Below are 57671 nucleotides of genomic sequence, written 5' to 3'. Positions count from 1 at the left end.
CATGACTTTCATCAGGAAGCAGAATGCTTCCCGATAAAAGTACTAACAAAAACAATTGATGAAAGATCTTCATTTATTTCAAAGTATAACGCAATCCAAAAAATGCTCTAATCCCTTGATTGGCTCCGTAAACATAAGTGGTATCAAAAGTCAAACCATACGGATTATCGGGTGTTACGAGCACTTTTCCATTGGTGCCATATTGTACATTTTTATCAAATGGATCTTCGGTTCTCGAAATCAAGAACGGATTATTTTGTTTGGGAGTAAATTTAATAGGTTCTTAATTCCACCATAAACTTCAAAATGCTTCCATCCTAAAAAAGTAAACTGAATATTTTGAATGCTGTACCAAGGCGAATTTGGATTTCTTGGATCGGTATCGCTTAACAAAGATAATTTCATTGGGCTGTAAAGATTTCCAGTATAATCAATGGAAAGATTTATTGGGTTCATTTTATACGATATGCTCCAAGTTGTAGTAAAATTTTGGGTCAAAAAAGGTCTCGTTTTGATTCCGTTTTCTACATTGGAAACATCCATATAGGTAGCACCGAGGATGAATTTTAATCCATTAGTAAAATTGATGTCGGTATTACAGCTAATTCCTTGGCTCAAAGCATAACCATCAATATTGTCGTAAATGATTTTGTTGGGATCGGTTTCATAATCGGATACAATTTTGTTACTGAATCGGGTGTAAAAAGCGGATGTTTCAATACCTATGAATGCGCCATTTTCAAAATGGATTTTCATGATGTAATTCAAATTGGCATTAATGGATTTTTCTGGGTTTAGATTATTGGCAATAACTACTTCGCGAGAGCCTGTTAGTGCGGCGTGGTCTTCGGTAAATAGATTGACAACTCTAAATCCAGTTCCAGCATTTAGACGAAGAATATTATTATCATTGAATTTTACTTTATAAGCAAATCTTGGTGTAAAAATGTTTCCGTGAATGGAATTGTAATCATATCGCATTCCTAAAAGTATTTTATGTTTATCGCTAAAAGTGATTTCATCTTGAAGAAAAATCCCAGGGAGCCATGTTTTTTCGGGATTGTTTTCGGTTGCAATGGCAGTACTTGGTGTGTTATCATCATAATAGGTATAACGAGAAGCGATTCCAGCTAATAGATCATTATTGTGGATTTTCTTGTCCCAAGTCAGTTGAACAAAAGCAATTTTCTGATTCGCAATATAAGAAGTTGTTCCGTAACGACTGTCTTGAAAATGCATCGTTCCTGAGAAGGAAAGCATCAGTTTTTCAGTATTTGGCAATTGATAACTTCCTATAAGTTCGCCTCGTTTGGTATAAATACTTTCTCCATAAATTTTATCGCCTCCACGGTATTTCTTTTCCCAACGCACATCATCTCCCCAACGATCTTCGTACAGTCCGCGAACAGCAATGGTAAACAATCGGTTTTGTGGTCGAGTGAAATTCCATTTATTGAATAATGAAATCCTGTTTTGAGCGGTTACATCGGTAAAACCATCCTTGTCATTGTCAATGGTCTGTCCGTAATTGTAATAATTTAAGCCTAATAAGGAAGTTGCTCTTTTAGCAATATTAAATTTTGCACCAACATCTACATTGGTCTCTAAATAAGAAGTCGTGAAAACATCTACAGAAAACAAAGGCGCATTTATTGGGCTTTTAGTGATAATGTTGATTAACCCCCCCACGGCTTCACTTCCGTATAAAGAAGAAGCGGGCCCTTTTACGATTTCGATTCGTTCTACTAATGAATTTGGAATTCCAGACAATCCATAAACGGTCGATAAACTACTCACAATGAGCATTCCGTCAATCATTACAGAAGTATAAGGGCTTTCTAAACCGTTAATGTGAATATCACCAGTGTTACAAACTCCACAATTAAGTTGTGGTCGTACACCATTAACATTCTGCAAGGCTTCATAAATAGTAGCTGTCGGATTTTTTTTAAAGAAAACAGTGGAGTACACTTCAACAGGAACAGCGCTTTCCAGTCGTCTTACTGCTTTTAATGTTCCTGAAACAACAACTTCATTTAATTCATTCTCGTTTTCTTTTAATTCAAAATCAAGAGCTAATTGCTCATTTTGTTTTAAAGGTACGTTTTTAGTAACTGTTTTTAATCCAAGGGAAACCACTCTAATTTGATAATCCCCAGAAGGTATATTTGCGAAGTGGTAATTTCCTAAGCTATCCAATTGAGTTTGAAATTTAGTTTTTAATAATGTGACTGTTCCTATGGATATTTCTCTATTTGCTAATGTGATCTTGCCCGAAATTGAGGATTCATTTTGGGAAAAGCAAACACAAGTTATCGTTAATAAGAACAGAGTAATTGTTTTTTTTATTTTATTAAAATTATTTTTTAGGCAAATCGAAAAATTATATTTGATTAATAAAATAAAATCTGTAATGATTTGTGAAATGATGTCATTTCAGTTGTTATTAGAGGGAAAACAGAAGGCAAATTATCTAAAAAAAGGCATACAAAACTGTATGCCTTTATCCAAAATAAATTATAATTTTTTATAAACTTGAAACTGAAATCGGAAAAGTAACTTCAAAATCAGTTGCCCCACTCGCATTAGTAATATCACCATTACTTACGTTAGCACCACTTTTATTTGGTTCATGTCTTAAAGTGATAATTAAATTTCCAGTAGCTGCTTCGGTAGTTGTAAATACAGATTGCAATCCAACTGGTTTACCATTCTTATCAAAGTTACTAGGTGCTGTTGCATAAGAAAAAGCATTTAGTGTCCCTGTTTTTTGGTAGAAAAGTTGGTGGTCTACTCCTTCTTCAATAATTTCTAGTGTAATATCATCCACTGGATTAGATGATTCATTCAAAACAGTTACAAGACCATTATACGTTTTGTTCTTTTCAAAAGTACCAGAAACAGTAATTACAGGAGGATTTGCGCCTTCTGCATCTAGATCTTTATATTTCAAAGTAATAGCAGTTCCTCCGCCAACAGGAGTGTAAGTGGCAGTAACAGTCGTGATTAATTCCTCCTCATTTACTGGTGCCGGGACTGTCTCGTCATCTTTACTACAGGAGGAAAACGCAAGTGTTGCCACTAGAGCGATTGCAGCCATTTTTAGTTGTTTGCTTGCAGAATTGTTGAATTTTTTAATTGTTGTTTTCATTTTGTTTGTGTTTAAATTAAATTGATAAATGTTAAAATTGGTTTGCATTATATAAAGTTTTTAATAATTGAATTTGAGTTGAATCTGAAAGCTTCTACCGATTTCGTCCGCAAAAAAGCGTTGGCGGTTTAAATAATCTCTATATGAAACATTTAAAATGTTTTGAACCGAAAATGCCACTGTTGTGATCGCCTTTGTGAAAGTTTGAAATTTCATTTCCGAATAAAAATGCATTAAATGATAGGCTGGCGGTGGCGTACTTACATCTACTAAAACAGGTACAAAAGCTCCGTCTTGGATAATATTGGTGTAAAAGTTATTATCTGGATACCTATTTTGCTTGAATACTATTTCACTTTTTAGTTCCAGAATGAGATCTTTCCATTCTTTTTTAGAAAAGCGTATTTTATTATTGATGTTTAGCGGTGGCATATCAATTAATGGTTCATCAGTGCTAATGTCTTTCCCGTTTACATATCCTAATGAAAAAAGATGTTGCCATTGCTTTGAGATGTCCCAATGTGTCTGAACGTCTATCCCTATTAATCGAGCATTGGTTTGGTGGTATTCCCAAACGGGGAAAGCCCCTCTTATTGTAGTTTCAAAACCGACAGGTTTCAAAAAGATATAATCCTGAATACGATTAATGTAAGGATTTATTTCAAAAGAAAAGCGATCGTATTTTTTTTGAAGAGTTACAGACAATTTAGTTGATTGCTCTTTGTTTAGATTTAAATCACCCAACTCTATTACGCCAGTAGAATGGTGAAGACCGTCGCTAAAAAGTTCCGAAGGATTTGGATTTCTAGAGGCAAAACTGATATTAGTGTATAAATGTAAATTGTTTTCTAATTCTTTATGAAAACCTACACTTGCCGAAAGGTTATGATAAATAAAACTAGGTTCTGTAAGCCATTGTGAAGCAAAATCTCCAACAATAAACCCTGAAAATTCTGGATCATACCCTCTTTCATCCCACCTTGACTTTTGGTAAAATTTAGTTGCATCGATTTTAGCAAAATCATAACGTAATCCGCCATCCATCAAAAAAGTATCCGAAAAATGATGACTTATAATTCCGTAAACCCCTAAATCAATTTTATCATAATTAGGAATTAAAGGACGAATTCCTGTTGCGGGATTGGCATAGTTATTTTGTGCCGAGGCTCGAATACCTGATTTAAAATTCCAATCGTGATCGTTTTTGATGTAATCTATGCTTAGAGAATTGGTTTTTAAATCCAAGTCTAAAGCGGCCGTATTATTGTAATTACCACGACGAATATCATACTCTAATCTTTTATTTTGTTGAAAATCATACTGAAATGACATAGACTCCAGTTCATTGAAATAATAATTGAAGTTAAATTTAGCAATCTGATGTTCGACATCTTGCTTCGGGTTTTTAATCGTATAAGTAAATTCATTAACTACTGAAGGTTGATTGTCAGTTATAGAATGGTACAAATCATTTACACTTCCTATATGTGAAGCACTCAATATTCCGATTAAAGTTTTGTAATAACTGTAAAAAACAGAGGTATTGTATTTTTTTGCAGCGTATTTAATATCTCCAGTAAAATTGGCGTTGCGGTTTCCGGTATTTGATAACACATAATCAGGAGCTTCTTTATCACCCATATATTTGAAAGTGCCCAATGCATTCCAACTAAATCCGACATTATTACCTTTGTGAATGCTTGAAGTTACAGAACCACCTTTGCCATTGGTGTCGTAGTTGAGGATTGTTTTGCCAAATAAAGTATCCTTTTTTACACTTAAAAGCTCTAAAATAACCAAACCGCCAATAGCATCGCCACTGTATTGTAAGCCCGAAGATCCTTTGATCACTATGATTTTGTCAGAAGCATTTACATCAATATTAGGTGCGTGTTCGGATCCCCACTCTTGATCTTCCAGTTTCACATTGTTATTTATTACAGGAACTCTACTTCCATACAAGCCATTTATAATAGGTTTTACAACTGAGTTTCCTGTCTTTAGAGTTGAAACTCCTGCGATTTCTTTTAAAGCATCGCCTAAAGATTGATTACTGTATTTTTCAATTGTTGCTGTTTTTAATTGTTGTTGCTGAACCGATTTAATATTGCTATTTGTTTTTTGAAGAATTAGGACTTCATGAAGTTGCGTCGTATATCTTTTTAATTTAAAATCAAGTTCTAAATTGCTTTTTAACTCTAAAATGGTATCTATAGATTGATATCCAATATAGGAAATATTAATTTTTATATTCCCATTCGGTAAATTTTTAGCACCGTAATTGCCAAATGCATCACTGATAATGATTTTTTTATCAATATGAATATGGACATCCGAGAAGCTAATTTTTTCTTGGCATATTATTTTTCCACTTATTGAATTTTGCGCATAATTGCTATTGCAAAAAAGAAAAAGACAGAAAAACACGAAATTTTTCTTCAACATTAGTATAATTTAAAATATTTAAAAGCGGATAATTCTATGGTTAGAATGATTTTTTTTTATATTTTAAAATAATGGAGGTGCGCGAAGTGAAAAAAGACACCCTTTAAAGAAAGAAGAATGTTTTTGAAAGTAAAATAAGGGAGTATTTAAAATTAGACTGTTTTTGTGAAATGAAATCACATAAAAATTAGCCGTAGTAAAAGAGCTAAAATTAAAATCGCACACCATACATTTTTCAGAAATGCTATGGCTGTGGCTCACTTCCGTTTTATCTTTGGAATAATGATGATTACAATGTCTCTCTACTAATTCAGAATGATGTTCATAAGAATGTAGCGCCTGAAACAATATTGAAAACAATATTGTTAGTGACAGAAGAACATTGATTATGATATATTTTTTTTTCATTCTTGAATAATGCAATACAATATTGGATTGACTTTGGGTAACTGATTAGTTGTTGTCCTTCTTATATCATTTTTAAATGCAATTATGTTGCAAATATACAGATCTTATCTTTAAATACAAAGTAATAATTTTAATTAAAAAAAAGTAACCCGTCAAAAGACGAGTTACTTCACCTGATATTAACCAAACAACAGGATTTACAAAAAAACACCTAAAATTTTAAACACAACATTCATTTATAACTCTTAAAAAAAAGCAACGCTATTTTGATTTTCTGCAAACTGTTTAGGAATTGGAAACAAATCATTCGACGGGAAAAATCCACCTTGTAAATCCATAATGTCATCCGCGGTACAAAGGCAAAATTCAAGTTGTTCCCGAATTTCGGCTTCGTTCATTTTGATGCCAATAAGTACCAATTCGTTCAGTCTGTCTCCAAAATTAATATCCCAACGTTCCTCTATCACTTTTTGAAAATCAACAAAATTTTGAAATTTAATGCGTTCTCCAAAAGGCATACTTGCCCACCAAGCGCCAGCTCCTTCGGCTTTTGTAGAACCGCCTGCCTGACTCCAATTAATGGCTTCGGCTGGGCGTGAGGCAATCCAAAACAGTCCCTTGCTTCTAATAACTGTTTGGGGGAAAGCATCCGTAATAAATTGATAAAATCGCTTGGGATGAAACGGGCGATGGTCTCTAAATACAAAACTAGTTATACCGTATTCTTCGGTTTCAGGTGTGTGTTCGCCCTCTAACTCTCTCATCCATCCTGCAGAGGCTTCGGCCTCTTCAAAATTAAAAAGTCCGGTGTTGATTATGGCTCTCAAATCTACTTTTCCATATTCGGAAGTTATAATATTGGCAAGTGGATTCAATTTTTTAATCGAAGCTTTTAAAATGTCGAGTTCTGATGTTGTGATTAAATCGGTTTTATTCAAAATTATTACATTGGCAAATTCTACTTGATCAACCAAAAGATTAACAATGGTTCGATTGTCATTTTCAATGTTTGTTGCTTTTATATCTTCTAGCGTTTGTGCCGATCCAAAATCTTTAAAAAAGTTGAATCCATCAACCACTGTAACCATTGTATCGACATAGCTAAAACGAGATAAATCGATATTTTCATCTTCATTTACGAACGAAAAAGTTTGTGCCACGGGAATGGGTTCGCTAATTCCTGTACTTTCGATTAGCAAATAATCAAAACGGTTTTCCTTGGCGAGTTTTTCTACTTCAATCATCAAATCTTCACGCAACGTGCAACAAATGCAGCCGTTGCTCATCTCGACTAATTTTTCTTCAGTGCGAGAGAGCGTCATTTCGTTTTTTACTAATTGCGCGTCAATGTTTACTTCGCTCATATCATTTACGATCACGGCAACTTTTAATCCTTCTTTATTGTGAAGAATATGGTTGAGCAAAGTGGTTTTTCCTGCGCCAAGAAAACCTGATAATACGGTAACGGGGAGTTTTTTCAATTTTTTTAGGTGTTTAAATGATTAAGAATATTAAACTTTACACTGTTTATGGAGTCTTTTTTAGCTTGCGCCAAATGGAGTGAGGACAAAATACTCTAAATTCAAAACTATCGGTATTTTCCAACTTTTCAAAGTTCACTACTTTCGACCTTGGACTTATCTAATCAATACCCTTTCAACAATTCTCTGCGTATTTTTTCTTTTTCCTCATCACTTTTATGCTCATGATTGTAAAGTGTACTAACCCATTCTCCATATGTAGCATTTGGTAACACAATAAATTTTTTGCCCCACAATTCTTGCTCTGCATCGGTGGCTATAAAACGATCGGCAATAGATTTTTTCTCGAAAGTATTTTTAAAGTCATTTAGATTGTCGCCTAAGAGCATTACAATTTTATACTCTTTTTCGATTGCCATTCTACGAACTTCTTTAGATGAAGTATTGCTTTTAAAAAGACAATGTTCCGCATCGGCATTAGGTAATTGAAGGTTTTTTAAATCGATTAGCGTAGTTTTTACGGAAGCCGTATCTCTATTGGAAATATAAAAAATAGTGATTCCTTTTTTACTGGCTTCTTGCAAAAAAGCAACTGCTCCAGGTACTTCCGTGGTTTTTGAAGCATTTGTCCATCGGTTCCATTCGGCATCCGACATTTGTTTGTTTTCTTTAATGAGTTGAGCACCCACATAACTATTGTCTAGTATCGTTTCGTCTAAATCGGTGATAATAGCGAGATTTCCTTTTTTGATTTCCTTTTTCGGAATTTCATTCAATCGCAAAGTCGCGAAATTAAAAGCTTGATAACACAAGGCTCTATATTCTGCAGAAGTTTGTTGCCACAAAACTGGAAATACTGTAACTTGACTTTCACTCTTGTAAACTACTGAATCTTGAGCAATTATTTCTTTGGAGCTAAACAAAAGCAGTATTACAAGAACTGCTGTGGCATAAGTTTTAAATTTTGTTTTCATTTGTTAATTTTAGAATAAATTAATTTTATTTAAGAATGTTTATGCGATTTAAAATTTATAATATGACCAATAATCATCCCAATTCCACCAAATAAAATTAATCCGAAATCAATATCAAATGCAATTTCTAATAATATGCTTACAAAAATTATAAATATAGATATGGTTAGAATAATTTTGACTGTATTAGTCGCTTCACTCATTAAAATTTTTGAAACTACTATTAATCCAATGCAAGCAAAAAAAAGATCGACAATATAATTATCTGTTAACCCAAACGGAATTATAGTAAGTAATGGGATTACGATACAATGAATTAAACATAATGTGGCACTCGAAATGCCTAGAATATCGTACGGAGTTGTTTTTTTGTTTATTTCTGGATTTTTCATTTAATGGATTTTTGTTGCAAATATAGGATTATTTTAATTAACGCAACTATGTTGCATTAAAATTATTCTCTAATTTCTACATAATTTTTATTGGTCTCAAAAAGCGTTATTGCCATTTGATGTTCTTTTGGAATTAATGGTTGTAAAATCGAAAAAATAACCAAAGCAAAATTTTCAGTAGAGGCTATTTTATGTGCAAATTCGGGACAATCAAGATTGAGGTTTTTATGGTCAAAACGATCTTCAATTTCTACTTTTATTAAATCAGCCAAGATTTTCATATCCATAATGTAACCAGTTTCAGGGTTTATTTGTCCTGTTAATTTTACGATAAGTTCATAATTATGCCCGTGGTAATTAGCATTGTTACAAACTCCAAACACGGATTTGTTTTTAGCATCACTCCAATTTGGGTTGTGCATTCTATGACAAGCATTAAAGTAGGCTTTTCTACAAACAGTGATATTCATTTTTTATAGGTTTTTATTCAAAAATCTCCTCGTATTCGGTTATGACTAATCCCTCAATAGGATGAAAGTTGAGTTCTAATTTTTGGTTTTTGAAATCAATCCAAAATGTAGTACTCAAAAATTGACCTTTCTCACGTCTGACTGCTCTATTCGGGCAATTCAGGGCTGTTGGGGTAAATTACAATCAAATAGTAAAGCTATTGTACCATAATTTTTCAGAAAAGAAAGCGGCTGCTTACCTATTCAAGCTCGAAAGGCAAACTATTGAATTGGTTCAATTATCTCAAAAAATAATCCAACTTACAGCGGAATTTGAAACAAACTATCTGAAAAAAGAATAAAAAAATGATAGCTATAATTGATAGGGGTAAGAATTTAATGGGTGCGCTTTATTATAATTATCATAAGGTTGAAAAAGAGAAAGCACAGGTTTTGTTTACCCAAAAAATGATTGAAGCGCCCGATGGTAGTTATTCAGTATCTCAGTTGGCTAATTCTTTCGAATTGTATCTATTAGCCAATCGCAAGACAGAAAAACCAGTACTCCATATATCAATTAATCCTGATCCAAAAGATAGCGTAAGCGATGCTGATTTTAGCAGTATAGCACAGGATTATATGAAACAAATGGGTTACGAACAGCAACCTTTTGTGGTTTTTAAACACACCGATATTAACCGCACTCATATCCATATTGTTTCAATTTGTGTGGATGAAGAGGGAAGAAAAATATCTGATCAATTTGAAAAAAGACGTTCGATGGTCATCTGCAGATCATTGGAAAAAGAGTATAATCTGATATCAGCGATTGATAAAAAAGAAAATTCGCAGCATTTTACATTCACCCCCGTTGATTATAAGTCTGGAGATATCAAAAGCCAAATGGCATCTGTACTGCGTTATTTACCCAAGTATTATAAATTTCAAAGTTTTGGAGCGTACAATGCTTTGCTTTCTCGATTGAATATTACTGTTGAAGAAGTCAAGGGGGAATATAACGGTATCACAAAGCAAGGATTGGTCTATTTTGCCTTAAATGACAAGGGAAAAAAAGTCAGTAGTCCATTTAAAGCTTCTCTATTTGGAAAAAGTGCAGGTTATACGCACCTGCAATCCTACTATGAAAAATCCAAAATCGTCCTAAAGGATCATCCCGACAAAGCTTCTTTAAAAACAACCATAGAAAAAAACATGCAGGCAACAACAAATGAAATTACTTTCATAAACCGATTGCAACAGCAAGGAATTGATACAGTCATTAGGCGTAGTAAAGAGGGAAGAATTTACGGCATTACTTTTATTGACCATTCCTCTAAAACCATTTGGAACGGTTCACAATTTGGAAAAAATCTTTCCGCCAATGTTTTTGAAGAATATTGGAATAAGGATGATAAACTGCAATGCTCATCTCATGAAAATATGTCTAATTCAAAAAGGGATCAATCAGAGAAAATTGATATAGGGCAAGCCCACGAGTTATTTAATTTTTTAGATAAAGAAAACATTCAAAATGTTACACTTGAAAACGGACTTATAAATGCCCTGGGTGGATTGTTTTCCAGCCACCAAGGACAAGACTATGATGAAGAAGCATTTGCTAAAATGATTAAGAAAAAAACAAAACAAAGAAAACGGTAATAATGCTAATTGATTTAGACAAAAAGAAGATTCTAAGAAGAGGGTACTAATACCCTCCTGTTAATGACTTGCGTTTTGGTAGATATATGGATTGAAAAGGAGTTTATCTGCCAAATTGCAACTACCGCTTTGGTTAAATAAAGACTTTCTCGACCAAAGGAAGGGAGTGTCTTTATTTAATAAAAAAACGGTTTTAAAAATTGGCTTTAATAAGCCATGTGATGACAAACACTTCCTTTGAATACTATCAGAGGGAAAACACTAAATCTATTTTATAAATTCAAGGGTACTATTACAAGTATTTGAAAATTTATATTAAAGTAAGGAGGTAAAAAATGGATAATTTAGAAAAGCAAACAGCTGAAAAAGAAGAAATTATCTCAAAAATTTATGATGAGATAGAAAGAGAAAAAGAAGAAAAATTTGTAAATTTATTGGTTGAGATTATTGTGTCAATTACATTAAAACAAGTTTATGAAGAGAGCGATTAGATATTTGAGATTTAGTCAATTGGGACAAAGTAATGGTTCAATTGAAAGGCAGGAACTGTATACCGATCAATATATACAACATCACAATATACAATTGGTCGATACCTTTATAGACAGGGGGAAAAGTGCCAAAACTTTTGATCGTCCTGATTTTATAAAATTACAAATTTTTATCGCCAAGCATTATAAATCCGTAGATTATTTACTTGTGGATCAGCTCGACCGTTTTAGTAGAGATGCAGGTGAAGCCATGAATATGGTCAAACAATTTCAAAAGAAATATAGTATTCAAATTGTTAGTGTAACAGAAGGAATCACTTTCGACTATGATACACCAGGAAGTTTTTTCAGAGCAGGTTTACAACTACTACTTGCTGAGGAAGATAATATCAACAGAAGTATAAAAGTTCGAGGTGGACTATATACCGCCCGAGCAAAAGAAGGACGATTTTTGACAAGAGAAAAACCTTTTGGTTATAGGAAAGTAGGAGAAGGAAAAGAACGTCATCTTGAAATTAACGAAGAAGAAGCAAAAGTGGTACGCATTCTATATGATATGTTTCTTCGGGATGTGCCTTTGTATAAAATCAAGGAGAAAGCTTATGAATTGGGCTTTGATAGAAAAGGCAATATGGCTGTTGATCGCGTACTTGCAAATCCTGTTTATGCAGGACTTGTCAGAGTTGAACCTTTTAAAGATTTGCCTGGAGGACTTTTTCCTGCAATACATGAAGCCATTATAGATAAAACATCTTGGCAGATGGTACAAGGCAAAATGAAGAAAGAAGATAAAGTAAAAGTTGTCGTTGATGATGATATTCCACTTAGAGGCGTTTTGAAATGTCACTGTGGAGTTCCACTGACTGGTGCTCCATCACGTAGTAAATCAGGTAAGTACTTTTACTACTACAAATGCAAGCATTCCAAACACAATAATATAAGTGCAATTAAGGCACATGAACAGTTTTTAAACGCTTGTGATCTTATGAGTATTTCTGAAATGAATATCAAAGGAATCAGAAATAATTGTTATTCTACGATTGAACTTGAACTGAAAGTTAATAAGAAAAAAGCAGTCGAGAAAAAGCACGAACTAGATGAAGTACAACAAAAACTGAATACAGTTGAAGAAAAGTGGTTCAAAGACGAAATCAACAAAGACACTTATGATAGATGGTATCCAGTTTACAGTGGTCAAATTTTAAACCTAGAAGCAGCAATTGAAAGACTTAGTGCTAATCAGGGGAAAGTTTTCGAAGTTTTAGATACTAATCTTGATATGTTATCCGATATGCGATACGTTTATACAAAATCTGATACTTTGCAGAAAAGAGAATTTGTAAACATGGTGTTCAACAATAACTTGTACTATGAAAATGGTATCTATCGAACACCTACAATGATGGATATGTTATCGCATAATGCCAGTAAAATGGAGGAAAAGGGATACCTTATATACCAAAAAAAGAGGGATACTTTTTCAAGTATCCCTCAAAGTGGGCGATGAGGGGTTCGAACCCCCGACCCCCTCGGTGTAAACGAGGTGCTCTGAACCAGCTGAGCTAATCGCCCTATTTTATTAGGCTGCTATCATTTTGTGATTGCGAGTGCAAATATACAGCTAGAATTTGTATTTGCAAGCATATTTAGAAAAAAAATGAAATATTTTTTACAGTTTCTTTTTATTACTCTCTTTTAGAGGTTTTTAATTCAGAAATAAAAAATACATTTTACCCCGATTTAGTTAAAATATTAAATCACGAAAGCTAATTTAGAATTATCTTTTGTATTGAGGGGCTATAATCATACATTTGCATACCTTAATACTATATTCAGATGCCAAGATATCAGGAAAACGATTTACCAAAATCAAAAATTACCGCTACTTCTCTTAACAAAGCAAAAATAATATTCAAATATGCAGGAAATCACCAATGGAAATTTTATGTTGGTCTGGTTTTCCTTTTACTTACCGGAGCCACTGCCCTCGCCTTTCCTAAATTAATGGGAATGCTGATTGACTGCGTAAAAAACAAAGACAATGATCAGGCAAACAGAATTGCTTTAGGATTAATTGTAATTTTGTTTTTACAATCTTTCTGTTCTTTTTTCAGACTGTCTTTGTTTGTCAATTTTACAGAAAACACTTTAGCCAACTTACGCTTGTCTCTCTACACTAATTTGGTAAAACTGCCCATGACTTTCTTTTCCCAGAAAAGAGTTGGTGAACTAAACAGTCGTATTAGTGCTGATATTACTCAAATTCAGGATACTTTAACGTCTACCATTGCTGAATTTTTACGTCAATTCATATTAATTATTGGCGGCGTTATTTTACTGGCTACTGAAAGTTTAAAATTAACGCTGTTAATGCTGGCTGTTGTACCGTTAGTTGCGATTGCCGCTGTAATTTTTGGGCGTTTTATCAGAAAATATTCCAAACAGGTACAGGATCAGGTGGCCGAAAGTCAGGTAATTGTAGAAGAAACCATGCAGGGCATCAGTATTGTAAAAGCGTTTGCCAACGAATGGTACGAAGTGGCCCGTTATAAAGGTAAAATCAATGAGGTGGTAAAACTGGCCATCAAAGGCGGAAAATACCGTGGTTATTTTGCCTCATTTATTATTTTCTGCTTATTCGGAGCTATCGTTGCCGTGGTTTGGTACGGGGTTCGTTTGAGTATTGCCGGAGAAATGAGTGTTGGACAATTGATTTCATTTGTCTTGTATTCTACGTTTGTAGGAGCTTCTTTTGGAGGAATTGCCGAGTTATATGCGCAGATTCAAAAAGCAATCGGAGCAACAGAAAGAGTATTTGAATTGCTGGATGAAACTCCGGAGAAAATCAATTCAGATAAAAATGCGATTTCAGAGAAAATTAAAGGAAATGTTTCCTTCAAAAATGTCGCTTTTACCTATCCTTCCAGAAAAGAAATCCAGGTATTGAAAAATGTAAATTTCACCGCAGAATTTGGTCAGAAAATTGCGATTGTTGGTCCGAGTGGTGCCGGTAAATCTACTATTTCATCCTTACTACTGCGTTTCTACGATATTACATCAGGGGAAATTACCATTGATGGAAAAGATATCTACGATTATGATTTAGAAAATCTTCGTGGCAATATGAGTATCGTTCCGCAGGATGTGATTTTATTCGGAGGAACGATCAAAGAAAACATCGCTTACGGAAAACCGGATGCAACAGATGAAGAAATCATCAAGGCTGCCAAACAAGCCAATGCCTTTAACTTTGTAGACGGTTTCCCGGAGAAATTCGAAACTGTAGTCGGAGAACGCGGCGTAAAATTATCCGGCGGTCAGCGTCAGCGTATTGCTATTGCAAGAGCCTTGCTTAAAAACCCAAGTATTTTGATTTTAGATGAAGCGACTTCATCCTTAGACAGTGAAAGCGAAAAATTAGTTCAGGAAGCGTTAGAAGTTTTAATGGAAGGAAGAACAAGCATTATTATTGCGCACCGCCTTTCGACTATTAGAAATGCAGATAAAATTTTAGTTTTAGACAACGGAAAAATAACGGAAGAAGGTACACATCAGGAATTAATAAATCTTGAAAACGGAATTTACAAAAACCTTAGCAATCTTCAGTTTAGCAACTCTTAATCAAAACGAAAATTCAAATAACTTAAACGCCTTTTTAATGATAAAATCTAAGCAGAAAAGCATTTTAGTGGCTGCACTACTAATGCTGAACATTTTTTGTGCCATCGGACAGGAGAAACCTTTTAACGTCATCAATCTAAAACCGGACGGTTCGCAATACATCAAATTTGGAATGAACCTTCAGGTTTGGGGAAGATATTCTGAACTCAATCCGGGAAGTAAAGTCGGAACAAACGAAGTTGATGAAACCTACGACATTGTCATCAGACGTTTGCGTTTACAAGCAATGGGTATGCTGACAGAGAATATTTTCTTTCACCTTCAGTTAGGTCAGAATAATATCAATTTTCAGCAAAATTCGGGTCCTTCCAATGCACCGCTTTCTATTATGGATGCAATTGGAGAATATCATTTTAGTGATAAACTTCATATTGGCGGAGGCTTAACAGCCTGGGGAGCAGGAACAACGAGATACTCTGCCAACAGCTCTGCGACACAACTTACATTAGATACCCCAATGTATCAGCAGTTTATCAATACCTCCTCTACTTTTGGAAATAGAAATTTAAGTATTTATGCCAAAGGATATTTAGGGAAATTTAATTACAGGGCAGCCATAACAAATCCGTATAGAAATAACGTAAACAACCTGGGTGTTAATTCCACTTTGAGTACAGAAACCCCACGTGCCCAATATTCAGGGATTCTTACCTATTCTTTTTTAGACAAAGAAGCTATCGAAGATCCGTATCACAGAGGAACTTACCTGGGAACCAAAAAGGTTTTCAACCTGGCACTGGGTTATATGACGCAGGCAAAAGCGATGTGGCATTTAAAACCGGATGCTACAGTAGCTTATAACGATATGAAAGTTTTAGGATTTGATGTGTTCTACGATAGTCCGATTAGCGATAAAGGAGATGCAATCACGGCCTATGCTTCTTACAACAACAATGATTACGGTAAAAACTACATTCAGTCTGTTTCTACGCCAAATCCTGCTGTTGGCGATAATACGCTTATAAACGGTTCAGGCGCTGGTTTTATTGGTGTGGGAACCGGAAATATCTATTACGCCCAATTGGGGTATTTATTTGCTAAATCTTCCAGTGAAACAAAAAAAGGACGCTTTCAGCCTTATGTAGCAACCCAAATTGCAGCTTTGGATGCTTTAGAAACTCCAATGACGATGTATGAAATTGGAGCAAACTATTACACCACCGGAACTTTTGGACCAAAATTTAGTTTGAATTACCAAAACAGAGCTATCTACGACAAATCATTAGTTGGGAAATATACCCAAAGTGACCGTCTGGGAACAGTAGTTTTGCAATGTCAGGTTTCGTTCTAAAATTCCAATAAACGGAATTATAAATTCCAATAAAAAAAATCCAAATTCCAATTGTTATGATTGGAATTTGGATTTTTTTTTATTTTTTGGAATTTTAAACCCGACAGGTTTCAAAAACCTGTCGGGTCTGGTAAATGTATTTTATTTTCCTTTTCTTCTTTTGCGTTCTGCTTTAATCATCGATAATTCACGACTGGTCTGACCTGCCACAGATGTATTTTCCTCGGCACGACGGATCAGGTACGGCATAACATCTTTTACAGGGCCGAAAGGTAAATATTTAGCGTCGTTATAACCGTTTTCGGCTAAGTTGTAGCTGATATTATCGCTCATTCCGTATAATTGACCGAACCAGATTCTGTTATCGTTTTTGGCAATTCCTTTTTCCTGCATCATTTCCATCAATTTATAAGAACTCAATTCGTTATGAGTTCCGGCAAAAATTGACATGGTATCTAAATGATCCAGCATATAACGTACCGCATGATCATAGTTTTCATCTGTTGCTTCTTTAGAAACACAAATTGGAGAAACATAGTTCTTTTCTTCGGCTCTTTTGTTTTCTTTTTCCATGTAAGCGCCACGAACCAGTTTCATTCCAATAAAGAAACCTTCTTTTTTGGCAACGTCATGCAGTTTTTTCAAATAATCCAAACGATCCCAACGGTACATTTGTAACGTATTAAAAACAATCGCTTTCTCTTTATTGTATTTGCGCATCATATCGGTAACCAAATCGTCAGCAGCATCCTGCATCCAGCTTTCTTCACCATCAATCAATAAAGAAACATCTTTGCTGTGCGCTTCACTGCAAACCTTGTCAAAACGGGCTACTACTCTATCCCATTCTGCCTGTTCTGCCGGAGATAATGTTTGTTTTTCGCCTAACTTTTCATACAGCTCAAAACGACCTAAACCTGTTGGTTTAAAAACTGCAAACGGAATCGCTAAACGTTCTTTAGCAAATTCTATCGTTTTTAATGTCATTTCCAAAGCAGCATCAAACTGCTCTTCTTCTTCTTTTCCTTCAACTGAATAATCTAAAACAGATGAAACGCCTTTGGTAAACATTTTGTCTACTACGGTAATACAATCGTCTTCGTTTATACCACCGCAAAAGTGGTCAAAAACAGTTGCACGGATTAATCCTTCTACTGGTAAGTGTGCTTTAATAGCAAAATTAGTAACAGCAGTTCCTATCCTCACTAAGGGTTCGCTGTCGATCATTTTAAAAAGAAAATAAGCTCTGTCAAGTTCCGTATCGCTTTTTAACGAAAATGCAACCTGAGTATTGTCGAATATTTTTTCCATTTAGGTTATTTTTTTGTGCAAATATAGACAGAGTTTCAATATTATCTAGTTAAAAAAGCCTTATTTTGCGGTTTCAATTAACCAAAAAAATATGCAATCTATTCAGGCCAATAATTATCTGGTGCATTTTAACCAAAATGCATACGAAGCTTTAAATACACATTTAAAAGAAAATAAATACTCTAATTTGTTTATTATAGTTGATAATGAAACAAATGAGCATTGCTTACCTAAATTTTTGCCCTTACTTGAAACTGATTTAACGATAGAAATAATCGAATTTGAATCGGGCGAAATCAATAAAAATATCGAAACCTGTATCGAAATCTGGAATGTCCTGACAGAACTGGGTGCCGACAGAAAATCGCTTGTAATTAACCTGGGCGGCGGTGTTGTGACCGATCTAGGCGGATTTGTGGCTTCTACTTTCAAACGCGGCGTTGACTTTATCAATATTCCGACTACCTTATTATCTATGGTTGATGCTTCCGTTGGAGGAAAAACCGGAGTAGATTTGGGAAATCTGAAAAACCAGATTGGCGTTATTAATGTACCGCAAATGGTATTGATTGATACGGATTATCTGGAGACTTTATCGCAAAGCGAAATGCGTTCAGGACTGGCAGAAATGCTAAAACACGGCCTTATTTATGATGCCGCATACTGGAGACAGTTTTTAGACCTAAAATCAATTGATTATGCCGATTTTGATGAATTGATTTATCGCTCTGTTGAAATTAAAAATGAAATTGTTATTCAGGATCCAACCGAAAAAAATATCCGTAAAGCGCTGAATTTCGGTCATACCTTAGGGCATGCGATCGAAAGTTACTTTTTAGAAAGCGAAACCAAAAAGACTTTACTGCACGGCGAGGCAATTGCCATCGGAATGATTCTGGAAAGTTATATTTCATTGCATAAAAACTTAATTACTGCAGCCGAATATGCTGAAATAAAAGCAGCAATCAAAAACATATATGATGATGTTCAGGTCGAAGAAAATGATATTGAACCGATCCTGGAATTGCTTATTCACGACAAAAAAAACGAGTACGGTTTAATTCAATTTGCCCTGATTGAAGGAATCGGTAAAATCAAAATTAATCAATCCGTTGAAAATAAATTGATTCTGGATGCGTTTGAGGATTATAAATCTTAAACTTTTTTTAATCAAAAGCATTGCTTTAGGTGTATTTTATTTTTTACATTTGCCACGATGAAAACAAACAACAAACAAAGACATTTCAGTTCTTACAGAAACAGGCTCAATAGTTCCTTGCTAAGGATGCTGAACCGTTTTTATAATAGCAAAAGTCCGTTTTATTGTGATGTTTTTTTATATTCTAAAGCAGAACACGAAAAACTGCAAATTGTATTTGCCAATATCAGAGTTTGAATTTAAGATTTAGCACCGTTTTCTAAATAAATACTACAATCTTAAATATTCAAAAATAAATGAATACAAAATATTCTGATCTAATTAATCAAACGTACTACTTCCCACAAGAGGAATTTAAATTAAATAAAGACAACTTACAATTTCACAATATCGATTTGATGAAATTAGTGGAACAATACGGTACACCATTAAAATTCACATACTTACCTCAAATTTCTGAAAATATCAATAAGGCAAAAGCCTGGTTCAGAAAATCGATGGAAAAAAACAAGTACGAAGGAAAGTATTACTATTGCTATTGTACAAAAAGTTCTCATTTTGAATATATAATGAATGAAGCATTCAAGAACAACATTCATGTTGAAACTTCATCTGCATTTGACATTAATATCGTAGAGAACTTATTGGAAAACGGTAAAATCAACAAAAGCACTTATGTGATTTGCAACGGTTTTAAAAGAGACGAATACATTAGTAACATTGCGAGATTAATCAATAACGGACATAAAAATACAATTCCGATTATTGATAATTATGAAGAACTTGATTTGCTACAGGCAGAAATTAAAGGAAAATTCAAAATAGGAATCCGTATTGCCGCTGAAGAAGAACCTAAATTTGAGTTTTATACGTCAAGATTAGGTATTGGATACAAAAATATAGTTGCCTTTTATAAAAAACAAATTCAGGAAAATGATAAGCTGGAGCTGAAAATGCTTCACTTTTTCATCAATACCGGAATAAACGATACGGCCTATTACTGGAATGAATTGGTAAAATGTATCAAAGTGTATATTGCGCTTAAAAAGGAATGCCCTACCCTTGATGGTTTGAACATTGGAGGTGGTTTCCCGATTAAAAACTCACTGGCTTTCGAATATGACTACCAATACATGATTGATGAAATTATCAATCAGATTAAAATTGCCTGTGATGAAGCCGAAGTTGATGTTCCAAATATCTTTACGGAATTTGGATCTTTTACAGTAGGTGAAAGCGGCGGTGCTATCTATCAGATTTTGTATCAGAAACAACAAAATGACAGAGAGAAATGGAACATGATTGATTCTTCTTTCATTACTACTTTGCCGGATACATGGGCGATAAACAAACGTTTTATTATGCTGGCGGTAAACCGTTGGAATGATACCTATGAGCGGGTTTTATTGGGTGGATTGACTTGTGATAGTGATGATTACTACAATTCAGAACAAAATATGAACGCGATTTATTTGCCTAAATATAACAAAGAGAAACCGTTGTATATTGGTTTCTTCAATACTGGTGCATATCAGGAAACTATTGGAGGATACGGAGGCTTACACCACTGTCTGATTCCACAGCCTAAACATATTTTAATAGATCGTGACGAAAACGGAATTTTAGCTACTGAAGTTTTCTCAGAACAGCAAACTTCTGATGATGTATTAAAGATTTTAGGCTATACTAAAAAAGTATAAAAATAAACCTGCTAAATAAAAGTTAATATCGGGAAAATTATTAATTTGCAGTGTCATCCAAAAGGTTAAACTTTTAATTCAAAAAAAACAAAAAAACAAAAAAAAATGAAAGGACCAATCAGTCAGTTTATTGAAAAACATTATTTACACTTTAATTCTGCTTCTTTGGTTGATGCGGCAAAAGCATACGAACAACAATTGGCAAATGGAGCTAAAATGATGGTAAGTATGGCTGGCGCTATGAGTACAGCAGAAATTGGTAAAATTTTTGCCGAAATAATCAGACAGGATAAAGTTCAGATTATTTCCTGTACAGGAGCCAATCTGGAAGAAGACATTATGAACTTAGTAGCACACTCTCACTACGAAAGAGTGCCAAACTATCGTGATTTAACTCCTGAAGATGAATGGGCTTTGCTTGAAAGAGGATTAAATCGTGTTACTGACACTTGTATTCCTGAGCATGAAGCATTTCGTCGTTTACAAAAACACATTTATAAAATCTGGAAAGATGCTGATGACAAAGGAGAACGTTATTTCCCGCATGAATTCATGTATAAAATGTTGTTATCAGGCGTTTTAGAAGAATATTATGAAATAGATTTAAAAGATAGCTGGATGTATGCGGCAGCTGAGAAAAATTTACCTATTATTGTTCCGGGTTGGGAAGATAGTACTATGGGTAATATTTTTGCTTCATACGTAATTAAAGGCGAACTGAAAGCATCTACCATGAAATCTGGAATTGAATATATGACATTCCTAGCTGATTGGTATCCTAAAAACAGCAGCAAAGGAATTGGATTTTTCCAAATTGGTGGTGGTATTGCAGGAGACTTCCCTATTTGCGTAGTACCAATGTTATATCAGGATATGGAAATGCATGATATTCCGTTTTGGAGTTATTTCTGCCAGATTTCAGATTCAACAACTAGCTACGGATCCTATTCCGGAGCAGTTCCGAACGAGAAAATCACCTGGGGTAAATTAGACATCAAAACCCCTAAATTTATTATTGAGTCGGATGCTACAATTGTTGCTCCGTTAATTTTTGCATATTTATTAGATTTATAGGATAATTTTATGAAAAGAGTTATAGTAGACTACGCTAAACTTACCAACGAAATTCTAAACCTTTTGGTGGAAAAATTTCCTGATGGTTATGATGATTCGGATGTTATCCGTTTTAGAAATGCTAAAAACGAATTGATCGAAGCTGTTGAAGTTCGTACTGAAGACACTATTTATTTAGTAAAAATTAGTACTAAACTTGCTGATAGAATTGAAAATTACGATGAAGATGATGATATTGACGTAGATGTTGATGTAATCGAGCCGGTAAAAGGTCTTGATCTTGATGATGATATTGATGACGATGATGATGACGATACTCTGGACAAACCGGATGTTGATGGCGATGACGATGATGACGACGATAAAGACAAAGATGATATTGCTGACGATGATGACGAAGACGATGATGAAGATTAATTTATCACTTTCTAAATAAACTAAAGGAACTCTTAATCGGGTTCCTTTTTTTATGAGTCGAAATAAATCAATTAAATTATAAGAAAAATACTATATTTGCATCTTACTTAAAGTAATATCAGCCCAATGAATTCAGAAATACTACATGCCAAACTAAAGGAAAACTTTGGATTTGAAAAATTCAGACCCAATCAGGAAACCATTATAAATACTATCCTCTCAGGTCAGGATGCCCTGGCTATTATGCCAACCGGAGGCGGGAAATCAATCTGTTTTCAGTTACCGGCATTAGTTTTGCCCGGAATTACAATTGTAATTTCACCGCTGATTGCTTTGATGAAAGATCAGGTTGACAGCTTAAAGACGAACGGAATTCAGGCTTGTTATATCAATAGCAGCCAATCCGCTGAAGAGCAGCAGTATTTTATAGACAATTTAAAACCCAATACCTTTAAACTGGTTTACATTGCACCCGAAAGTTTATCGTATCTGGATGTCGTGTTTAGCGAATTGACCATTAGCCTGATCGCTATAGATGAAGCGCATTGCATTTCCTCCTGGGGACATGACTTCCGCCCTGCTTATACCAATCTGGGATATTTAAAAAGCCGCTTCCCTTCTACTCCGGTTCTGGCGCTTACCGCCACAGCCGATAAAGCCACCCGTACCGATATTACCAAACAGTTAAACTTAAAAAACCCGAAAACCTTTGTAGCTTCTTTCGACAGGAAAAATCTAAGTCTGGAAGTTCGTCCGGCTTTAGATCGTGTCAAACAAATCATTGATTTTGTAGAGAGCAAACCAAATGAATGCGGAATTATCTATTGCCTGAGCAGGAAAACAACTGAAGAACTGGCTGATAAACTGAAAAAGAACGGAATTGCAGCAAAAGCCTATCACGCCGGATTGGATAATAAAGTACGTGCCAAAACACAGGACGAATTCATCAATGACGATTGTCAGGTAGTTTGCGCCACAATTGCTTTCGGAATGGGAATTGACAAATCGAATGTTCGCTGGGTCATTCATTATAATTTACCCAAAAATATAGAAGGATACTATCAGGAAATTGGCCGCGCAGGCCGCGATGGATTACCTGCGGAAACGATTTTATTTGAAAGTTATGCCGATGTTATTCAGCTGCAGAAATTTGCTTCCGAAGGATTGAACGCTGATGTGCAACTGGCGAAACTGGAAAGAATGAAGCAATATGCTGATGCTTTAAGCTGCAGGCGAAAAATTCTGCTCTCCTACTTTGGTGAATTGGTGAAAGAAAACTGCGGTAATTGCGATATTTGCAAAAATCCTCCAACATTTTTTGATGGTACGATTCTCGCGCAAAAAGCATTGTCTGCTATTAGCCGTTTACAGGAATCTGAACCTTTGGCTGTAATTGTAGATTTTTTAAGAGGCTCAAAAAACGCATATATCTACGAAAAAAATTATCAAACGCTAAAAACGTACGGAATTGGCGCTGATATTTCTTGGTACGACTGGAATCAATACTTAATTCAATTAATCAATCTTGGATATTGTGAAATTGCTTTTCACCAGCATAATAAAATCCTGCTTACTCCCTTTGCTAAAAAAGTCTTGTTTGAAGGTGAAAAAGTAAAATTAAATACCCTTGTTAAAAAAGTAATTGATAAAAATGAAATTAAAGAAACAAAAGCTAAAACCGTTAAAAATTCGCTTTTTGAAATACTGCGAAAATTACGCTATGAAATTGCCAAAGATGAAGAAGTTCCTGCTTATGTCATTTTTAGTGATGCGGCTTTAAGACAAATGGAAATCTTAAAACCAATGACCGACGAGGAATTCCTTGCGATCGATGGTGTCGGAAAAGCAAAACTTGAAAAATACGGGTCAGAATTTATAGATGCCATTATTTATTACGAAAAGGTAAAAAAAGCGAATGCCAAGCCTAAAAAAGAGAGCAACACCTATAAAACAACTTTGGAATTGTTTCAAAATGGCGCTTCGGTAGAAGAAATTGCCGGAAAACGAAATTTAGGGCAAACTACTATCATTTCACATTTAGCTAAGTTATACGTTGATGGAAATGATATAGATTTAAGTCAATTTGTTTCTGAAGACGAAGTTAAGTTACTCCATAAAGCACAAGTAGCATTAGAATATCCAACAGCCCTCAAACCTTATTATGATTATTTTGAACAAAAAATGCCGTATGATAAGATTAGGTTTGGACTTGCGGTTGTGGAGCGGAATAAATAAAATTGACGAAGCAAGTGTCAATTCAATGAAATGACAGTATTGCAAAAAAAAAATCCTCTGAAAATAAATTCACAGGATTTTTTTATACGATAAAGAAAGCCTACAAATACCTCTCTTCAAAAACTTTCTGATGGTGTTTTTGATGGCCTATAATTACAAAACCCAGAGCACGAACAGAAATCTGATTATTGGAAGCAGTTCCAATAGCTTTAAGCTGTTCTTCAGATAAGCTTTTGTAAAATAATAAATTGGAGTGCCTTACAGCAGATAATTCCGTTAATAAATCCTGAATACTTCTTCCGCCTGCATTGGTATTAGCGGCATAATCATTTTCCTCAAAACTCTGTAATGGTGTTTTGTCGAATCTTGAAAAACGCAATGCCCGATAAGCAAAAATACGTTCCGTATCAATAATATGCTGAATAATATCTTTGATGGTCCATTTACCTGCTGCATAGCGATAATCGAATTTATCCATTGGAATATTTTGAACAAATTTGATAAAAGCGTGTAAGGAAATTTCTAATTCTTCAATCAGATTTACATCTCCGGCTTCCCGAACGTAAGTTGCAAATCCTCCTGAATATTCATTTTCTACTAATTGGGCTGAATTCATTTTCTGTATTTTTTAAATTTTAAATATCCTAAAACTGCCTTTTAAGCTGAATTTCTACTTGCATTTGTATTTCCGAAAAGAGATCTCGTCACGATTTTCTCATACACTTTGATCAGCTCATCATTACCGCCATTTTCTTTGTTCAATTCATTAATTCGCAACAACGCATATTGCTGTATCGTCAACAATGGCATAACGATACGCTCTCTAATCTGAATGGATGCTATACCATCAGGGTAATTTTCCATCAGTGTTTTGTGGTCGGCAATTTTAAGCAAAAGACGTTTTGTTTCTACAAATTCGTCATAGATAATCTGCCAGAATTCACCAAACTCAGGATCTTTTCTCATATAAGCCGTCAATGGGAAAAATGATTTTGCCAAAGACATCATACTGTTTTCAAGAAGCGTTCTGAAAAATAAGGAGTCGTGATATAAATCATAAACTTTATCCCACTGATTGGTGTCTTCAAAATACTTCAAAGCAGTTCCTACTCCAAAAAATCCGGGTACATTTTGTTTTAACTGACTCCATGAACCTACAAACGGGATCGCTCTTAAATCAGCAAAATCTAATTGTTCCGATTTACTTCTTTTAGAAGGGCGGCTTCCAATATTCGTTTTGGAATAATATTTCAGCGTACTCATTTTCTCTAAATACGGGATAAATTTAGGATGATTTTTGAAACTCAAGTATTTATCATATCCTAAACCGGCCAATTGTGTTAAAATTGCGGTTTCCTCCGGACTTAATTCGTTCTTTTCTTTACTGAATACCTGGTTGGTAACACCGGCACTTAATAAGTTTTCAATATTATAACGACAGGAATCCAATGTTCCGAAATTAGAACTGATGGTTTGCCCCTGTACTGTAATCTGAATTTCGTTATTTTCAATTTTCGGACCCAAAGATGCATAAAACTTATGTGTTTTTCCTCCACCACGCGCAGGAGGTCCGCCACGTCCGTCAAAGAAAATTGCTTTCACACCATATTTTCTTGAAATTTCCGTTAAAGCAATTTTTGCCTGATAGATACTCCAATTAGCCATTAAATAACCGCCATCTTTCGTTCCGTCAGAGAAACCAAGCATAATAGTTTGTTTGTTATCACGCGCTTTTAAATGTTTCGAATACTCCGGATTGGTATACAATTGCTCCATTATTTCATGTGCTTTCTGTAAATCATCAACAGATTCGAAAAGCGGAATAATATCAACGGTAGGATTCTCCCAGTTATTCAGCCGAATCATAGCAAAGGTTTCCATGACATTGAGCGCACTTTCGTTATTACTAATAATATAACGATTGGCACCAAATTCTCCATTGGCTTTCTGAATCGTTTTTATCGCTTGTACGGATTCCAATGTAGATCTTGTAATTTCATCCTCAAATTCAGCCGGATTTAATTCTCCTTTAACTTTAGATAAAACAACTAATTTCTCTTCTTCGGATAATTCGAAATAATTATCCGGGAATATTGTAGAACCTGAATTTAGATAATGATCTACAACATCTTTAAAAACGACATTATGAATTTTACTGTTCTGACGAATGTCCAGTGTAGCAAAATGGAATCCGAATAAATTAATTTTCACTAAAAAAGCTTCCAGTTCATCTAGATACAAAGACTGATGTTTTTCAATAATTATGCTTCTGATTTTGTTCAGCTGAGTCAGTAATTCGTCTAAAGTAATGTAAATTTCACCTTTGGAATAAAAAACAGAACGATAAAGCTTATGTTCAAGTTCAGCAACTAAAGTATCTACTCCTGAGAACGTTAACTTTCTTTTTAGATTTCTCATTTCAACATAATAACACTTTAAAATAGAAGTTCGCAAGCGGTCTGCTACTTTTAAAGTAATCTCTGTTGTCACAAAAGGATTTCCGTCACGGTCACCTCCCGGCCAGAATCCAAGCTTAATTAATTGGTTTTGAATTGCATTTCCGTTAAGGATATTTTTTTGAAGATAGTGAACAATTTCACCTGAAGTCGCATAGAAAACATTCTCCAGATACCAGATAAGGCTAACTGCTTCATCATAAGGGTTTGGCTTTTCATTTTGTATGAAAGGTGTTTTTCCAAGCTGTGCTAAAAGCTGTTTGATTTTCAGCAAATCATTCAATCGGATCGCTTCTGTTAAATCATTTATAATTCCCAAAACAGGTCCGGGGTAAAATTGTGTAGGATGCGCTGTTAATACGGTTCTGACATTAAAATTTTCAAGAAATTCAATCAGTTCATCGTCCTTCTCCTTAGCATCTGATCTTTCCTTTATATCACGCAGCGAGCCACGTCCTTCCATGTTATTAACCTCAGGGAAAGCAGCATCTTCGATTGCATCAAAAAGTACAATCTGACGCTCTATGTACTGAATAAACCGAAACATTAAATCGATTTTTTCACTCTCGGAAGCATTGTTTAAATATTTATTGGAAAAGAAATCAAAAATTTCCTTTGGTGTTTCCTGTTTCTTAAATCCTGTTTCACAAGTTTCTGTAAATAAAGGAAGTAAAACCCCTGTATTATCAATAGAATCAAAAGGCAATGTTATAAAAACACTATTGTAAATGTGATATTTTGAGAGAACATCTTGATTAAAACGCTCAATTTTGGGTAACGTATACATAATCGTGTTATAGTTGGTTGGTTAATAGGTCATAAAAAAACCCCAAGAATAAACTTGAGGTTATATTTTAATATAGCATTCAAGAAAATATTACATATTTTTAAAAATAGTATGCATCAAACGCTTCTTATCGTTTATACTTTCTTCTAATGAAATCATAGTTTCTGTTCTGTAAACTCCCTCGATATCATCGATCATGAAGATTACTTCTTTTGCATGCTTAGTATCTTTTGCTCTGATTTTGCAAAAAATATTGAATTTTCCTGTAGTAACAGATGCTACCGTTACGAATGGAATTTGATTGATTCGCTCTAATACAAATTTAGTCTGAGATGTATTATTCAAAAACACTCCCACATAAGCAATAAATGAATACCCTAATTTATCGTAATCTAAGGCTAGTGAAGATCCCATTATTATCCCTGCGTCTTCCATTTTTTTTACTCTAACATGTACTGTTCCAGCAGATATCAATAGTTTTTTTGCTATGTCAGTAAACGGAACTCTCGTATTGTCTATTAACATATCTAAAATCTGGTGATCTACTTCATCTAAACGAAATTTACTCATAATTCTTTAATTAATATTACTAATTGCTATAACAAAGTATAAAAATATATATAAAAAATAACAAATTCATATAAAAATTAACTTTTTATCAATCCGTTAACAAATTTAATATTTTTATTTAAATAAAAATCTGCTTTTTGATTCAAATTCGGAAAATTACTAAAGTCATCTGAATAGCTTGCTCCTTTGGCGTCATATTCATAATGTCCGAAATAATTTTCTAATTCGCCTACTTCAACTATATAGGCATTGAAATGAATCTTATTTTCAATCAATTCTTCTCTGTATTGTGCGACAAAATTCGTAATAATTTCGATACCATCATAATTTATTTTGATATTTTTATACATAAAATCATAAAAAACGACTTTATTTTGTGAAATATTCAAATAATCATAAAATCTATTATCAACTAAATCGTTTTCGGAAAGTATTTTAAATGCTGAAATAAGTGAGAAAAAGATGAACTTTCTGGTTATTTCGCGGTTATAGTCGTTTGTATAGTGGCCTGCCTCAAATAAAATTGTCGGAACACCCAGAAACTGAAAGGTATCTCCAATACAATTGATATTAAAGGAATCATCAAAGCGACCAACTTGTCCGGGAATATATTCCTGCAAAACGTCATTTATTCCTGCGATTACATTAATAGCCTTTAATCGGTTATCATTTACTTCCCTTTCTTCATTATAAGAAGGTGCTAAAAAGGAAACAGTTGCAGGTTTTCCTGTGTCTCCAGCCCCAAAAATAGTGCGCTGATCATGAAGATTAAAACAATAATGCGGTTTAAAGGACTCGAAGACATTTCTTAGCACATTGCTTTCTGGCTGCGTAAGATTTTGAGAATCACGGTTCAGGTCTATCTTATTGGCATTTTCACGGGTATAGAGAGCTGCTCCGTCAGGATTTAAGATGGGAATACAATAAAAGGTAAAGGTTTTAAGCATTTTATCAGCAAAATCAGATCCGCTGTTTAAAACATTAATAAAATCAAAGAGTGCTTTTGTAGTGGTACTTTCATTTCCATGCATTTGTGACCATAAGTAAATGCGTGTTTCTCCGGTACCCGCCTGGTAACTATATATAGGTTTATCTAAAACTGATTTACCTATAAGCTTAACCTGGTCATTAGTATTTAATCTGTCTAATAAAGGCTGAATATGATCTAAAGTCAGGTAACGTCCTTCTATCGATTGTTCTTTGTATTGGTCAAATAATTGTTCTAAATTCATTGTCTTTCTATTAGTTTACAAAAGTAAACATCTTTATTTTTACAATTGTAAACAAGAAAAAAGAAGCTAAATTTAGAATTGTAAACAGATAATTTAAGGTAATTTAGTGATTCTAACCTTCTGCTGTTAACAATTGTGACTTGTGTTAATTAAAAGTATAAAAATACTGATTATCAAATAGTTAAATACTATTACTTAGAGTAAAAACCTGCTGTTATATGATTAAAAATACTAATTTACATCTGTAAAATAGGTTATTTAAATTCTTTTAATTACATTTGTAAACATACGAATTAATTATAATAATTTACAATGGTAAACATCGATGATTTTGTTAAAAGACTAGAAGTTATCCTCGATTATTATGGATTAAATGCCTCTGCATTTGCGGATAAAATCGGTGTGCAACGCTCCAGCATGTCCCACCTCCTTTCCGGAAGAAACAAGCCGAGTTTAGATTTTGTATTAAAAATTGCAGAGGTTTTTCCGGATGTAGATCTATACTGGATCTTAAATGGAAAAGGAAGTTTTCCTAAAAAAGAGGAGATTTCTAAAAATAATGAAACCGAGATTATCGCTGAAATTGAAAAAACAAGCCCTCCTCTTCCAGTAACTGATACTTCTGCTTCAGGAGATTTATTTTCAGGATTTAATTCGAATGAAGATATAAAAGAAGAAAAAAGAAATTTCTTAGAAACAAAAAGTTCAGGTGTTCCTTCAAATGAGGATGAAATCGGGAAAATTGTATTTTTCTATAAAAACGGAACATTTAAGGTATATGTCCCCTAATTTGAAAATATCGCGTATTTGAAAATATTCTAAAATATTTTTCATTTAAGCAATTCTCAGGAGATGGAATAATACCATAAAAAACGGCCTAAAGTCAAATTCTGAATTTAGGCCGTTTCATTTGTAAAATAAAATTGGTTATTATTTTCTCAATATAAATACTGAAGTTACTCCGGCTTCAGCTCTTACATTTACCGGAGCAAAATCACCGGTCATTGTCGGATAGTTAAAAGTCAGCACTTGTCCACCGGCATTAAGTCTCTCGGCTACATAAATCTTTTTTGTAACAGTATCATAAGCAACATCTACAGGATTCCCCAACGTTGAATTGGGACCATAAACTCTAATCTGATTCATTAAAGCAATTGTTCCGCCAGTCATTGTAGCGTTAAAAACAGTCGAAAAGTTTTTTATTACGATCAACCCTCCGTCTGTTCCTGATGTTGCACTTGCTACATCTGTTAAAATCATTACATCATCAGAAGAAGAATAAGTTATTCCATGGGAACGTGTTAAACCAGCAATTGTAACTCGTTTGGTAGCTGTAATTGTTCCTGAAGCATTATTCATAAAATCTTTGAAGAAAACAAGATCACCTGTTAAATCAGCAACAGCGTATAAATCGTTTCCATTAATGTGAATTCCCCACAATTTAAAGTCTGTTGTAAATGTTTTTACCAAAGAAAAATTTGCTGCAGTTTTTTTATAAACAAAGAATTTATTTATCATTCCGTTAGAAGCCAGCTGATCCTGGGCCACTACGACAATGTCTCCTGAAACTGCAGTTTCTCTGGCGTTGGTAAATTCCCCTGTCAAACTACTTATGGATAGCGTCAAATTATCTGTACCTGCTTTCAGAGCACTTTTTATTCCGGTGTAGGTTTCTAATTTATTGTTAGTTCTTGAAGCTACAATAACAGCATCTGTTTCACTGTTGTATGAAATTCCTTCAGCATCTAATGATGCTATGGTAAAAGATTTCACCATTGGTGCAGCTGCCAGTAAATCTGTGTAAGTAATTTTTCCAGAAGTATTGCTCGAAGTAACCAATGTTAATTCAGGCGTATCTGTACTATTGTTGTTATCAGAGTCGTTACTATCGCAAGATGCAAAAAGTAAAACTAAAAATGCGGATGTAATAAATAGATTTTTCATAATTATAATTTTAGAAAGTTATTTATACTTACGATAAAATTATAATTATGGTTTTTATCTTGTTAATATTATTGTTTTTTTGTTAAAAATGATAGCCTCTTTCCGGTATTTTACCTATAACGTCATCATAATGTTTTTTCAGGACTTGCAAATCAGCTTCATAATTTCCGGTTGGAAAAAAGGGCATTCCTAAATTTACTTCTTTTTTGCCCCAGTCAAAAGCTACAGGCACTATTGGAACATTCGCTTTAAGCGCTATATAATAAAATCCACTTTTTATTTCAGCAACTTTTTTACGTGTTCCTTCAGGGGCAACTGCTAAACGAAAAACCTCCTTGCGCTCAAAAATAGCCGCTATCGAATCTACTTTATTTAAACCTCCTGAACGGTCTAACGGCTCACCCCCTACACTTCTGAAATAATATCCGAACGGAAACTTAAACAATTCTTTCTTTCCAACCCAATTCATTTCTAAGCCCGAAATTCCCCTGGTGAAGATTCCTAAATAAAAATCATGATTGCTTGTATGAGGCATTACCATCAGGATACATTTTTTTACTTCTGCATTTTCAATCCCCACTATCTTCCAGCCCATTAGCTTAAAAAAGATAAATTTATACAACTGTTTCTTCATTAAAATTTATTTTTTCCGGCAAAATAAAAGATTTAAATGTTATTTTTGGGTAAAACGAGGAGAAAATGATTCAAAAAATATTCAGTTATCTGATTCCTATCAAAATATTCAAAAAAAAATCGGCCAGAAGTAAAATAATCGAAGTTACATGGGCCAATGGCGAATTGGTTCTGGATTCTGAGAACACCAATTATTCTTATGGAAGCCTGCAGCGTATATTAAGGTATGGTTTAAGAAATATTGGGTATCAAAATATTCTTGAGATGGATCACATTTTATTGTTGGGAGTTGCGGGGGGAAGCGTAATTAAAACGTTAGTGGATGAAATTGAATATAAAGGAAAAATCACAGGTGTTGAAATTGATCCGGATATGATTCAGATAGCGAACCAATATTTTAACCTCAATAAGATTAAACAGCTTGAAATTATTATTGATGATGCATTTGAATTTGTGTTAAAAACGAAAGAAAATTACAATTTAATTATCATTGATGTTTTTGAAGATATAAAAATGCCTAATTTTCTATTCGAAAAGTTTTTTAGCGAACGGGTCTGTTCCCTTTTGAAAAATCAGGGTTTTATACTTTTTAATACCATGATTCTGGATGAAGCACATAATGTTAGAAACAGGAAGTACATTTCGGAAATAAATCCTAAATTGTTTAACTCAAAAATGTTGCCCCGAATAGAAGTTCATAACGAATTAATAATCATTGAAAAAGTAGCTTAATTTACCTTTATGAAAACCCTTACCTCCATTTTAAAATCCTTGCCTTCTACAAAAGTTATTGACTCAAGTATTGATTTTTCAAAATACAGACCATTAGATTTATCGGTCACTAACAAAGAATTGGTTAAAAACAAACCTGTAAATGCTGAAGAATTTGAAGTTTTTATTTCCAATTATTTGCAAAACAACAACGCAGAAATTGCGTTTGGCGGTTATATCGAGGGTCGGAATCTTTACCAGCGGAGCAGCATTTTTAAAGACGGAGCAACTCCGGAACGCAACATTCACATTGGACTTGATTTATGGGGAAAAGTCGGGACAACTATTATAGCGCCGCTTGATGGTAAAATACATAGTTTTAAAAATAATATTGGTATTGGAGATTACGGCCCCACTATTATTATGGAGCATGAAGTGGAAAATGAAAAATTTTATACTTTATACGGACATTTATCGTTAGAAAGTATAGAAAACCTAACCGTTGGGGACATTTTCAAAAAAGGGGAAAGTTTAGCAACTTTTGGAGATTCAACAGTTAACGGAGATTATGCGCCACATTTACACTTTCAGATTATTAATAATATTGAAAATTACAACGGCGATTATCCCGGAGTCTGCAATATAAACGACTTGAACTTTTATATAGAAAACTGTCCCGACCCTAACTTATTATTAAAAATAACATAAATAGTTATGAAGAAAGCAATATTGATTATATGTTTGTCCTTATTAGTAGGATGTAAATCAAAAACAGTCAGCAGAGACACTGAAGATCTTAAAATTACAAAAGTAGATCCATCAGAAATTAATTCCGGTCAGCAGAAAAAAGCGTATGATTTGGGAAAAAGAGTTCTGGAAACCTGTAATACTTCTAAGTTCAAGCCTTTTAATGAAACTGAAGTGACCAAATCCGTAATGGAGAACACGACCGAGGAGCGTCTGACAAAAACCTGTCAGCGTTTCAGACAGTATTATGGCAGTTTTGTTGATTTGAAATTAGATGGTGTTTACAAAACCAAACAAGAGGTGATTTACCGTTACCACGCTACCTACACAAAGAAGGTGGCCAACAAAGAGCTTCGTGTTTTTGTAAATGAAGAAAATTTAATTTCGGCCATCAAGTCAATGGATTGGGAAGAAAATTTCGAAACTAAATTAAAAGAATAAAAATATGAATTTAAAATTCCCCCTTTTTGTGTTGTTGTTCGTTTCGACTTTAGCAAGTGCTCAGGAAACTATGACAGTGAATGGTTCTAAACCTTATCCCGCTACACAGGAATATACCTTTATCTGCGAAAAATATGCGTACACCGGCGAAACAAAAGTTCAGGTTGCAAAAACAGAAAAAGGCGGAATTTTAAAATTATCAATTGTTACCGCCAATGAAAAATCACGAATTTCAGGTGGTGTTTATGTAGATTTAGCCAATGGCGATGTTATTCCGTGTGTAGATAAAAATAGTAAGGAGTCTGCAGATGGCAAAACAACCTCCTATTATTATTTTACAACGGCAGAAATGGCTAAGCTGAAAAAAACGGATATAAAAGGGATTAGATTTATTATTGTCGGAGGTTCGAATACTTTCGGAAATCAGACCGGATACTTTACAACAGTAAACAAAACGAATTATTTTTCTACAGCATTTGACACTTCGAAAAAATCATATGATACAGCAAAAGAAATTAGTACTTTGTAATTAATTTTTTATAAAATAAGTATTATATTAGAGTCTAATTGTATTAAAAAAATGAATTCAAACGAAAACTTAATTGCTAAGTTCTATACTGCTTTTGGAAATGCTGACTATAAGACAATGAGCGAATGCTATCATCCCAAGATACATTTTATTGATCCAGCTTTTGGTTTACTAAAAGAAGGACAGGTTTCTAAAATGTGGGAGATGCTGCTTTCAAGAAGCAAAGGAAATCTGAAGATTGAATTTTCAAATATTAAAGCCGATGAATTTTCAGGTTCTGCAAATTGGGTGGCTACTTATAATTTCAGCAAAACAAACAGAACAGTTGTCAATCGGATTTATGCCGAATTTATTTTTCAGGATGGTTTAATCATCAAACACACCGATCATTTTGATGTATGGAAATGGTCGAAACAGGCTTTTGGCTTTACCGGACTTTTATTGGGATGGACCGGTTTTTTTCAGGGAAAAATTCAGAAACAGGCTCTCCTATCTCTCAAAAAATTCCAGGAATCTAAATAATGAAATTAAAAAACAAACCCGACAGATTTTTTAAAACTGTCGGGTTTGTTTTTTTAACTCTTACGATTTAAACCAGCCTGCCACCAATTCATCTTCAAATGAGTTGGCATTTTTATGAATAAACTCGTTTGTGATTTTATTATACGAATAGTCCAAAGCCCACTCTTTGTGATTTCCGGCAAGTTCTTTAATACTTTTACAAACAAAAGCAATCTCTTCATCGGTTGTTGTTGGGTGAATAGACATCCTGATCCATCCCGGTTTTTTGATCAGATCTCCAATTGTAATTTCGTCGACTAATTTATTTGAGGTTTCCTGATCTACATGCAATAGAAAATGCCCGTAAGTTCCGGCACAGCTGCACCCTCCTCTGGTTTGAATTCCAAATTTGTCATTCAGTAATTTTACGCCCAAATTAAAATGAAGTTCCTCAATAAAAAAGGAAACAACACCCAGACGATTTTTATGCTGTCCTGCCAAAATCTTAATATTATCAACCGGATCCAGTTCATTAAAAACATAATCAACAATTTCATGTTCACGTTGTAAAATGTTTTCAATTCCCATCTCTTCTTTCAGCTCAATGGCTAAAGCCGTTTTTATAACTTGCAGAAATCCGGGCGTTCCCCCATCTTCGCGGTCTTCAATATTTTCAACATATTTATGTTCCCCCCATGGATTTGTCCAGCTCACGGTTCCGCCTCCGGGACAATCGGGAATCATATTATGGTATAATTTTTTATTAAAGATAAGAACACCGGAAGTTCCCGGTCCTCCTAAAAATTTATGTGGAGAAAAGAAAATCGCATCTAAGTAAGATTCCGGATCTTCTGGATGCATGTCAATTGATACGTAAGGCCCTGAACAGGCAAAATCTACAAAACAAACTCCATTGTGCTGGTGCATCATTTTGGCAGCTTCATGAAAAGGCGTTTTTAATCCCGTAACATTAGAGCAAGAAGTGATGGAAGCAATTTTAATGGTTCTGTCGCTATATTTTTGTAATAATTGTTCCAGATTGTCCAGGCAAAAAAGCCCTTTTTCACAGGATGGAATAATTTCAACATCTGCAATCGTCTCTAACCACGAAGTTTGATTGGAATGATGCTCCATGTGTGAAATAAAAACAATTGGTTTTTTTTCAGCAGGTACAATCGTACAATCCTTTAAGTTTTCCGGTATTTTTAAACCTAAAATACGCTGGAATTTATTGACAACACCCGTCATTCCGGTACCGTCAGTAATCAGGACATCGTCCTGACTGGCATTGGTATGACGTTTTATAATATTTCTGGCATGATGATATGCTTTTGTCATTGCAGTACCTGACACGGTAGTTTCAGTATGGGTGTTTGCAACAAAAGGCCCAAATTCATTCAGAAGTTTCTCTTCGATCGGGCGATACAGCCTGCCACTGGCAGTCCAGTCGGTATAAATGATCTGTTTTTTGCCATATGGAGAACTAAATTCCTGGTTTACACCAACAATATTTTTTCTAAATTCCTGAAAATAGGTTTCTAAAGTGATGGTACTATTTTTGCTATTCATTAGTGTGCCTGTATTTGATTGCAAATATATTGCTTTTTTATAGAATTGAGAATTTATCAATTATAAACTTCAAACATTAGATAACCTTTTGGTATCTTTAATTAAATAGTCTTTTTTATAAAAATTTATCACAATATTCTATCGGATTAATAGGGCAATAAAACTTAAACTATAAGATTTATGGAAAATTTATCGGTTGCAACTTTTGGTGGTGGATGTTTTTGGTGTATTGAAGCTGTAATCCAGCGTTTAAAAGGAATAGAGACGTTAAAATCAGGATTTTCAGGAGGTTTTATCAAAAATCCGCCCTACCGTGAAGTTTGTACCGGAAGAACGGGTCATGCCGAGGTGATTCAGGTAACTTTTAATCCTGACATAATTTCATATCATGACTTAATTTCAATTTTTATGACAAGTCATGATCCGACAACTTTAAATCGTCAGGGTGGTGATAGCGGAACACAATATCGTTCGATTATTTTATATCATGATGATATTCAAAGAGAAATTGCAGAACAGGTTTTTGAAGAAGTCAAACCTTTATTCGAAGACTCGATTGTAACGGAACTAAAGTCATTTGAAGTCTTTTATAATGCCGAAGAAGATCATCAAAACTATTATAATAACAATCAGGACGCTCGTTATTGCCAAATCGTAATTGACCCGAAAGTACAGAAACTAAAAAAAATGTATGCTGATAAACTAGCCTAATAAATACAATGAAAAACTTAAAAATAAACAATAGATTTACAGCCGAATTACCTGCAGATCCTGACGAATCTAATGAACCCCGTCAGGTTACAAATGCGCTTTTTTCCTATGTAAATCCAACAAAACCAGCTAATCCCCAACTAATTCATGCCTCAGAAACTGTAGCTGAACTGGTTGGAATTTCTAAGGATGAAATTCAGTCGGAACCTTTTTTAAATGCTTTTTCAGGAAAAGAAGTTCTTCCTGAAACGCGTCCTTATGCCCTGTGTTATGCCGGACATCAATTTGGAAATTGGGCCGGACAATTGGGAGATGGCCGTGCTATAAACTTAACAGAAGTAGAACATAATAATCAGTTTTTTACACTTCAGTTGAAAGGTGCAGGAAAAACTCCTTATTCCAGAACTGCCGATGGTCTGGCCGTTCTGCGTTCTTCAATCCGGGAATATTTATGTGCCGAAGCCATGTTTTATCTGGGTGTTCCCACTACCCGATCCCTTTCTTTGATGCTTTCGGGTGATGAAGTTTTGCGTGATATTTTATACAACGGAAATCCTGCCTACGAAAAAGGTGCGATCGTTTGTCGTGTGGCTCCATCTTTTATCCGTTTTGGAAGTTTCGAAATGATCACTTCCCGTAATGAATTGAAAAACCTGAAGCAATTTGTGGAATATACGATCAAACATTATTTCCCTGAAATTGAAGGAGAGCCTAAAGATCAATATGTACAGTTTTTTCAAAAAGTGGCCGATACCACGCGTGAAATGATTTTACACTGGCAAAGAGTTGGTTTTGTTCATGGTGTGATGAATACGGATAATATGTCTATTCACGGAATTACAATTGATTATGGTCCTTACGGCTGGTTAGAAAACTACGATCCAAATTGGACTCCGAATACTACTGACAGTCAAAACAGAAGATATCGATTTGGAAATCAGCCTCAGGTCGCGCAGTGGAATTTGTATCAGCTGGCCAATGCACTTTATCCGTTAATTAATGATGCTAAGCCTTTAGAAAATATCTTAGAATCTTTTATAAACAAATTCAATTCCGATTATAAAGAAATGTTTCTAAGTAAATTAGGATTATTTACTTCAATTGAAACTGACAGTGAATTAATTACTGATTTAGAAGAAAATTTGCAATTATCAGAAACCGATATGACAATCTTTTTCAGGAATTTGAATCGCATTAAAAAGGAAGACTCCGTTGAAAATGCCTTCGAAAAAATTATAGACGCTTTTTATATCCCGAAAGAAATTGCCAACAATGTATTGGAAAACTGGACCAGCTGGTTTTCCTCTTACTTAAAAAGATTACAGACAGAAAAGCTTTCGGACGAAGAGCGTATTGCAAAAATGAATACTATAAATCCGAAATATGTGTTACGAAATTATATGGCCCAGTTAAGTATTGATGCTGCAGATCAGGGAGATTTTTCTTTGGTCAGCGAATTCTATTCACTACTTCAAAAACCATATGACGAACAGCCGGAAATGGAAAAATGGTTTGCCAAAAGACCCGATTGGGCCCGCTCAAAAGTGGGTTGTTCTATGCTTTCCTGTAGTTCTTAATATTTTTATTTTGCCACAGATTAAAGGATTTAATAGATTACGATTAATCGCTAAATCTTTTAATCTGTGGCTATTTTTTATTGGGCTGTTATATAATCCATTATCATATTGGCGTGAATTCTGGAATTTTCAATAAACCATTTGTGCGTGTGCATTCCGCCACAAATGACTCCTGCGAGAAATAATCCCGGCACATTCGTTTCCATAGTTTCCGGATGATAGGTTGGCGTTTTCATTTCATCATCAGACAATTGAATTCCCATATTTTCTAAAAACGATAAATCCGGCTGATACCCTGTTAAGGCTAAAACAAAATCATTTTCTATTGTAATTTTTCCTTTTGGAGTTTGAATTTCAACCTCATTATCCTTGATTTCAGTAATATTCGATTCGAAATACGCTGTAATACTTCCTTCTGCTATTCGGTTTTCAATATCCGGTTTAGCCCAATATTTAACGCGATTGTTAATTTCGTTTTTACGAATGACCATAGTAACATTCGCCCCTTTTCTCCAACATTCCAAAGCCGCATCAACAGAAGAATTATTAGCACCGACTACCAGAACATTTCTAAAAGCATATTCATGCGCTTCCTTATAATAATGGCGGACTTTTGCTAACTCCTCGCCTTTTACATTCATTTCGATTGGAATATCATAAAAACCGGTTGCGATAATTACGTTTTTAGCTTCGTATGAATTTTTATCTGTCTTTACTTTAAATAATCTGCCTTCCTGCTTTTTGACTTCAGCCACTCTTTCAAACAAATGGATGGAGAAATTAAAGTAACGATGTATATTTCTGTAATATTCCAAAGCTTCCTGACGACCCGGTTTTGGTGCCAGGCAATTAAATGGGATGTCCCCGATCTCAAGCCTTTCGGCAGTTGAAAAAAAAGTCATGTACAAGGGATAATTGAAAATACTGTTTACAATTGCTCCTTTTTCTATAATCAGGTAATTCAGGTTTTTCTTTTGGGCTTCGATTGCACAGGCCAGGCCAATGGGACCACCTCCCACAATTATTAAATCATATGCTGCTGTCATAAAACTATTCTTTTCCCCAGTCTTTAAAGGGATTTTTACTTAAATAGGCGTTGTAATATCTCGGATCGTTCGTTACTTCTTCTCCTAACCAATCCGGTTTTTCGAATTCATCGTTTTCAGATTGCAATTCTATTTCGGCCATAATTAAGCCCTCGTTCTCACCATAAAATTCATCCACTTCAAAAACATGATCTCCTGATTTTATTTCGAAACGTGTTTTTTCAATTTTACCTTTTTCACATAATTTCAGTAATTCCTGGGCTTCATCAAGCGGAATTTCATTTTCCCATTCAAAACGGGACATTCCGCCCTGATGTCCGATTCCTTTAATTGTAATAAATCCTCTCTGGCCTTTAATTCTGACACGAACTGTTCTTTCGGGAATTGAACTTAAATATCCCTGAGCAATTTTATTTTGAGTAAAAGCCTGTTCTTTAAAATCATTTGATTTCACAAGAAACTTTCTTTCAATTTCAACCATTTTGATGTGTAAATTAATTTTTATGCAAGTTACTCAATTTAATTAAGTCTTAGAATTGACAGACCAGAAACTCTTTGATCCTGCAATTTTTGATCTCATGGGATTTTAATTAAATAAACAACTTTAAAATATCTGATTATTAACATGTTACCTGTTATTTTTTTAGCTAAATTTGATACGATCTTAATTTCATACTTATGTCTAAAAAAGCACTTTACCTATTAGGCACTGCAATAATTATTATTTTGGGTACTTGTTTTTATCCGAAATTATGTTGCAATTGTATGAAACCTCTAATAATTAATTCTGTTGAAAAACCAATTGCCGCGAATCCTGAGGCTGTTATTGCCATAAAATAATGAATCAAAAATAGACAATCATGAATATACCTTGTATTTTAATACCTGCGCTAATCGGATTAATCTGTGGAATTTTAGGTTACTTATTAGGAAGAATGAAATGCAATACCGATGATTCGCTTGCCATGACTTTACAAGCTGATCTTGATGCCTGCCAAATAAATACTAAAAACCTACAGGCAAGAATCTCTGCTTTAGAAACGGAGATGGCAGCACGAGCAACTATTACTGCTGCAGCACAATCATTTGCTGTACCAACTGCCGCACATTTAACATTTGACCCTGATCTTGCTACAGATATTCTGGGTCAAAAAATAAAAGAAAATGATCTTAAAATTGTAGAAGGTATCGGACCAAAAATTGAAGCTTTGTTCAACAATGCCGGAATCAATACCTGGTACGAATTATCGGAAGCATCTATAGAAAAACTGCAGGTGATTTTGGATGAAGGTGGCGAAAATTATGCAATTCACAATCCAAGTACATGGGCAAAACAAGCCTTATTCGCTTATGAAGGAAAATGGCAGGAATTAAAAGACTGGCAGGAGAATCTGAGAGCTGGAAAAGAATAAAACCAATTACTATATAACCTTAAAAACTGGCTTCCGGCCAGTTTTTTTTTTATATTTTATCAAGAAGATGAGATTGCCATTTTTTGTTTATATTATACCATAATTGCCCGTTTAAGACTTCTAAAGGGCAATCGAAATTATTGGTATAAAGAGCACCTGTTCCAAGGCCTTGCGGCATTTTTGATTGTTGTAGAAAAGTCCATTGAGCGATTGCATTCAGTCCGATATTACTTTCCAGGGCCGATGTAATCCACCAGCCTATATTGTATTGATCTGCCAGCGTGATCCATTCCTGTGTTCCTCTGAAACCACCCACAAAACTTGGTTTAAGAATGATGTATTGTGGTTTAATTTTTTGCAGCAGCTTTTCCTTTTCTTCCAGTGATAATATACCGATCAGCTCTTCATCTAAAGCGATAGGAAATGGAGTCATTTTGCACAATTCTTCCATCGCTTCCGAATTTCCTTTTTTTATGGGCTGTTCGATACTATGAAGCTGAAATTTATCAAGTTGAATTAGCTTATCTAAAGCTTCACTTACAGGAAAAGCGCCATTGGCATCGACTCTGATTTCTATTTGTTCTGCGGAAAAATGACTTCTGATAAAGTGTAATAATTCCAGTTCTTTTTCGAAATCGATAGCTCCAATTTTGAGTTTGATACAATTAAAACCTTCGGCTAATTTTTCTTCTATTTGTTCTTTCATGAAGGAAGGCTCTCCCATCCAAACCAAGCCATTTATAGTAATTGATTTAGAATGATCCGTAAAATCAGAAGGAAATAGTACATATGGACTTTCACTTTTAAGCGATAAAAAAGCCATTTCTAAGCCGAATTGTATCGAAGGAAATTCCAGCAAAGTTTCCCAAAGCACGGTTTCTCCGAGATGAATGTTTTGACAAGCCCAATTGAGTTTTTCCTCATAATCATCACGATCGTCTGCACTTAATCCTCTTAAAATACCGCACTCGCCTATTCCTTTTTTACCGTTTTCTTCCAGAACAATAAACCAAGTTTCTTTTTCCGTCATAATGCCCCGTGAAGTTCCTGACGGCCTTTTGAACTCCAGCATGTATTTATAGTAAGTGGCTTTCATTTTAAATACTCTGATTCTGAGTTGTTATAATTTTAAAAAAGCTTTAAAACTCTTTCGTAATCTTCGGATTTAATACCTGCTTTCTGAAATGTAGTAAAGTCTAACCTGGTTTTGTCTGTCCAGCTTAAACTATCTGTTACATTTTGATTTTGGTATTTTTTATAAATAGATTTTGCCAAACTATAATCGTCGCTTAACAGATAAACGTGTGCCAGATTCAATTTTACCAATAGTTCCGTATCATCCAGTTTTTCACCTTCTTTAAGCGTTTTGATTGCTTTTGCGTATTGCTTTGTCAGAATATAGCAATAACCAATTGAGCTGTAGTCTACTGCTGTTGCTTTTCCGTCACTAATTATAGTATTTAATTTGGGAATCGCTTCGTTGTACTTTTGATTTTTTATTAAAGCTGCAATTTGTGTTCTTAAGTCGTTATACACGTTTTTAGAAATATCTGCATCATTGTAACAGGCATTACCAAAATCTTTATAAACTTTAGTTTTTTCGATTGCCAATAACTTTTGAAATTCCGAATAACGGTATTGTTTCATTATTTTATTCAAAATACAAACACAAAAATCATCAGAATTAGCCATTTTCTGGGCCATTGTAGAGGTTTTGCATAAACTGATAATTTCATTTTTATTATCCTGATTCCAGCCACGATTGAGTTTTGTATCTACCCACGGCACAACTTCCAGAACAATTTTTTGGGTTAAAAGCCAGTTTTTGCTTTCGAAACCAAACCAGATCGTTGTTGTATTTTCTTTTAGACAGGAAGATTTATCCAGAGACAATCTTTTAGCATCTTTACTCACGGGTTCCACCTGAGCAAAACAAGCTGTATCGGTCTTTCCGTCACTTACATATTTTTTTGCATTTTCATTGGATGTAAAAATAGAATACGTGCATTGATCGTCTCCTGAAATTTTCGACATCAAAAACACTGCTCCTGCCGAACCCTGACCTATTCCGTAAGGATCAGGTATTGCTTTTAGCACTGACACCAGGCTATTTGTCATTTCCTGATTTTTATCTAACAGCGTAATTCTATAGACTATTTCAGTAGTTCCAACTGGTAAATCTTCTGTATGAACGGTAATGCGGTCACGTGCAGAGACAATAATTTCTCTTGTCGTGGCACGTTCTTTGTCCCAATAACCCTCTTTTTGAGCATACGTACTGTAAAATGAAATTACAGAAAGGAATAGAAGTGTTTTTTTGAAAGTCATATTTTATGATTCTTTTTGAGTGGCATTAATCATATTCTGGATTCGGTTTTCAGCTTCTTCCTTTGTGATCCCTGCATAGAAATCTTTAACAAAAGAATGATCGAAACTTTCATGAGGAAAAATTACCGGCCTGTTATTGCCTTTTTGAGTGACCACGGTTGTTGGAATACTTTCCAAAAACTCATATTCACTTATATTATTAGACAACCAGCCAAAATATTCTGATTCATGATTTTCATTATCAAAATTATCGAGATAATCCTGAAAACTTTTTTCGCTCAAAGAAACCCAAAGCCCATATTCTAAGTCTTCACAGTGATCCTTTACTTTTTGAAATAATACGCAACGTACAAACCTGCCAACTTCATCCGGATAATTGATGACACAAAAATCTTCATCAATAACAGCAATTTCTTTCTTTTCTTCAGCAGAAAGCCAGTAATAATTGTTAGGCGAATTATATGTTAAGGCAGGCCAGCCTTCATGTTGCTTCCCACAACATTCACAGGTAAAATTAGTAGTATCCATTGTTTTAGTTTTGCGGCGTAACATTTTCGTCCAGTCTGGCCACATATTTACAATTCTATTGATTCTCCGATTTTAAGAAGCATTAAGTCTTTTCCTTTATCGAAAAATTTACGAATTGCTTCGTCGTGGTTGATTTCAATATAACCAAAAGTATCAAAATGATATCCCAGAATTTTATCGCATTCTAAGAAGTCTGATGCTATGATGGCATCTTCAACATCCATGGTAAAATTATTTCCGATTGGAAGAATTGCCAAATCTAATTTGGTGCGCATCGGAATCAGTTTCATATCCATGGAAAGCGCTGTATCCCCGGCAATATAGATGTTTTTATGTTCCCCTTCGATTACAAAACCACCGGGATTTCCGCCATAACTTCCGTTTGGAAAAGAACTGGAATGAATAGCATTGACGTACTTTACTTTTCCAAAATCAAATTTCCAGCTTCCTCCGTGATTCATCGGGTGTGCCTTGAATCCTAATGTGGCATAATAACTTGTAATTTCAGCATTCGAAACAATAACTGCATCGGTATTTTTTGCAATAGCTTCCACATCCAAAACGTGATCGCCATGTGCATGAGTCAATAAAATATAATCGGCTTTTAAAGTATTAATATCAATCTCCGAAGCTTGTGGATTTCCCGTAATAAATGGATCAACAATAATATGTTTTCCTCCAACTTCAATCCCTAATGATGCGTGTCCGTAAAAAGTAATTTTCATTTTTATAAAATTTAAAGTTGAACTAATTCTATCTTCCTCCTAAGAAGAGATTCACAATAATATCTGAAACCAAGGAAATCATACAGATAGTCAAAAGCAAAGAAAGAAAAAAGGTGCTTAAGGCTAATTTTTTTAATTCAGGATCCAACAGTTTAGGCTCCTGGTTTTTAGAAACCGTAATCAGATGTTTCGTTAAAGGTATATAAGCCAATAAAAACAAATATTGATCGAAACGATAATTACTTAAAACAGCAAAAGCCAATACCAATACCATTGCAGTTATAATAAGCGCAAAATGGTATGTTTTTGCTTTTTTACCACCCATTTGAACAACGATTGTGTTTTTGCCTGATTTTCTGTCTGATTCTTCATCACGCATATTGTTCAGGTTTAGCACTCCGACACTTAACAAACCAATCGAAATTGCCGGTAAAATCAAAATCGGATCTACTTCTTTAGAATACAAAAAGTTAACGCCCAAAGTGCTTACCAGTCCGAAGAAAACAAAAACAAATAAATCCCCGAAACCTTTGTATCCGTAAGCAGAATTTCCAACGGTGTAGCGAATAGCCGAAGCAATTGCTGCAATTCCAAGTAAGAGGAAAAAGATGGAGTATCCGAAGTTAGATTCGCCAAAAGCAAAATAAATTAAAGTAATAGCAGATAATAAGGTTAAAATTGATGTAATGATGATTGCTTTTTTCATTTCCTGCGGTGTAATAACACCACTCTGGATAGCGCGCTTCGGCCCAACTCTGTCTTCATTGTCGGTGCCTTTTACGCCATCACCGTAATCATTGGCAAAATTCGACAAAACCTGCAAGCCGAGCGTTGTTAAAAGTGCAAAACCAAAAATTTTCCAACTAAAGACTTCTGTCGGTGTATTGATGGCTTCTGTTGGGTTGGATAAGGCATAAATGCTTCCCACTATAATTCCGGAAACTGATAAAGGTAATGTGCGCAATCTTGCGGCTTCAATCCAGTGTTTCATTATGTTTTTTATTTGAAATTTTAGAAATTAGAATTTAGATTGTTGGAAAATTTTACGGTCTCAGTGTCAGTTTTCAGACTGTGACTGAGACTGTAAACTGATTAAAACTTTACGGTAACCACTTATTCTCTCCGAAATTTGGTTTTCTTTTTTCTAAAAATGCATTTCTTCCCTCTTTGGCTTCCTCAGTCATATAGGCCAGACGGGTTGCTTCTCCGGCAAAAACCTGCTGCCCCACCATACCATCGTCTGTTAAGTTCATGGCGAATTTTAGCATTTTTATAGAGGTTGGTGATTTTTGCAGGATTTCCTGTGCCCACTCATAAGCAGTATCTTCAAGTTCATCGTGGGGAATAACGGCATTTACCATACCCATGTCCATTGCTTCCTGAGCCGAATAATTGCGTCCTAAAAAGAAAATTTCGCGTGCTTTTTTCTGTCCCACCATTTTAGCCAGATAAGCAGATCCGTAACCCCCGTCAAAACTGGTAACATCGGCATCTGTTTGTTTAAAAATAGCATGTTCTTTACTCGCCAGGGTCATATCGCAAACCACATGTAAACTGTGTCCGCCACCCACTGCCCAACCCGGAACAACGGCAATAACCACTTTAGGCATAAAACGGATTAGACGCTGCACTTCCAGAATATTCAAACGGTGCTGACCATCTTCTCCTACATAACCCTGATGTCCTCTGGCATTCTGATCACCTCCACTGCAAAAGGAATAAACCCCGTCCTTAGTCGAGGGGCCTTCTGCAGAAAGCAATACTACGCCTATTGAAGTATCTTCCTGTGCATCGTAAAAAGCCTGGTATAATTCTGAAGTCGTTTTTGGTCGAAAAGCATTTCTGACATTGGGTCTGTTGAAAGCAATTCTTGCAACTCCATTACATTTTTTATAGGTTATATCTTCAAATTCTCTGGCAGTGATCCAATCCATTTCTATTTGTTTAGTTTTAAAAATTATAGTGTAAAAATAAACCATTTTTATATTTTTACCTACTCTATTTAATTTTAGTCTGCAAGAAAGTAGCTCCCAATATTAACAATTAGTATTTACCTACAAAAAATAACATTATTTAACATTTGGTTTAAAAAAAAATAAGTAATTTTACACCCTAGAAATCAATGAGATACATTTTATTTCATTGGATTATGATTGATTTTCTTTCACTGATTTATTAACCTAAAAAATGACTTTTTTTGAGAAAATTTAAAAAATTTGTCGCTTATTTTTTGACGGTTTTTATTAGTAAGCCCTTAATTAATGAGCAAATGATTTATGCATTTGTAAAAACTTCAAAAAAGAGATAGTAACACCTAAGGTTAAAAGCTGGAAATGTTTGTAATTAGCACAAAATTGAAAACGAAAAGAGGAAAATATGCTAATTGACTACTTTCTAAAAGTTATTCTATAAACCAATGGCTCAGCCGTGAAATTGATTTTTTGCATTTTAGGACGAATGTATCGATTGTTTAAAGACATACCCATCTAAAGGAGTAATTTCAAAAATTTTTAAAGCTGTTACTTTTTTAATGGATTCGAATTATTTTATTTCTGTTTTTTTTTAATTACAATTTTTTTTAAAACGAGAATAAAAAGAGAAAGGCTACTTGTAATGAGTAGCCTTTCTTGTTATTCTAAATTTAATAAATACCAAAAAAGAAATTCCAAATTCCAATGTATTCGTTCCTATTGGAACTTGGAATTTCATTTTTGTCTTTTTTAAAAGGAAGTTCTTAATTATCCTTTACCAGATAAATTCCATCTTCTTTAATTTCGATAAGCTTTTCTTTATACAAAGCACCAATTGCTTTTTTAAAGGTTTTTTTACTCATTTTAAGTACCGTTTTGATGTCCTCCGGATGCGAATTATCATTTAGGCGTAAAAAACCGCGATTGGCTCTTAATTCGTCTAAAATCTTATCTGCATTTGGCTCAATACTCTGATAACCCTGCTCTTGCAAAGCTACATCAATTTTGTTATCAGGACGGATATTTTTAATATAACCGACCATTCTGTCGCCTGTTCTTATCGCATCATCGTAGACTTCGTCTTTATACAGCAGTCCTTTATGTTTCTCATTGATAATCACATTGATTCCGATTTCGGTAATATGCGAAACAATCAAATCAACTTCTTCTCCTTTTTCAACAGTTAAAATATCATTGTTCAAAAATTGATTTGTTTTACTTGAAGCGACCAGACGATTGGTTTTTTCGTCCATATAAAGGTAAACTAAATAACGTTTTCCTTTTTCCATAGGACGCGCCTGCTCTTTAAAAGGAACCAGAATGTCTTTTTCCATTCCCCAGTCCATAAAAGCACCAACCTGATTGATGTAGTTTACTCTTAACAAAGCAAATTCATTCAATAATATATAAGGTTCGAGGGTTGTCGAAACCGGACGCTGTTCGTGGTCTAAATAAACAAAAACGATAAGCTCCTCGCCTATCTCAAATTCATTGGGAACGTATTTATTGGGTAATAATATATCGTGAATTCCTTCAGGGTCTTCTTGAGGATTTCCTAAAAATAAACCAACTTTGGTATCACGTAATATGGTAAGCGTATTGTATTTTCCTATTTCAATCATATTATAAGGTTCTGAGTTGATAAGCAACTAAGTTTCTAAGCCGCAAAGGTACGAAGTTTGAAAATGGTAAGCCCAAAAAATATTTCATAAAAAAAGTGCCGGTAAAGGCACTTTTAAAAATTTTAGTTGAGTTCTTTAAAAAATTGTTTTAAAATAACATCATTCTCAGCAGTTGGGGTAAAGATTTCCAAAATACCCGGAGCCTGATTTGATTCAAAAAGAGTTTCTATGTTTTTTTCCAAAGTTTCCTTATCTGACGCCGTAAAATAGTTCATCTGATACATTTTAGCCAGATGTTCGGCTGTTAAATGATGGGAAGTCTCAAAATAAGTATTGAAAACCGGTTTCTCTTCATGACCCGGCAAAATTCTGAAAATTCCTCCTCCTCCATTATTAATCAAAATAATTTTGAAATTTTTGGGAATATAAGAGTTCCATAAAGCGTTGCTGTCGTATAGAAAGCTAATATCTCCGGTGATAAAGACGTTTTGTTTTCCGCTTGCTACCGCAGCTCCAATCGCTGTTGATGTGCTTCCGTCGATTCCGCTTGTTCCCCTGTTGCAAAAAACTTCGATAGAAGGATCAATATGAATCAGCTGTGCATAGCGAATAGCCGAACTGTTGCTAATCTGCAATTGACTGTTTTTAGGCAACGCTTCAATTACTTTTTCGAAAACCTTAAAGTCAGAAAACGGAATCTTATCCAGATATTCTTTTCTTTTGATTTTTCGTAAATCGTAAACCTTTTTTATTCCTTCAAAATAATCACTTTCTATTGTTATAGCTTTCGAAAACAAATCTTTAAAAAAGTCATTCGGCTGCATTACAAAATGATGCGATAGTGCGCTAAAGGTATCATAAGCACGTAACGTATCAATATGCCAATGGTATTTCGGTTTGTATTTTCGCAAAAATGCCTTGATGCGTTTTGAAACAATCATTCCGCCAAAAGTGACCAAAATTTCGGGTTGAAAATCTTTAAAATCAGTCTCTTCAAATGGTGTAATTAAAGTATCAATGCTATTAATAAAAGTCGGATGATGCAAGTTGGAAGTCGTTTCGGTCAGCACCACTACAGACGGGTCTTTTGCCAGATTTTCTGTTATTTCAGCATCGATTGCATTAGCTTCATTTACACCAACCATGATTAGTTTTCTTCGGGCTGAATTCCAGATTGAAACAATTTCCTCGCTGTTTTCTATGGTTTTTGTTTCAAGTGAAGGCTCTATATTTGTAATTTTTGACTTTACAGAAAGTGCTTCCACTGTTTCATACAAAGGTTCTTCGAAGGGCGCATTAATATGAACGGGACCTTTTTTAAGGATTGCCGTTTCGATTGCTTTATTTATTTTGAGATCATTTTCAACTGAAGCTTCTTCGGTTAAATTAGCATTAAAAACCGAATGATTCTCATACACATTCTGCTGACGAATAGTTTGCCCGTCCCCAATATCAATTTTGCTTTGCGGGCGGTCTGCGGAAATAACAATTAATGGAATCTGACTGTAAAATGCTTCCGCAACAGCCGGATAATAATTTAATAAAGCAGATCCTGAAGTACAAACAACTGCTGTTGGCTGCTGGGTCTGCTGGGCAATTCCTAAGGCAAAAAAGGCAGCACAACGCTCATCTGCAATGCTGTAACATTTAAAATTAGCGTTTTGGGCAAACCCTATGGTTAACGGTGCATTTCTTGATCCGGGAGAAATTATGATAGTAGTGATTCCTTTTGCTAAACAAATTTCGATAATGCTCTGAGCGAGCGGTATTTTAGGGTAAATCATTCGTAGGAAAGTATTATTATTCAAGAAAATTGAAAAATTTTCTAATAGTACAAAGTTACAAACTTCAATGTTGATTTAACTTATAAATGGTGAGATATTAAGTCAATTTTTAGAAAAAGGGAATATATTTGTAAAAGCATTTTTTTTGAATAAAATAAACTTCTCCTATTTAAAAAACCGCCAAGAATTTAGAAATTATTTTAATCAGGATCTGTAGAAATAATTTGTGAATTTGAGCTTAAAACCATAATCCAAAAAAAATCATGAACATAACCCTTAGACCAGCCACAACAAACGATTTAGAGAAAATTCTCGCTATTGTCAATCATTCTATAGTGCATACCACTGCCAATTACAATTACGATATCCAGACGCTCGATGTCCAGACTAAGTGGTTCGAAGATAAAAAAAGTAAAAACTTACCTATTGTCGTTGCCGATTTAGAGGGCGAAGTGGTAGGTTTTGGGAGTTACGGACAATTTAGGGAGAAAATCGGTTATCAATTCACCGTTGAACATTCGGTTTATGTGGTGGATCATGTGATTGGAAAGGGAATTGGATCTCAGTTACTGACACAGCTAATTCGTTTAGCCAAAGAACAGGGTTATCACGTTATGATTGGTGCTATCGACGCTGATAATGCCGGAAGTATTGCTTTTCATGAAAGATTTGGTTTTGTTTCTATAGGAACAATTCGTGAAGTTGGCTATAAATTCGGTCATTGGCTTGATCTGGTTTTTATGCAGCTGATTTTAAAGTAGATTGCAGAACATTTTACCGCAAAGTACACAACGATTTATCCAGTGAACGCAAAGTAATATGCCTATTTTGTGTCATTTCGACGTAGGAGAAGGCACATTTGCTGAATCTATACAGTACGTTGCTCTCTGAATGTGATTTCTCCTCCGTCGAAATGACAAACTTTGTAATAAACTGTATGGGATAATATATTAAAAAAAACTCCACAAATCTGTATCACTACAAATTTGTGGATTTTTAAATTAATAATGTTTTTATTAACTTTTTATCCAACTGATTACTTCCGGATCTGTTGGTAAAGTTCTTGGCTTAATTACTTTTACCAATTCTCCTTGTTCGTTGATTAAGTATTTTTGAAAATTCCATTCCACTTCAGAATCCTGCAACCCGTTTTTAGCTTTTTGAGTTAAGAATTTATACACTTCACACATATCGTCCCCTTTTACAGAAACTTTGTCCATCATAGGGAAGGTTACGCCATAATTTTGCTGACAAAAAGCACCAATTTCCTCATTTGTACCAGGTTCCTGTGAAGCAAAGTTATTGGCAGGAAAACCAACAATTACAAAGCCTTTGTCTTTATATTCTTTGTAAATCGCTTCAAGATCTTTGTATTGAGGTGTTAATCCACATTTTGAAGCCGTGTTTACAATCATTACTTTTTTTCCTTTTAAAGAAGCAAAATCAAAAGGATTTCCTGATAGATCTTCTACTTTAAATTGGTAAATGGTTTCTTTTGTCATAACCTTATCCGTTTTAGGAGTTTTTGTTTTATTGGTTTGTGCTTGATTTTGGCAGCTAAATAAAAATAGCAGACCATAAGCCAGAAATAATATTTTTTTCATCGTTTCAATTTTTTATAAAATTAGTCAAAAACAGTTTTGCAACTGTTTTTTGGTGCACGTATTTTGTATTAAATATAAGTTAAATAAAAAAAATGAAGCCTAACGTTAATCAGACGTTAGGCTTCTCCCCATACAAACAAATCAAACCATGAAATTTGAAATTTTTTAAGCCATTTTTGCTTTTACCTTTTTAGCATTCCGGAGTTGAAATTAATTCCTTAACAATTCCGGACTATTTATCGTATTGACCCTGCAGCAAACTGAGTATTCTAATTGTACTGATAAAATCAATTTTTTTAAATTCAATTTTTTATTTTTAGCTCCTCATAGTTGATTCCCCCGTTTTGATCGAAATAATTTAAACTCCAGTTCACTTGTCTACAAATAATTTTCAGTATCGGTGTTTACAATAATAAAAAAATCTAATTCGTTTGTATACCTATAACTTTGAGCATCCGCATCATCTACACCCGTATTCGATTGGAAGTCCGAGGGCATCAACTATTAATCTTTATAAAAGCTCAAATTTGGTCTCTCCTTCTGCACTTTTTCTTCCTTTAAATAATTTTCACTAAAACTTGTAAAGTTCAAAACAGTGGTGAGACCTACAATCAATATCTTTAAACTATTTATTTTATACATGACCTTAATTTTTTTATTGCGATTTGCTTTACGTTTTTTTTCTTAAAAAACGTATTTTTTATTAGTACCTTACAAAATCATTAATCCCCGATTATTTAATTTTGCCAAAATTTTTGTTTCAATTGCTATTTAGCTAAACATTTCATTTTATGTTATAATAGCATTTACGTAAACGGTTTGCTTTTGGTTTTAAAAAAGTCAAAAAAAAGTTACTTTTTTCCAAAATCCCTTATTTTTCTAAGGATAAGACTGTTAAAAAAAATATTATTTTCACAGAAAAATAAATTATCTTTATCTCAGGTAATCAAAAAAATATTTTAAAAAATTTGTTTAAGCTTAAAAATCCCATTCTATGAGTCAAGAAGAATTATTAGTTTTAATTTACAAGAAAGACGAAAGAGCTTTTACCCATTTGTATGATATGTATTCAAAAAGTTTATTTTCGGTCATTAATGTTCTAATAAAAAACCGCGAGGAAGCCGAAGATGTTTTGCAGGAAGTTTTTGTCAAAATCTGGAAAAATATAGATTCTTATAACGAAAGCAAAGGCAGATTTTACACCTGGATCCTTAATATAGCTAGGAATACCTCAATTGATAAGCTTAGATCCAAAAACTTTAATAACAGCCAAAAAAACCTTTCTTCAGATAATTTCGTAAATCTGTTAGATGACAGTAATAAGTTGGTCAACAAAATTGATACCATCGGTATTCAGGAATTTGTAAAAAAGCTGAAACCTAAATGTATTGAGATAATCGATTTATTATTTTTCAAAGGATATACCCAGCAAGAAGCTTCAGAAGAACTGGCAATGCCGTTGGGAACTATCAAGACACAAAACAGAAACTGTATTAACGATTTACGTAATTATTTAAAAATATAATGGAAGCAAAAGAATATATAGAATCAGGAATTCTGGAACTTTACGTTTACGGTTTATTAACCGAAAAAGAAAATCTGGAAGTAGCCGAAATGGCTAAAAACAATCCCGAAGTAGATCAGGAAATCCTTTCGATAGAAAAAGCTATTGTTGCTTTATCTTCAAGTTTCTCTCCTTTTCATTCGGTGGCTAATTTCGAGAAAATCAAAGCGCGCCTTGAGCTTAAACATGGCAAAGTAGTCGAAATGAAACCTGCATCAAACTGGTCACAATATGTGGGCTGGGCAGCTGCTGTATTGCTGCTTTTAGGTCTGGGTTACCAAACTTTGGAACTGACCAAAACGAGAGATGCTATTGCAACTGTTGGCAGTGAGAAAACTAAAATCGAAAGAGATTTTGCTTATCTGGACCAACAAAATAAACAAACTGAAAAAAGTCTGAGTATTGTAAGAGATATTAAAAATACCGGAGTAACACTTGGTGGTCAGGCTGTTTCTCCAACATCATTTGCAAAAGTTTACTGGAATAAAGACACCAGAACGACTTATATTGATGCTGCAGGTTTACCAAAACCTCCAAAAGGAATGGTATATCAGGTATGGGCTTTAAAATTAAGTCCGGTACTTACCCCAACCAGCATTGGTTTATTGAGTGATTTCGATTCAAATAATCAAAAAATATTTGCAGTGGATCAAACCGTTTCAGCGGAAGCTTTTGGTATAACGCTTGAGCCTGCCGGAGGAAGTCTGACTCCTACTATGGAACAACTATATACTTTAGGAAAAGTATAATAAAGTAGTCTTAACAATATTAAAAACGCACATTAATTTATTTTGATGTGCGTTTTTTTATTATTTTTAAATCAAAAACAATCAAAATCATAATATGAACGCAACTTTACTTTTAAGAATTACGATCGCTATTATTCTCCTGACCCATTCTATATTCGGAATGTTTAATAACGGAATAAACGATTTTGGCAATTTATTCCTTAACCAGATTGGGTTTGCTCCTTATGGCGTTCTTTTGGCCTGGTTGATCAAATTATCACATGTTGTGGCTGCAGTACTTCTGCTTCTGAACAAATATGTAAAATTAGCTGGTTTTGTGACAATTCTGGTTCTTATTATGGGAATCATTCTGGTGCATTTTCAGGAAGGATGGTTTGTAGTCGGCGGAGGAAGAAATGGTATGGAATATAACTTTTTACTGATTATTGTGCTTGTTGCTATTATGTATCCGAATGGATTTAAGAAAGATAAAATTCAGGAATAATAGTCATAAATTCTATTTTATAATATTAAATAAATCCTAAACAATGGAAATAACCTGCAAAAATTGTAAACAGATTTATAAAGGTCATTATTGTAATAATTGTGGTCAGCCTGCTGCAACCTACAAAATAAACGGACATTATTTATGGCATGAAATCAGGCATAGTTTATTGCATTTTGATGAAGGTATTCCTTATTCTATAAAACAATTATTTACAAGACCGGGACATTCTATTCGCGAATTTATCGAAGGAAAGCGTGTAAGACATTTTAAACCTTTATCATTAGTTGTGGTTTTGGCAACGTTTTACGGATTACTATACCACGAATTTCATGTTTTTTTATTTGATGATCCGGCCAATACCAGCATTGATATTGGTAAGTTTAATGAATGGAGTTCGAAACATTATTCCTGGATTATAATTCTGACCATTCCGTTTTTTACTTTAGGCACCTATATCAGTTTTAGAAAGCAAGGTTATAATTTTGTAGAATATATTGTTTTCAATACCTACAAAGCATCTCAAAAACTATTTGCACATCTTATTACATTTCCAATAGTCATTTACTACAATGGAAAACCTGAGGTTCAAAAAATTCTAATTGCAATATATGTACTTGACCTTATTTTAACCTTTTGGACAAATATTCAATTCTTTAATAAAATTTCTAAAACCAAAGCTTTTTTATTATCCATTTTAAGCCAGCTTATTTTTTGGGTCAGTTTTCTTTTAACTGTAGGTTTGGTTGTTTCTGTATTTGGACTTTAGTTTTTTACTTGGGATTTACCCGATTTGCCCTAAACTTTATAAATAAAAAAAATGCCCGACTTTACAGAAGAGCATTTTTTTATGAATTAATAATTGAATGTATTATTTTTTGCTTTTATAATATTTTCGGTACCTCGGATATGTTATAGCTCCAATTACTGAAATGGTTCCGAGAGAATACCAGATCCAGCTTAGGGAATGAGCTTCTCCACTGGCGTAGGAATGCAGACCCACTAAGTGAAAATTTACTCCGTAATACGTAAATAAAATCGAAATAAAGGCAAACATACTCATTAGGTTAAAGAACCATTGTCCTCTTAATGAAGGTACAAAACGAGCGTGAATTACAAAAGCATAAACCATAATTGAGATTAGGGCCCAGGTTTCTTTTGGATCCCATCCCCAGTAACGTCCCCAGCTTTCGTTAGCCCACTGTCCTCCTAAGAAGTTTCCAATAGTTAACATGATTAAGCCAATGGTCAGTGCCATTTCGTTGATATACGTTATTTCTTTGATGTTTAGGCTCATTTTATCCTTATTCTTTTCTGTAGTAAAGAAAATCAGTATCAAGGCCACAAGACCTAACATCATTCCGAGCGCAAACGGACCGTAACTGGCTACAATTACTGCAACGTGAATCATTAACCAATACGAATTAAGTACCGGCTGTAAATTAGCAATTTCAGGATCAATCCAGTTGGCGTTTGCAGCCATGAAAATCATTGATGTTACAAATGCTGCCGATGCAACGGTAAGTTTTGATTTTCTGTCAAAAGCTAATCCGAAGAACATGGTTGCCCAGGCTACATAAACAATTGCTTCATAAGCGTTACTCCAGGGCGCATGTCCTGAAATATACCATCTTGCGATTAATGCTACTGTATGAAGTGCAAATATTACACCTATTAAAATATGAAAACCATTTACAGTGATTCGTAAAAACTTTTTCTCGAAGAAAATATTAAACAAGGTAAAAATCAGCATAAAAATTCCCGCAAGCGAATACCAATAAAACATTTTCGGTAAAATATTATAGGTATTATAAGCGATTTCAAGATCTATTTTCTTTTCACTTGGGCGAACTTTGCTTCCGAATTTCTTCTGAAAACCATTGATACTTTCTACTAACTGATCTGCTGTTTTAAAGTCTTTTGAAATCGCTCCGTTGTTTAAAGCACTAAAATACATGGGTATAATCTGCTTTACATATGTAGAATCCATTCCCTTTAAACCTGCATTTTGAATTTCGAGATAAGAAATCCATTTGTTGTTCGGGTCATTTGGAATTGGAAAAATTTTCAGGATACTTCCGCTTAAAGCAGATTCCATCAGATTTACTTTTTTATCTGTTTCGATAAAATCTTTCTCAAAACTATTTGGATTTGCGGCTTTGTAAGCTGCGTCTAAGTAAGGTGATAGCTTATAGTTTCCGTTTTCATCAAAAAACTTAACAAAAGGTGCAAATTCTGCTTCTTTTTCAATTCCAATGATTCTGCGGATACTATCATTTTTAGTGTTTACGTAAATGATAGGAACCTGAATCCAAACCTGTGCGTATTGCGTCATGGACAAAAATACCTGATCAGAATTCATTCCGTTATACGTATCACTATGGCTTACTTTTCTAAGCAACTCCGATGAAAAAGTATTAATAGGTTTCATCCTTCCGCCGGCATCCTGAATAATCAAACGTCCAAATTTTGCAGCGTGTGATTCGGGTGCTTTATAAATTGTCAATAAAGAATCTAATTGTTTCTTACTTGGCGCGGCTGTAACGTGATTGGCATGATCATTTGGATCCTCACTGTGTGTATGGTTATGACCCGGTGTATGCACATGGGGAGCAGGTACTTCCTGTGCAAAACCATTCAGGCTTAACATCAGGAACAAAATAGTAACAAGTTTTTCTTTTTTGTTTTTAACGTCTTCTAATTTGCGTTTTAAATCCGCAAAACGAGAATTTTTCGTAAACATAATAGCCATCAAACCAAAAAATAACATGAAATAACCCAGATAAGTAATCGATGTTCCCCAGAAATCGTGATTTACAGATAATACCGTTCCTTTTTCATCCGGATCGAATGAAGATTGAAAAAATCGGTATCCTTTGTGATCTAAAACGTGATTCATATAAATATCAGCATCAAAAGTTTCGGCAGAATCCTGAACGGTAACTTTACTCTCAAAAGCAGAATAACTTTTCTCTGTTCCCGGATATTTTGTGGCAATAAAATCGTTTAATTTTACTTTAAAAGGCAGGATATACGCTTTACTTCCGTAAAATAAAGAATATTCAATAGTACCGATTTTAACTGTTTTTGGTTCTCCCACACTTCCTTTAGATCCCAAAAGAGTCACTT

At 34.3% G+C, this 57671-nt stretch carries 51 protein-coding genes, 1 tRNA gene and 2 pseudogenes (2 of these 54 cut by a window edge); 25 read left to right on the top strand and 29 right to left on the bottom strand.

Annotated features, from left to right (window positions below):
* The 8 genes and pseudogenes from EV142_RS15300 to EV142_RS15260 form a co-directional block, all read right to left on the bottom strand.
* On the bottom strand, nucleotides 1-49 hold the 5' portion of the coding sequence (locus EV142_RS15300; protein WP_238698738.1) for a thioredoxin family protein. 407 nt of this gene lie to the left of the window's left edge; only the first 49 of its 456 coding nucleotides appear in the window; its start codon is at nucleotides 47-49; its stop codon lies off the left edge, out of view.
* A gap of 24 nt (nucleotides 50-73) precedes the next feature.
* A pseudogene (locus tag EV142_RS15295) lies at nucleotides 74-2337 on the bottom strand (TonB-dependent receptor).
* A gap of 190 nt (nucleotides 2338-2527) precedes the next feature.
* Complete coding sequence (locus EV142_RS15290; RefSeq protein WP_194100242.1) at nucleotides 2528-3151, bottom strand: type 1 periplasmic binding fold superfamily protein; 624 nt, start codon at nucleotides 3149-3151, stop codon at nucleotides 2528-2530.
* Nucleotides 3152-3211: 60 nt separating this feature from the next.
* Nucleotides 3212-5596, bottom strand: a complete 2385-nt coding sequence (locus EV142_RS15285) for a TonB-dependent receptor (RefSeq protein WP_132036729.1) — start codon at nucleotides 5594-5596, stop codon at nucleotides 3212-3214.
* A 653-nt stretch (nucleotides 5597-6249) separates the two neighbouring features.
* Nucleotides 6250-7485, bottom strand: coding sequence for a GTP-binding protein (locus EV142_RS15275; protein WP_132036727.1), 1236 nt, complete (start codon nucleotides 7483-7485; stop codon nucleotides 6250-6252).
* Nucleotides 7486-7649: 164 nt separating this feature from the next.
* Nucleotides 7650-8459: a 5'-nucleotidase, lipoprotein e(P4) family gene (locus tag EV142_RS15270; protein ID WP_132036726.1), complete on the bottom strand. Its 810-nt coding sequence runs from the start codon at nucleotides 8457-8459 to the stop codon at nucleotides 7650-7652.
* Nucleotides 8460-8488: 29 nt separating this feature from the next.
* Entirely contained in the window at nucleotides 8489-8851 is a 363-nt protein-coding gene (locus EV142_RS15265) for a MerC family mercury resistance protein (RefSeq protein WP_132036725.1), read from the bottom strand.
* Nucleotides 8852-8913: 62 nt separating this feature from the next.
* Nucleotides 8914-9321 (bottom strand): 6-carboxytetrahydropterin synthase, encoded by a 408-nt coding sequence (locus EV142_RS15260; protein ID WP_132036724.1) that lies wholly within the window; start codon nucleotides 9319-9321, stop codon nucleotides 8914-8916.
* Nucleotides 9322-9449: 128 nt separating this feature from the next.
* On the opposite strand from EV142_RS15260, the pseudogene EV142_RS24405 reads away from it, so the two are divergent.
* The 4 genes and pseudogenes from EV142_RS24405 to EV142_RS15245 all read left to right on the top strand — a co-directional run.
* Nucleotides 9450-9662 (top strand): annotated as a pseudogene (locus tag EV142_RS24405) (plasmid mobilization protein); the annotation flags it as partial.
* A gap of 4 nt (nucleotides 9663-9666) precedes the next feature.
* The gene (gene mobB, locus EV142_RS15250; protein ID WP_132036723.1) at nucleotides 9667-10959 is read left to right on the top strand and encodes a conjugal transfer protein MobB; all 1293 of its coding nucleotides are present in this window, start codon (nucleotides 9667-9669) and stop codon (nucleotides 10957-10959) included.
* Between the two features lie 335 nt (nucleotides 10960-11294).
* On the top strand, nucleotides 11295-11450 hold the full coding sequence (locus EV142_RS24065) for a hypothetical protein (protein WP_158286333.1): 156 nt from the start codon (nucleotides 11295-11297) through the stop codon (nucleotides 11448-11450).
* Nucleotides 11434-12957, top strand: coding sequence for a recombinase family protein (locus tag EV142_RS15245; protein ID WP_132036722.1), 1524 nt, complete (start codon nucleotides 11434-11436; stop codon nucleotides 12955-12957). Before EV142_RS24065 ends, EV142_RS15245 begins: the two co-directional genes overlap by 17 nt.
* Here EV142_RS15245 and EV142_RS15240 read toward each other — a convergent pair.
* Nucleotides 12948-13022 (bottom strand) — tRNA-Val (locus tag EV142_RS15240). The two genes, EV142_RS15245 and EV142_RS15240, sit on opposite strands and share 10 nt — an antisense overlap.
* Nucleotides 13023-13286: 264 nt before the next feature.
* Here EV142_RS15240 and EV142_RS15235 point away from each other — a divergent pair.
* Together EV142_RS15235 and EV142_RS15230 are read left to right on the top strand one after the other, a co-directional pair.
* Entirely contained in the window at nucleotides 13287-15071 is a 1785-nt protein-coding gene (locus EV142_RS15235; protein WP_132036721.1) for an ABC transporter ATP-binding protein, read from the top strand.
* Between the two features lie 37 nt (nucleotides 15072-15108).
* The gene (locus tag EV142_RS15230; protein ID WP_132036720.1) at nucleotides 15109-16422 is read left to right on the top strand and encodes a porin family protein; all 1314 of its coding nucleotides are present in this window, start codon (nucleotides 15109-15111) and stop codon (nucleotides 16420-16422) included.
* Nucleotides 16423-16563: 141 nt separating this feature from the next.
* On the opposite strand, the gene EV142_RS15225 is transcribed toward EV142_RS15230, so the two are convergent.
* A complete protein-coding gene (locus tag EV142_RS15225) occupies nucleotides 16564-17733 on the bottom strand; it encodes a proline dehydrogenase family protein (protein ID WP_132036719.1) in 1170 nt (389 codons plus the stop codon).
* Between the two features lie 91 nt (nucleotides 17734-17824).
* Here EV142_RS15225 and aroB point away from each other — a divergent pair, with 91 nt between their 5' ends.
* The 5 genes from aroB (at nucleotide 17825) to recQ (ending at nucleotide 24318) form a co-directional block, all read left to right on the top strand.
* The gene (gene aroB / locus EV142_RS15220; protein WP_132036718.1) at nucleotides 17825-18892 is read left to right on the top strand and encodes a 3-dehydroquinate synthase; all 1068 of its coding nucleotides are present in this window, start codon (nucleotides 17825-17827) and stop codon (nucleotides 18890-18892) included.
* A 296-nt stretch (nucleotides 18893-19188) separates the two neighbouring features.
* Complete coding sequence (locus EV142_RS15215) at nucleotides 19189-20592, top strand: type III PLP-dependent enzyme domain-containing protein (protein WP_132036717.1); 1404 nt, start codon at nucleotides 19189-19191, stop codon at nucleotides 20590-20592.
* Nucleotides 20593-20697: 105 nt separating this feature from the next.
* Complete coding sequence (locus EV142_RS15210) at nucleotides 20698-21666, top strand: deoxyhypusine synthase family protein (protein WP_132036716.1); 969 nt, start codon at nucleotides 20698-20700, stop codon at nucleotides 21664-21666.
* Between the two features lie 9 nt (nucleotides 21667-21675).
* Nucleotides 21676-22083 (top strand): DNA primase, encoded by a 408-nt coding sequence (locus tag EV142_RS15205; protein WP_132036715.1) that lies wholly within the window; start codon nucleotides 21676-21678, stop codon nucleotides 22081-22083.
* 126 nt (nucleotides 22084-22209) lie between these two features.
* Complete coding sequence (gene recQ / locus EV142_RS15200; RefSeq protein WP_132036714.1) at nucleotides 22210-24318, top strand: DNA helicase RecQ; 2109 nt, start codon at nucleotides 22210-22212, stop codon at nucleotides 24316-24318.
* 100 nt (nucleotides 24319-24418) lie between these two features.
* On the opposite strand, the gene EV142_RS15195 is transcribed toward recQ, so the two are convergent.
* The 4 genes from EV142_RS15195 to EV142_RS15180 all read right to left on the bottom strand — a co-directional run bounded on the left by EV142_RS15195 (nucleotide 24419) and on the right by EV142_RS15180 (nucleotide 29363).
* On the bottom strand, nucleotides 24419-24934 hold the full coding sequence (locus EV142_RS15195; protein WP_132036713.1) for a DinB family protein: 516 nt from the start codon (nucleotides 24932-24934) through the stop codon (nucleotides 24419-24421).
* Nucleotides 24935-24975: 41 nt separating this feature from the next.
* Nucleotides 24976-27561 (bottom strand): phosphoenolpyruvate carboxylase, encoded by a 2586-nt coding sequence (locus EV142_RS15190; protein WP_132036712.1) that lies wholly within the window; start codon nucleotides 27559-27561, stop codon nucleotides 24976-24978.
* 90 nt (nucleotides 27562-27651) lie between these two features.
* Nucleotides 27652-28131: an Lrp/AsnC family transcriptional regulator gene (locus EV142_RS15185; protein ID WP_007805990.1), complete on the bottom strand. Its 480-nt coding sequence runs from the start codon at nucleotides 28129-28131 to the stop codon at nucleotides 27652-27654.
* 77 nt (nucleotides 28132-28208) lie between these two features.
* Nucleotides 28209-29363, bottom strand: coding sequence for a M14 family metallopeptidase (locus EV142_RS15180; RefSeq protein WP_132036711.1), 1155 nt, complete (start codon nucleotides 29361-29363; stop codon nucleotides 28209-28211).
* A gap of 312 nt (nucleotides 29364-29675) precedes the next feature.
* Between EV142_RS15180 and EV142_RS15175 the strand changes: the two genes are divergently transcribed.
* Entirely contained in the window at nucleotides 29676-30152 is a 477-nt protein-coding gene (locus EV142_RS15175) for a helix-turn-helix transcriptional regulator (RefSeq protein WP_132036710.1), read from the top strand.
* 141 nt (nucleotides 30153-30293) lie between these two features.
* On the opposite strand, the gene EV142_RS15170 is transcribed toward EV142_RS15175, so the two are convergent.
* Nucleotides 30294-31307, bottom strand: coding sequence for a hypothetical protein (locus EV142_RS15170; protein WP_132036709.1), 1014 nt, complete (start codon nucleotides 31305-31307; stop codon nucleotides 30294-30296).
* Between the two features lie 82 nt (nucleotides 31308-31389).
* Nucleotides 31390-31941 carry a 1-acyl-sn-glycerol-3-phosphate acyltransferase gene (locus EV142_RS15165; protein ID WP_132036708.1) on the bottom strand — a complete coding sequence of 184 codons (552 nt, stop codon included), beginning with the start codon at nucleotides 31939-31941 and terminating at the stop codon, nucleotides 31390-31392.
* Between the two features lie 65 nt (nucleotides 31942-32006).
* Here EV142_RS15165 and EV142_RS15160 point away from each other — a divergent pair, with 65 nt between their 5' ends.
* Genes EV142_RS15160 through EV142_RS15140 form a run of 5 tightly spaced genes read left to right on the top strand, consistent with a single transcriptional unit; the run spans nucleotide 32007 to nucleotide 34890 of the window.
* Nucleotides 32007-32672: a spermidine synthase gene (locus tag EV142_RS15160; RefSeq protein ID WP_132036707.1), complete on the top strand. Its 666-nt coding sequence runs from the start codon at nucleotides 32007-32009 to the stop codon at nucleotides 32670-32672.
* A gap of 9 nt (nucleotides 32673-32681) precedes the next feature.
* Entirely contained in the window at nucleotides 32682-33359 is a 678-nt protein-coding gene (locus tag EV142_RS15155) for a peptidoglycan DD-metalloendopeptidase family protein (protein ID WP_132036706.1), read from the top strand.
* A 6-nt stretch (nucleotides 33360-33365) separates the two neighbouring features.
* Nucleotides 33366-33839, top strand: a complete 474-nt coding sequence (locus EV142_RS15150) for a hypothetical protein (protein WP_132036705.1) — start codon at nucleotides 33366-33368, stop codon at nucleotides 33837-33839.
* A gap of 4 nt (nucleotides 33840-33843) precedes the next feature.
* Nucleotides 33844-34368 (top strand): hypothetical protein, encoded by a 525-nt coding sequence (locus EV142_RS15145; RefSeq protein WP_132036704.1) that lies wholly within the window; start codon nucleotides 33844-33846, stop codon nucleotides 34366-34368.
* Between the two features lie 51 nt (nucleotides 34369-34419).
* On the top strand, nucleotides 34420-34890 hold the full coding sequence (locus EV142_RS15140; protein WP_132036703.1) for a nuclear transport factor 2 family protein: 471 nt from the start codon (nucleotides 34420-34422) through the stop codon (nucleotides 34888-34890).
* A gap of 60 nt (nucleotides 34891-34950) precedes the next feature.
* On the opposite strand, the gene EV142_RS15135 is transcribed toward EV142_RS15140, so the two are convergent.
* Entirely contained in the window at nucleotides 34951-36438 is a 1488-nt protein-coding gene (locus EV142_RS15135; protein ID WP_132036702.1) for an aminotransferase class V-fold PLP-dependent enzyme, read from the bottom strand.
* Nucleotides 36439-36618: 180 nt separating this feature from the next.
* On the opposite strand from EV142_RS15135, the gene msrA reads away from it, so the two are divergent.
* Both msrA and EV142_RS15125 read left to right on the top strand, forming a co-directional pair.
* Nucleotides 36619-37149 carry a peptide-methionine (S)-S-oxide reductase MsrA gene (gene msrA / locus EV142_RS15130; RefSeq protein WP_132036701.1) on the top strand — a complete coding sequence of 177 codons (531 nt, stop codon included), beginning with the start codon at nucleotides 36619-36621 and terminating at the stop codon, nucleotides 37147-37149.
* Between the two features lie 8 nt (nucleotides 37150-37157).
* Nucleotides 37158-38726, top strand: a complete 1569-nt coding sequence (locus EV142_RS15125) for a protein adenylyltransferase SelO (protein ID WP_132036700.1) — start codon at nucleotides 37158-37160, stop codon at nucleotides 38724-38726.
* A 77-nt stretch (nucleotides 38727-38803) separates the two neighbouring features.
* On the opposite strand, the gene EV142_RS15120 is transcribed toward EV142_RS15125, so the two are convergent.
* A complete protein-coding gene (locus EV142_RS15120) occupies nucleotides 38804-39772 on the bottom strand; it encodes a YpdA family putative bacillithiol disulfide reductase (RefSeq protein WP_132036699.1) in 969 nt (322 codons plus the stop codon).
* Nucleotides 39773-39776: 4 nt separating this feature from the next.
* Complete coding sequence (locus tag EV142_RS15115; RefSeq protein ID WP_132036698.1) at nucleotides 39777-40253, bottom strand: CYTH domain-containing protein; 477 nt, start codon at nucleotides 40251-40253, stop codon at nucleotides 39777-39779.
* Between the two features lie 379 nt (nucleotides 40254-40632).
* Here EV142_RS15115 and EV142_RS15110 point away from each other — a divergent pair, with 379 nt between their 5' ends.
* Nucleotides 40633-41184 (top strand): hypothetical protein, encoded by a 552-nt coding sequence (locus EV142_RS15110; protein ID WP_132036697.1) that lies wholly within the window; start codon nucleotides 40633-40635, stop codon nucleotides 41182-41184.
* Nucleotides 41185-41233: 49 nt separating this feature from the next.
* Here EV142_RS15110 and EV142_RS15105 read toward each other — a convergent pair whose 3' ends face one another.
* The 8 genes from EV142_RS15105 to menD form a co-directional block, all read right to left on the bottom strand.
* Complete coding sequence (locus EV142_RS15105; protein WP_132036696.1) at nucleotides 41234-42280, bottom strand: o-succinylbenzoate synthase; 1047 nt, start codon at nucleotides 42278-42280, stop codon at nucleotides 41234-41236.
* 32 nt (nucleotides 42281-42312) lie between these two features.
* Nucleotides 42313-43512: a tetratricopeptide repeat protein gene (locus tag EV142_RS15100; RefSeq protein WP_132036695.1), complete on the bottom strand. Its 1200-nt coding sequence runs from the start codon at nucleotides 43510-43512 to the stop codon at nucleotides 42313-42315.
* Between the two features lie 3 nt (nucleotides 43513-43515).
* A complete protein-coding gene (locus tag EV142_RS15095; protein WP_132036694.1) occupies nucleotides 43516-44040 on the bottom strand; it encodes a DUF2199 domain-containing protein in 525 nt (174 codons plus the stop codon).
* 47 nt (nucleotides 44041-44087) lie between these two features.
* The gene (locus tag EV142_RS15090; protein ID WP_132036693.1) at nucleotides 44088-44765 is read right to left on the bottom strand and encodes a metal-dependent hydrolase; all 678 of its coding nucleotides are present in this window, start codon (nucleotides 44763-44765) and stop codon (nucleotides 44088-44090) included.
* Nucleotides 44766-44793: 28 nt separating this feature from the next.
* The gene (gene menA, locus EV142_RS15085; RefSeq protein WP_132036692.1) at nucleotides 44794-45756 is read right to left on the bottom strand and encodes a 1,4-dihydroxy-2-naphthoate octaprenyltransferase; all 963 of its coding nucleotides are present in this window, start codon (nucleotides 45754-45756) and stop codon (nucleotides 44794-44796) included.
* Nucleotides 45757-45865: 109 nt separating this feature from the next.
* Nucleotides 45866-46699 carry a 1,4-dihydroxy-2-naphthoyl-CoA synthase gene (locus tag EV142_RS15080; protein ID WP_035681238.1) on the bottom strand — a complete coding sequence of 278 codons (834 nt, stop codon included), beginning with the start codon at nucleotides 46697-46699 and terminating at the stop codon, nucleotides 45866-45868.
* Between the two features lie 800 nt (nucleotides 46700-47499).
* A complete protein-coding gene (locus EV142_RS15075) occupies nucleotides 47500-48357 on the bottom strand; it encodes a CvfB family protein (protein WP_132036691.1) in 858 nt (285 codons plus the stop codon).
* 122 nt (nucleotides 48358-48479) lie between these two features.
* The gene (menD, locus tag EV142_RS15070; RefSeq protein ID WP_132036690.1) at nucleotides 48480-50141 is read right to left on the bottom strand and encodes a 2-succinyl-5-enolpyruvyl-6-hydroxy-3-cyclohexene-1-carboxylic-acid synthase; all 1662 of its coding nucleotides are present in this window, start codon (nucleotides 50139-50141) and stop codon (nucleotides 48480-48482) included.
* A gap of 263 nt (nucleotides 50142-50404) precedes the next feature.
* On the opposite strand from menD, the gene EV142_RS15065 reads away from it, so the two are divergent.
* Nucleotides 50405-50902, top strand: a complete 498-nt coding sequence (locus tag EV142_RS15065; protein ID WP_132036689.1) for a GNAT family N-acetyltransferase — start codon at nucleotides 50405-50407, stop codon at nucleotides 50900-50902.
* Nucleotides 50903-51157: 255 nt separating this feature from the next.
* Here EV142_RS15065 and EV142_RS15060 read toward each other — a convergent pair whose 3' ends face one another.
* Nucleotides 51158-51745 carry a glutathione peroxidase gene (locus EV142_RS15060; protein ID WP_132036688.1) on the bottom strand — a complete coding sequence of 196 codons (588 nt, stop codon included), beginning with the start codon at nucleotides 51743-51745 and terminating at the stop codon, nucleotides 51158-51160.
* A gap of 994 nt (nucleotides 51746-52739) precedes the next feature.
* Between EV142_RS15060 and EV142_RS15055 the strand changes: the two genes are divergently transcribed.
* The 4 genes from EV142_RS15055 to EV142_RS15040 all read left to right on the top strand — a co-directional run bounded on the left by EV142_RS15055 (nucleotide 52740) and on the right by EV142_RS15040 (nucleotide 55311).
* Nucleotides 52740-53270, top strand: coding sequence for an RNA polymerase sigma factor (locus EV142_RS15055; RefSeq protein ID WP_099712541.1), 531 nt, complete (start codon nucleotides 52740-52742; stop codon nucleotides 53268-53270).
* A complete protein-coding gene (locus tag EV142_RS15050) occupies nucleotides 53270-54058 on the top strand; it encodes an anti-sigma factor (RefSeq protein WP_132036687.1) in 789 nt (262 codons plus the stop codon). The genes EV142_RS15055 and EV142_RS15050 overlap by 1 nt, the downstream gene beginning before the upstream one ends.
* A gap of 94 nt (nucleotides 54059-54152) precedes the next feature.
* Entirely contained in the window at nucleotides 54153-54542 is a 390-nt protein-coding gene (locus EV142_RS15045; RefSeq protein WP_132036686.1) for a DoxX family protein, read from the top strand.
* Between the two features lie 43 nt (nucleotides 54543-54585).
* A complete protein-coding gene (locus EV142_RS15040) occupies nucleotides 54586-55311 on the top strand; it encodes a DUF3667 domain-containing protein (RefSeq protein ID WP_132036685.1) in 726 nt (241 codons plus the stop codon).
* Nucleotides 55312-55413: 102 nt separating this feature from the next.
* On the opposite strand, the gene ccsA is transcribed toward EV142_RS15040, so the two are convergent.
* A protein-coding gene (ccsA, locus tag EV142_RS15035) for a cytochrome c biogenesis protein CcsA (protein WP_132036684.1) crosses the window boundary here: on the bottom strand, nucleotides 55414-57671 show its 3' portion. Its footprint extends 955 nt past the window's final position; the window shows 2258 of its 3213 coding nt (coding positions 956-3213); its start codon lies beyond the right edge, outside the window — the gene reads right to left on this strand; the stop codon is at nucleotides 55414-55416.

The sequence above is a fragment of the Flavobacterium circumlabens genome, from assembly GCF_004345565.1.
Taxonomy (GTDB): Bacteria; Bacteroidota; Bacteroidia; order Flavobacteriales; family Flavobacteriaceae; genus Flavobacterium; species Flavobacterium circumlabens.
The sequence above is the reverse complement of the archived record's forward strand: the minus strand, read 5'-3'. Positions and strand labels throughout refer to the sequence as shown.

Bases quoted from the DNA above. Each gene is read 5' to 3' on its own strand.
- aroB (WP_132036718.1), top strand. From the start codon at position 17,825: ATGCAATCTATTCAGGCCAATAATTATCTGGTGCATTTTAACCAAAAT.
- EV142_RS15185 (WP_007805990.1), bottom strand. From the start codon at position 28,131: ATGAGTAAATTTCGTTTAGATGAAGTAGATCACCAGATTTTAGATATG.
- EV142_RS15065 (WP_132036689.1), top strand. From the start codon at position 50,405: ATGAACATAACCCTTAGACCAGCCACAACAAACGATTTAGAGAAAATT.
- EV142_RS15215 (WP_132036717.1), top strand. From the start codon at position 19,189: ATGAATACAAAATATTCTGATCTAATTAATCAAACGTACTACTTCCCA.
- EV142_RS15100 (WP_132036695.1), bottom strand. From the start codon at position 43,512: ATGACTTTCAAAAAAACACTTCTATTCCTTTCTGTAATTTCATTTTAC.
- EV142_RS15120 (WP_132036699.1), bottom strand. From the start codon at position 39,772: ATGACAGCAGCATATGATTTAATAATTGTGGGAGGTGGTCCCATTGGC.
- EV142_RS15180 (WP_132036711.1), bottom strand. From the start codon at position 29,363: ATGAATTTAGAACAATTATTTGACCAATACAAAGAACAATCGATAGAA.
- EV142_RS15175 (WP_132036710.1), top strand. From the start codon at position 29,676: ATGGTAAACATCGATGATTTTGTTAAAAGACTAGAAGTTATCCTCGAT.
- menA (WP_132036692.1), bottom strand. From the start codon at position 45,756: ATGAAACACTGGATTGAAGCCGCAAGATTGCGCACATTACCTTTATCA.
- EV142_RS15050 (WP_132036687.1), top strand. From the start codon at position 53,270: ATGGAAGCAAAAGAATATATAGAATCAGGAATTCTGGAACTTTACGTT.
- EV142_RS15145 (WP_132036704.1), top strand. From the start codon at position 33,844: ATGAATTTAAAATTCCCCCTTTTTGTGTTGTTGTTCGTTTCGACTTTA.
- EV142_RS15140 (WP_132036703.1), top strand. From the start codon at position 34,420: ATGAATTCAAACGAAAACTTAATTGCTAAGTTCTATACTGCTTTTGGA.
- EV142_RS15040 (WP_132036685.1), top strand. From the start codon at position 54,586: ATGGAAATAACCTGCAAAAATTGTAAACAGATTTATAAAGGTCATTAT.
- EV142_RS15225 (WP_132036719.1), bottom strand. From the start codon at position 17,733: ATGGAAAAAATATTCGACAATACTCAGGTTGCATTTTCGTTAAAAAGC.
- mobB (WP_132036723.1), top strand. From the start codon at position 9,667: ATGATAGCTATAATTGATAGGGGTAAGAATTTAATGGGTGCGCTTTAT.
- EV142_RS15285 (WP_132036729.1), bottom strand. From the start codon at position 5,596: ATGTTGAAGAAAAATTTCGTGTTTTTCTGTCTTTTTCTTTTTTGCAAT.
- recQ (WP_132036714.1), top strand. From the start codon at position 22,210: ATGAATTCAGAAATACTACATGCCAAACTAAAGGAAAACTTTGGATTT.
- EV142_RS15160 (WP_132036707.1), top strand. From the start codon at position 32,007: ATGATTCAAAAAATATTCAGTTATCTGATTCCTATCAAAATATTCAAA.
- EV142_RS15060 (WP_132036688.1), bottom strand. From the start codon at position 51,745: ATGAAAAAAATATTATTTCTGGCTTATGGTCTGCTATTTTTATTTAGC.
- EV142_RS15155 (WP_132036706.1), top strand. From the start codon at position 32,682: ATGAAAACCCTTACCTCCATTTTAAAATCCTTGCCTTCTACAAAAGTT.
- EV142_RS15210 (WP_132036716.1), top strand. From the start codon at position 20,698: ATGAAAGGACCAATCAGTCAGTTTATTGAAAAACATTATTTACACTTT.
- menD (WP_132036690.1), bottom strand. From the start codon at position 50,141: ATGATTTACCCTAAAATACCGCTCGCTCAGAGCATTATCGAAATTTGT.
- EV142_RS15170 (WP_132036709.1), bottom strand. From the start codon at position 31,307: ATGAAAAATCTATTTATTACATCCGCATTTTTAGTTTTACTTTTTGCA.
- EV142_RS24065 (WP_158286333.1), top strand. From the start codon at position 11,295: ATGGATAATTTAGAAAAGCAAACAGCTGAAAAAGAAGAAATTATCTCA.
- EV142_RS15270 (WP_132036726.1), bottom strand. From the start codon at position 8,459: ATGAAAACAAAATTTAAAACTTATGCCACAGCAGTTCTTGTAATACTG.
- EV142_RS15165 (WP_132036708.1), bottom strand. From the start codon at position 31,941: ATGAAGAAACAGTTGTATAAATTTATCTTTTTTAAGCTAATGGGCTGG.
- EV142_RS15075 (WP_132036691.1), bottom strand. From the start codon at position 48,357: ATGATTGAAATAGGAAAATACAATACGCTTACCATATTACGTGATACC.
- EV142_RS15090 (WP_132036693.1), bottom strand. From the start codon at position 44,765: ATGAAAATTACTTTTTACGGACACGCATCATTAGGGATTGAAGTTGGA.
- EV142_RS15265 (WP_132036725.1), bottom strand. From the start codon at position 8,851: ATGAAAAATCCAGAAATAAACAAAAAAACAACTCCGTACGATATTCTA.
- EV142_RS15115 (WP_132036698.1), bottom strand. From the start codon at position 40,253: ATGGTTGAAATTGAAAGAAAGTTTCTTGTGAAATCAAATGATTTTAAA.
- EV142_RS15190 (WP_132036712.1), bottom strand. From the start codon at position 27,561: ATGTATACGTTACCCAAAATTGAGCGTTTTAATCAAGATGTTCTCTCA.
- EV142_RS15135 (WP_132036702.1), bottom strand. From the start codon at position 36,438: ATGAATAGCAAAAATAGTACCATCACTTTAGAAACCTATTTTCAGGAA.
- EV142_RS15095 (WP_132036694.1), bottom strand. From the start codon at position 44,040: ATGGATACTACTAATTTTACCTGTGAATGTTGTGGGAAGCAACATGAA.
- EV142_RS15080 (WP_035681238.1), bottom strand. From the start codon at position 46,699: ATGGATTGGATCACTGCCAGAGAATTTGAAGATATAACCTATAAAAAA.
- msrA (WP_132036701.1), top strand. From the start codon at position 36,619: ATGGAAAATTTATCGGTTGCAACTTTTGGTGGTGGATGTTTTTGGTGT.
- EV142_RS15055 (WP_099712541.1), top strand. From the start codon at position 52,740: ATGAGTCAAGAAGAATTATTAGTTTTAATTTACAAGAAAGACGAAAGA.
- EV142_RS15245 (WP_132036722.1), top strand. From the start codon at position 11,434: ATGAAGAGAGCGATTAGATATTTGAGATTTAGTCAATTGGGACAAAGT.
- EV142_RS15110 (WP_132036697.1), top strand. From the start codon at position 40,633: ATGAATATACCTTGTATTTTAATACCTGCGCTAATCGGATTAATCTGT.
- EV142_RS15235 (WP_132036721.1), top strand. From the start codon at position 13,287: ATGCCAAGATATCAGGAAAACGATTTACCAAAATCAAAAATTACCGCT.
- EV142_RS15195 (WP_132036713.1), bottom strand. From the start codon at position 24,934: ATGAATTCAGCCCAATTAGTAGAAAATGAATATTCAGGAGGATTTGCA.
- EV142_RS15230 (WP_132036720.1), top strand. From the start codon at position 15,109: ATGATAAAATCTAAGCAGAAAAGCATTTTAGTGGCTGCACTACTAATG.
- EV142_RS15260 (WP_132036724.1), bottom strand. From the start codon at position 9,321: ATGAATATCACTGTTTGTAGAAAAGCCTACTTTAATGCTTGTCATAGA.
- EV142_RS15205 (WP_132036715.1), top strand. From the start codon at position 21,676: ATGAAAAGAGTTATAGTAGACTACGCTAAACTTACCAACGAAATTCTA.
- EV142_RS15290 (WP_194100242.1), bottom strand. From the start codon at position 3,151: ATGAAAACAACAATTAAAAAATTCAACAATTCTGCAAGCAAACAACTA.
- EV142_RS15105 (WP_132036696.1), bottom strand. From the start codon at position 42,280: ATGAAAGCCACTTACTATAAATACATGCTGGAGTTCAAAAGGCCGTCA.
- EV142_RS15125 (WP_132036700.1), top strand. From the start codon at position 37,158: ATGAAAAACTTAAAAATAAACAATAGATTTACAGCCGAATTACCTGCA.
- EV142_RS15150 (WP_132036705.1), top strand. From the start codon at position 33,366: ATGAAGAAAGCAATATTGATTATATGTTTGTCCTTATTAGTAGGATGT.
- EV142_RS15045 (WP_132036686.1), top strand. From the start codon at position 54,153: ATGAACGCAACTTTACTTTTAAGAATTACGATCGCTATTATTCTCCTG.